At 43.3% G+C, this 57,671-nt stretch carries 44 protein-coding genes (2 of these 44 only partly in view); 3 read left to right on the forward strand and 41 right to left on the reverse strand.

Annotation, left to right across the window (positions count from 1 at the left end; translation table 11 throughout):
• Positions 1 to 489: the 5' portion of a protein-L-isoaspartate(D-aspartate) O-methyltransferase gene (locus dnm_RS07735; protein ID WP_246556246.1), read on the reverse strand. Its footprint begins 249 nt before the window's first position; the window shows 489 of its 738 coding nt (coding positions 1–489); the start codon lies at positions 487 to 489; its stop codon lies off the left edge, out of view.
• A gap of 324 nt (positions 490 to 813) precedes the next feature.
• Here dnm_RS07735 and dnm_RS07740 point away from each other — a divergent pair, with 324 nt between their 5' ends.
• The gene (locus dnm_RS07740; RefSeq protein WP_207682101.1) at positions 814 to 1,854 is read left to right on the forward strand and encodes a M14 family zinc carboxypeptidase; all 1,041 of its coding nucleotides are present in this window, start codon (positions 814 to 816) and stop codon (positions 1,852 to 1,854) included.
• Positions 1,855 to 2,279: 425 nt separating this feature from the next.
• Here the strand turns inward: dnm_RS07740 and dnm_RS07745 are convergent, their stop codons facing one another.
• The 17 genes from dnm_RS07745 to dnm_RS07825 all read right to left on the reverse strand — a co-directional run bounded on the left by dnm_RS07745 (position 2,280) and on the right by dnm_RS07825 (position 23,862).
• Positions 2,280 to 3,278 carry an adenosine kinase gene (locus tag dnm_RS07745; RefSeq protein WP_207682102.1) on the reverse strand — a complete coding sequence of 333 codons (999 nt, stop codon included), beginning with the start codon at positions 3,276 to 3,278 and terminating at the stop codon, positions 2,280 to 2,282.
• 64 nt (positions 3,279 to 3,342) lie between these two features.
• The gene (locus dnm_RS07750; protein ID WP_246556248.1) at positions 3,343 to 3,774 is read right to left on the reverse strand and encodes an SH3 domain-containing protein; all 432 of its coding nucleotides are present in this window, start codon (positions 3,772 to 3,774) and stop codon (positions 3,343 to 3,345) included.
• Between the two features lie 97 nt (positions 3,775 to 3,871).
• Entirely contained in the window at positions 3,872 to 4,510 is a 639-nt protein-coding gene (locus tag dnm_RS07755; protein WP_207682104.1) for a metallophosphoesterase family protein, read from the reverse strand.
• Positions 4,511 to 5,187: 677 nt separating this feature from the next.
• A complete protein-coding gene (locus dnm_RS07760; RefSeq protein WP_207682105.1) occupies positions 5,188 to 5,979 on the reverse strand; it encodes a COG1361 family protein in 792 nt (263 codons plus the stop codon).
• A gap of 423 nt (positions 5,980 to 6,402) precedes the next feature.
• Complete coding sequence (locus dnm_RS07765) at positions 6,403 to 7,437, reverse strand: OmpA family protein (protein WP_207682106.1); 1,035 nt, start codon at positions 7,435 to 7,437, stop codon at positions 6,403 to 6,405.
• Between the two features lie 368 nt (positions 7,438 to 7,805).
• Positions 7,806 to 8,201, reverse strand: coding sequence for a hypothetical protein (locus dnm_RS07770; protein WP_207682107.1), 396 nt, complete (start codon positions 8,199 to 8,201; stop codon positions 7,806 to 7,808).
• A gap of 15 nt (positions 8,202 to 8,216) precedes the next feature.
• Entirely contained in the window at positions 8,217 to 10,628 is a 2,412-nt protein-coding gene (locus dnm_RS07775; protein ID WP_207682108.1) for a hypothetical protein, read from the reverse strand.
• Between the two features lie 156 nt (positions 10,629 to 10,784).
• The gene (locus tag dnm_RS07780) at positions 10,785 to 12,182 is read right to left on the reverse strand and encodes a hypothetical protein (RefSeq protein ID WP_207682109.1); all 1,398 of its coding nucleotides are present in this window, start codon (positions 12,180 to 12,182) and stop codon (positions 10,785 to 10,787) included.
• 207 nt (positions 12,183 to 12,389) lie between these two features.
• Positions 12,390 to 12,590: a hypothetical protein gene (locus tag dnm_RS07785; RefSeq protein WP_207682110.1), complete on the reverse strand. Its 201-nt coding sequence runs from the start codon at positions 12,588 to 12,590 to the stop codon at positions 12,390 to 12,392.
• 45 nt (positions 12,591 to 12,635) lie between these two features.
• Positions 12,636 to 13,895, reverse strand: coding sequence for a hypothetical protein (locus tag dnm_RS30800; protein ID WP_246556250.1), 1,260 nt, complete (start codon positions 13,893 to 13,895; stop codon positions 12,636 to 12,638).
• Between the two features lie 105 nt (positions 13,896 to 14,000).
• The gene (locus dnm_RS07795; protein WP_207682111.1) at positions 14,001 to 14,855 is read right to left on the reverse strand and encodes a transposase; all 855 of its coding nucleotides are present in this window, start codon (positions 14,853 to 14,855) and stop codon (positions 14,001 to 14,003) included.
• A 295-nt stretch (positions 14,856 to 15,150) separates the two neighbouring features.
• Positions 15,151 to 15,774: a LysM peptidoglycan-binding domain-containing protein gene (locus tag dnm_RS07800; RefSeq protein WP_207682112.1), complete on the reverse strand. Its 624-nt coding sequence runs from the start codon at positions 15,772 to 15,774 to the stop codon at positions 15,151 to 15,153.
• A 99-nt stretch (positions 15,775 to 15,873) separates the two neighbouring features.
• Positions 15,874 to 16,884 carry a PEGA domain-containing protein gene (locus dnm_RS07805; RefSeq protein ID WP_207682113.1) on the reverse strand — a complete coding sequence of 337 codons (1,011 nt, stop codon included), beginning with the start codon at positions 16,882 to 16,884 and terminating at the stop codon, positions 15,874 to 15,876.
• A gap of 36 nt (positions 16,885 to 16,920) precedes the next feature.
• The gene (locus dnm_RS07810) at positions 16,921 to 17,424 is read right to left on the reverse strand and encodes a hypothetical protein (protein ID WP_207682114.1); all 504 of its coding nucleotides are present in this window, start codon (positions 17,422 to 17,424) and stop codon (positions 16,921 to 16,923) included.
• Positions 17,425 to 17,482: 58 nt separating this feature from the next.
• Entirely contained in the window at positions 17,483 to 20,071 is a 2,589-nt protein-coding gene (locus dnm_RS07815; RefSeq protein WP_207682115.1) for a transglycosylase SLT domain-containing protein, read from the reverse strand.
• Positions 20,072 to 20,366: 295 nt separating this feature from the next.
• Complete coding sequence (locus dnm_RS07820) at positions 20,367 to 22,400, reverse strand: CHAT domain-containing protein (protein ID WP_207682116.1); 2,034 nt, start codon at positions 22,398 to 22,400, stop codon at positions 20,367 to 20,369.
• 145 nt (positions 22,401 to 22,545) lie between these two features.
• A complete protein-coding gene (locus dnm_RS07825) occupies positions 22,546 to 23,862 on the reverse strand; it encodes a transposase (protein ID WP_207682117.1) in 1,317 nt (438 codons plus the stop codon).
• Positions 23,863 to 24,591: 729 nt separating this feature from the next.
• On the opposite strand from dnm_RS07825, the gene dnm_RS07830 reads away from it, so the two are divergent.
• The gene (locus tag dnm_RS07830) at positions 24,592 to 25,971 is read left to right on the forward strand and encodes an IS1380 family transposase (protein WP_207682118.1); all 1,380 of its coding nucleotides are present in this window, start codon (positions 24,592 to 24,594) and stop codon (positions 25,969 to 25,971) included.
• A gap of 237 nt (positions 25,972 to 26,208) precedes the next feature.
• On the opposite strand, the gene dnm_RS07835 is transcribed toward dnm_RS07830, so the two are convergent.
• The 20 genes from dnm_RS07835 to dnm_RS07930 all read right to left on the reverse strand — a co-directional run bounded on the left by dnm_RS07835 (position 26,209) and on the right by dnm_RS07930 (position 51,332).
• Positions 26,209 to 26,685 (reverse strand): hypothetical protein, encoded by a 477-nt coding sequence (locus dnm_RS07835; protein ID WP_207682119.1) that lies wholly within the window; start codon positions 26,683 to 26,685, stop codon positions 26,209 to 26,211.
• Between the two features lie 226 nt (positions 26,686 to 26,911).
• Positions 26,912 to 29,875: an ATP-binding protein gene (locus tag dnm_RS07840; RefSeq protein WP_207682120.1), complete on the reverse strand. Its 2,964-nt coding sequence runs from the start codon at positions 29,873 to 29,875 to the stop codon at positions 26,912 to 26,914.
• Between the two features lie 52 nt (positions 29,876 to 29,927).
• On the reverse strand, positions 29,928 to 31,256 hold the full coding sequence (locus dnm_RS07845; protein ID WP_207679484.1) for a hypothetical protein: 1,329 nt from the start codon (positions 31,254 to 31,256) through the stop codon (positions 29,928 to 29,930).
• Between the two features lie 185 nt (positions 31,257 to 31,441).
• Positions 31,442 to 32,224: a vWA domain-containing protein gene (locus dnm_RS07850; protein WP_207682121.1), complete on the reverse strand. Its 783-nt coding sequence runs from the start codon at positions 32,222 to 32,224 to the stop codon at positions 31,442 to 31,444.
• 90 nt (positions 32,225 to 32,314) lie between these two features.
• Positions 32,315 to 33,385, reverse strand: coding sequence for an SPOR domain-containing protein (locus dnm_RS07855; protein ID WP_207682122.1), 1,071 nt, complete (start codon positions 33,383 to 33,385; stop codon positions 32,315 to 32,317).
• A gap of 152 nt (positions 33,386 to 33,537) precedes the next feature.
• Positions 33,538 to 34,599: a caspase family protein gene (locus dnm_RS07860; protein ID WP_207682123.1), complete on the reverse strand. Its 1,062-nt coding sequence runs from the start codon at positions 34,597 to 34,599 to the stop codon at positions 33,538 to 33,540.
• 37 nt (positions 34,600 to 34,636) lie between these two features.
• On the reverse strand, positions 34,637 to 35,131 hold the full coding sequence (locus dnm_RS07865; protein WP_207682124.1) for a hypothetical protein: 495 nt from the start codon (positions 35,129 to 35,131) through the stop codon (positions 34,637 to 34,639).
• Positions 35,132 to 35,304: 173 nt separating this feature from the next.
• The gene (locus tag dnm_RS07870; RefSeq protein WP_207682125.1) at positions 35,305 to 36,246 is read right to left on the reverse strand and encodes a transporter substrate-binding domain-containing protein; all 942 of its coding nucleotides are present in this window, start codon (positions 36,244 to 36,246) and stop codon (positions 35,305 to 35,307) included.
• A 63-nt stretch (positions 36,247 to 36,309) separates the two neighbouring features.
• Positions 36,310 to 36,753, reverse strand: a complete 444-nt coding sequence (locus dnm_RS07875; protein WP_207682126.1) for a peptidoglycan-binding domain-containing protein — start codon at positions 36,751 to 36,753, stop codon at positions 36,310 to 36,312.
• Positions 36,754 to 36,804: 51 nt separating this feature from the next.
• Positions 36,805 to 37,869 carry a YfaP family protein gene (locus tag dnm_RS07880; protein ID WP_207682127.1) on the reverse strand — a complete coding sequence of 355 codons (1,065 nt, stop codon included), beginning with the start codon at positions 37,867 to 37,869 and terminating at the stop codon, positions 36,805 to 36,807.
• 11 nt (positions 37,870 to 37,880) lie between these two features.
• A complete protein-coding gene (locus dnm_RS07885) occupies positions 37,881 to 38,666 on the reverse strand; it encodes a S1C family serine protease (RefSeq protein ID WP_207682128.1) in 786 nt (261 codons plus the stop codon).
• 631 nt (positions 38,667 to 39,297) lie between these two features.
• A complete protein-coding gene (locus dnm_RS07890) occupies positions 39,298 to 44,079 on the reverse strand; it encodes a tubulin-like doman-containing protein (protein WP_207682129.1) in 4,782 nt (1,593 codons plus the stop codon).
• Positions 44,080 to 44,470: 391 nt separating this feature from the next.
• The gene (locus dnm_RS07895; protein ID WP_207682130.1) at positions 44,471 to 44,662 is read right to left on the reverse strand and encodes a hypothetical protein; all 192 of its coding nucleotides are present in this window, start codon (positions 44,660 to 44,662) and stop codon (positions 44,471 to 44,473) included.
• Between the two features lie 49 nt (positions 44,663 to 44,711).
• Positions 44,712 to 46,517 (reverse strand): hypothetical protein, encoded by a 1,806-nt coding sequence (locus tag dnm_RS07900; protein ID WP_207682131.1) that lies wholly within the window; start codon positions 46,515 to 46,517, stop codon positions 44,712 to 44,714.
• Between the two features lie 90 nt (positions 46,518 to 46,607).
• The gene (locus tag dnm_RS07905; RefSeq protein ID WP_207682132.1) at positions 46,608 to 46,784 is read right to left on the reverse strand and encodes a hypothetical protein; all 177 of its coding nucleotides are present in this window, start codon (positions 46,782 to 46,784) and stop codon (positions 46,608 to 46,610) included.
• A gap of 16 nt (positions 46,785 to 46,800) precedes the next feature.
• On the reverse strand, positions 46,801 to 47,076 hold the full coding sequence (locus tag dnm_RS07910) for a hypothetical protein (RefSeq protein ID WP_207682133.1): 276 nt from the start codon (positions 47,074 to 47,076) through the stop codon (positions 46,801 to 46,803).
• Positions 47,077 to 47,180: 104 nt separating this feature from the next.
• Positions 47,181 to 48,134 carry a lytic transglycosylase domain-containing protein gene (locus tag dnm_RS07915; protein WP_246556347.1) on the reverse strand — a complete coding sequence of 318 codons (954 nt, stop codon included), beginning with the start codon at positions 48,132 to 48,134 and terminating at the stop codon, positions 47,181 to 47,183.
• A gap of 31 nt (positions 48,135 to 48,165) precedes the next feature.
• Positions 48,166 to 48,699 (reverse strand): hypothetical protein, encoded by a 534-nt coding sequence (locus dnm_RS07920; RefSeq protein ID WP_207682135.1) that lies wholly within the window; start codon positions 48,697 to 48,699, stop codon positions 48,166 to 48,168.
• A gap of 125 nt (positions 48,700 to 48,824) precedes the next feature.
• Entirely contained in the window at positions 48,825 to 49,250 is a 426-nt protein-coding gene (locus dnm_RS07925; RefSeq protein WP_207682136.1) for a hypothetical protein, read from the reverse strand.
• A 216-nt stretch (positions 49,251 to 49,466) separates the two neighbouring features.
• Positions 49,467 to 51,332 (reverse strand): hypothetical protein, encoded by a 1,866-nt coding sequence (locus tag dnm_RS07930; RefSeq protein WP_207682137.1) that lies wholly within the window; start codon positions 51,330 to 51,332, stop codon positions 49,467 to 49,469.
• 487 nt (positions 51,333 to 51,819) lie between these two features.
• Between dnm_RS07930 and dnm_RS07935 the strand changes: the two genes are divergently transcribed.
• A complete protein-coding gene (locus tag dnm_RS07935; protein ID WP_207682138.1) occupies positions 51,820 to 53,277 on the forward strand; it encodes a hypothetical protein in 1,458 nt (485 codons plus the stop codon).
• Between the two features lie 823 nt (positions 53,278 to 54,100).
• Here the strand turns inward: dnm_RS07935 and dnm_RS07940 are convergent.
• The 3 genes from dnm_RS07940 to grpE all read right to left on the reverse strand — a co-directional run.
• Complete coding sequence (locus dnm_RS07940) at positions 54,101 to 55,384, reverse strand: hypothetical protein (RefSeq protein WP_207682139.1); 1,284 nt, start codon at positions 55,382 to 55,384, stop codon at positions 54,101 to 54,103.
• 13 nt (positions 55,385 to 55,397) lie between these two features.
• Positions 55,398 to 57,383, reverse strand: coding sequence for a zinc ribbon domain-containing protein (locus dnm_RS07945; RefSeq protein ID WP_207682140.1), 1,986 nt, complete (start codon positions 57,381 to 57,383; stop codon positions 55,398 to 55,400).
• A gap of 63 nt (positions 57,384 to 57,446) precedes the next feature.
• Positions 57,447 to 57,671: the 3' portion of a nucleotide exchange factor GrpE gene (grpE, locus tag dnm_RS07950; protein WP_207682141.1), read on the reverse strand. It continues 2,445 nt past the right edge of the window; the window shows 225 of its 2,670 coding nt (coding positions 2,446–2,670); its start codon lies beyond the right edge, outside the window; the stop codon is at positions 57,447 to 57,449.

Consider the following 57,671-nt stretch of genomic DNA (forward strand, 5'->3'; position numbering starts at 1 on the left):
CACTCTGACCCTGATGTTTTCATAGCCTAAATCTGCCAACAGTTTTTCAGCTCTTTTCCCAAGAACTTCAATAAGTTCAATAGTATAAACCTGATGACATATTTCAGCGAGAACCGCGGCCTGATAACCGGAACCCGTGCCGATCTCAAGCACTTTCTTAGTGCTGTCCAAATCCAGAACTTCCGTCATGAGCGCGACAATATAGGGCTGGGATATGGTCTGTCCCTCTCCGATGGGCAGGGGATGATCTTCATATGCCTGTCGCTGATATGTCTGAGGAACAAATTTGTGCCGTTCCACTTTTCGCAGCGCATCCAGAACAATTTTGCTTTTAACGCCCCTTGCCTCAATCTGAGTCTTTACCATCTGTTCACATAGTTTGGCAAATTTTTCAGACGCTCCGGGAGCTTCAGCCTCACAACGGGCACCAAAAATCATAACACCAATCATACAGACAATAAAACTGAACCATTTTTTATTTTTCATCATCAGGCCCTCCTTTTGTGGCTTTTTATGGCACGGGTCACAACTGATCAAAACCGCGGATGAACACGGATCACACTGAGTTCGCTGATTGAAAAAAGTCTGATTATAACAGGTTTAGACATGTAGGGTGGGTGGAGCGAAGCGCAACCCACCGTTTGTCATATGTCGGTGGGTTGCGCTTCGCTCCACCCACCCTACATTTTCTACATTTTCTACATTTTTGGGTATTTTATTTTTTGGAAAATCCCTAAGTTAAAAAACTTGAATTTTCGCTGAGAAAAGATTATGAATGTGACAAGATTCAATAAACTCAGGATATATTTTCCAATGTCTGAACCGTACCCCCTCATATTATTCACCATCGCCGCCATCATCATACTTGGCTGCCCCAGGCCCGCAAACCATCTGCCGTCAGAAGAATCCTTACTGGATCCGTTGAGAAACAGTCTGACTTTACAGAAAAATAGTCACAAACCCAAAGTGGGTCCCCATTCCGGTCATTCAAATCAAAAATCAGACAAAACAGTTTGTAAAATACATCTGAAACCGTTAATCATCATCAGCAGCCAAAGAAGCCATGACAAAACAACGGTCCGAAAACATGATCATCTCCCCATCCGGAGATACACACTCGGAGCATCTAATGAGAAACAGCCCATTGAGGCGATTGTCATTGGTCACGGCAAAGACGCAATTCTTATTTTAGCGTCCTTCCACGGCAATGAAAAATCCGGTACGCCGCTGGTTCGGCAGCTCACTGATTATCTTTACAAAAATCCGAGACTGCTTCAGGGGCGAAAGGTTATGATTTTACCTGTAGTGAATCCGGACGGGGGAAAGCGCAACAGTCGTTACAATGCACGGGGAGTTGACTTGAACCGGAATTTCTCGACAGCCAACCGTATTAACAACACGCGGCACGGGCTTAAAGCCCTGTCTGAGCCGGAAACCCGCGCTGTCATTCGGGCAATCAGGCAATGCCATCCGAATCGCATTATCAGCCTTCATCAGCCACTGGCCTGTATTGATTATGACGGACCCGGAAGAAAACTGGCTGATCATATCGCAAAATACTGTGATCTGCCTGTCCGGAAGCTGGGCGCTATGCCAGGGTCTTTGGGAAGCTATGCGGGTGTGACTTTGGGAATTCCCACAATAACATTGGAACTGCCCGGAGGCATTGAAAAATTCAGTCCGGAACATCTGTGGAAACGATACGGGGCAGCGCTTGTTGCTTCGATTCTGTATCCGGATGACTTCCAAGTTTCAAGTTTCAAGTCTCAAGTTTCAAGTTTCTCATTCGGCCCAGTTCAGACAGCCTTTGGTTTCGCACATTCCGCGGCTGCAACCGTCATAAGAGGATATTGAATAGTGTAATGTCCCTCCGCAGCGGGGACATTTCATTGTCTCAGATATGTCATCCCGGGGAATGTTGCTATATCCCAGACAGAAACGTTTCCCCAAGTCGTGCCTTACGCTTATTTCATCTATGGCTTTGGCTGTGAATTTGCCACGGTTCTCCATTCTTTTTATTATTTCATTCAATTGCTTTCCCTGATTCATCTTCTGATGGTGTGTGCTGATATGCTCCTGCCGGATTGACAAATCCGGCAGAAAACGTAGGGTGGGTGGAGCGAAGCGGAACCCACCGGACATCCGCATAAGGTGGGTTCCGCTTCGCTCCACCCACCCTACATTATTGACAAATCCGGCAGAAACGGTTCGGATGTGTCAATCCAAACTGAGCAGGATCAGTTTTCAGGCGGCTCAGACTTCAATTCGCACGGTGATCCTTATAATAATTTTCTGATTCTCTTCCAGCCTGCTTCGGGTATGTTGGCTCCCATAACCCGGCAGACTTCATAACCGCACATTGACCCCAGTTCGCCGCATTTGTCAATGGGATAGTCATTTGCAAGTCCGAACAAAAATCCGGATGCCCACAGGTCTCCTGCCCCGGTTGTGTCAACAACGTCCGCGGTTTCACCCCCTTTTGGTTCCACCGCCGTAACATTTCCTTCCCGGGAGATAAAGCTTCCCCGTTCTCCGACTTTGAGAACAGCAATCTCTGCTTTCTCCGAAAGCGCCCCGAGCGCATCTGTTTCGTCGGCATATCCTGTAAAGGCACGGGCCTCATCCTCATTTGCAATAAGAATATCAACAAAATCATCCACCAGGGTCTCAAGGAAATCCTTTGAGGATTCAACAACCGTAAAGCTGGCAAGGTCCAGAGAGACACGCGTGCCCGCACGTTTTGCAGCATTTAAAGCCGCGAGCATCACATCTTTGTTAAAGAGCAGATATCCTTCAATATGGACAATGGCTGTGTTCTGAAAACATTTTTCTGTTATTTCATTCACATGAGTTTCTGCTGACGCGCCAAGATAGGTCAGCATGGAGCGTTGCGCATCAGGCGTAATAATGGAAAGCACCCTTCCTGTGGGAGAAGATGACGTGAACAGCATGGGTTCAACATTGTTGTTTCTCAGGTCTTTTTCAAAGAGCTTCCCCATTTTGTCTTCCCCGAGCTTGCCGACAAATCTTGCAGCGCCCCCGAGTTTTCCCACGCCGATAATTGTATTACAGGCGGATCCCCCCGGAACAACATGGAGTTTTCCGTTTGCCTGTGTCATTACCTGCTCGATGAATTCATCTTCAACATAAGTCATTCCTCCTTTTAAAGCCGTTGCTTTTTCCAAAAATTCATCATCTTCATGAACAAGTATATCAACAAGGGCTGACCCGATACCGACTATTCGCCTGCTTTCATCACCTTTTTCAGTTGTAAGCATTTATTTTCCTTTTTTCATTCTGATATGTCTGCGGATTGAAGATTCTTTGCTCTCCCATCCTCTGTTACCAAACCAATGCTTTGTGTATCCACCCTTTTTCACCATCTGAGTGCCGGATACGGACCCACTCTCCTTTACGCTCTGTCTCTTTAAAAGGAACACCTTTTTCAACGGTCATTACAATTTTGTTTCCGACTCCGGGGCCTGATCTCACGTTGCACTTATTTTTTATGACAATCACTGAAGCAAAATTTCTGACAAGGTCTTTGGATATCCATCCTTTATCTCCTTCAAAATCACGAAACTGATACCAGGAGCCGGACTTTTTGATCACATGAATGGGATGGTATTTTTCCACTTTCCACAGAACATCGTAATTCGTTCCCGGGCCGGAACGAATATTGGCCATGGAAACATTTACTGTCATACGCTGGGCAGAAGCAACGCCTGCAAACATTATCACCAGGATGGCTATGATAAATGAATATGATTTCACTTGAAAGCTCCTTTTCTTAAACATTCATGACCCTGCGGTCACAACGAAATATGAAAGTTTCAAAATTTTTTCCTGACACTTAACACTTAACACAAGATTATACACTATAAAATTCAAGGGCAGGCAATTTGACACAGGTAAGATCATTTCCATACACAGCGCCTGTGTCAATTCCTATTTTGGTTGGCGTGACAAAGGGTTCGGCAAAAGGAGTATGCCCGAAGATAACCCGTTTTCCAAAATCGTAATCTGACTGGATAAACTCAGTGCGTATCCAGAGCATATCATCAGGACTCTGCATCTGAAGGGGGAGATTTTCTCTCAGTCCGGCATGTACAAATATGTAATCATCTGTTTCATAAAAAAGAACAAGCGATCCGAAAAAATCAAGATGATCACTCGGAATCGGAGGGGCACCGGGTTTGCTTTGTTCCAAATAACTTTCCAGCGTCTGTTGCCCCCCGTTGACCAGATAGGTATATTTATCAGGCCCTGAAAGATATTTTTCAAGCATATCTTCATGATTGCCTTTTAAAAATATGATATTCTGACATTGTTTTTTTAAATTGATCAGATACTCCACAACTTCAAAAGAGCGCGGGCCTCTGTCAATATAATCGCCCATGAAAACAAGGAGGTCATTATCGAAATCAATTTGGACTTCGATTTTTTCCATAAGAGCGACAAGTTTGTCAAATGTCCCGTGAATATCACCGATGGCAAAAATATTTTTCATTATTTTAATACAAAGCGTGTTCGGTTTGAGTGTATCAGACTTTTTGGGTCTGCTGATAATAAGTACCTAACCATAAGTTTTCAATATCTGCCCGGGGAAGAAACCCGGCTTTTTTCCCGGAATGACCCGTCGCCCGTGACGGAAAAAGCCGGGTTTCTCCGCTGTTCGCGGAAAAAAGATGTATGAAAAATTTTTGCTCAAGTACTTACAAATAAACATTTTTCAGCAGCCGTCAGAACAGCCTGTCATATGATATCTATATAATAAAATACGTTAAAATATTCAAGTGGTTTTTTATAATTTTGTGGTAAAATGCCGTAAGAAGTACCCGGACATAAGTTTTTTCGCATCCGCATCTGACAGAAAATATGCAAAAATTTATGTCCGGGTAATTATCTGGTATGGTTTTTGCATGTAAAAATACACGAATTTATATTGTCTGAAACAATTTTCAGATGTTTATATTTGAAAACTTATAGCGGTCATATGCAAAATTCATATTGGATATGACATAAGTACCTGATCAAAATTTTTTATACATCTTTTTTTCTGTGAGCGGCAGAGAAACCCGGCTTTTTCCTTTGTCGGAGAAGCATCATTCCGGAAAAAAAGCCGGGTTTCTTCCCCGGGCAGATATTAAAAACTTATGGTTAGGTACTTATTCCTGACATCTGATGTCATTTTCTTCGCAGCAAAAGTGTCGCAGCGATCAAAATCACTGCTGTAATGATGGTGATAATGAGCCACAGGGAGAGTGACAACCCGGATGACAGGGCCTTGATACGCACAATGGCTGAACCTGCTGTGCTGTGATATTTTTCATTGTCCTTGTATCGGGCAACAAGGAAGACTGCGTAGCTGCTGTTTTCAAGGCCGGAAAAGTTTTCCACCGTAAATGTGACTGTCTTCTCCGTTTTCGGGCCGATGTCTATTTTTTTTATCTCATCATTGACAGCAAGTTCCTTGGGCACATTTAATTCAAGTTCGAGGGTCTGGCGGGTGTTGCCGCTGTTTCTCAGGGTAAAGTCCAGCCTGCGCCTGCTGTTTCCGGGAATATCAATCCCCTTCGCTTTGATAAAGATGTCTGAAATGGCAGGAGTCTGATAATCATAAAACCCCACGGTAATCGAAGAAAAAGGGTAGCTGTTCGCATCCTGATAATGAGTTCTGATAATGACAGGATAGTGCCCCGGAAGCGTGAACGCGTCTGTGATGTGAAAGTCAGAGCTTGTTTCCTCATTCACACTGAGTTGGGGAATCGTCTGACCCGTGACCTGAGCCTTGCCCACGGATGCTTCAAACTGTACCGCATATGCAGGCTCATCGCCCTTGTTCTGAGTTCTCAGCTTCAGAAACACGCCTTTGTCGCTGTCTGTGACACTGAAGCTTGTTTCCATGCTGATGTAGGAGGCCCGGGTGTTTGTTACAATAGCCAGAGATATTAACATAAAAAAAATGAATTGTCTCATAAGATGATTTTTGATTTTCGGAGTATGGGCTTTCATTGGTTTTATTGAGAGTTCAGGGGGAATTAGAAAAATCGGTAGTAAGTGTCTAAGCATAAGTTTTTCTAAATTTATTTATAAACTGGACAGTAGAAAGTTCTGTTAGCAATTCGGGAGTAAAATCGATTTAACAATCTGAAATTCCAAACTCCTTTTTGCACATCTCTAAGGTGCGGATCAGAGGAGTGCGGAAATGGAGCCGCTAGGCGGAATTTTCGCATTTCGGCAGTGTGCGAAAATTCCGCCTAGCGGCTCCATTTCCGCACTCCTTTTACGGCCTCTGATATCTGATCATAAGTTTTTCAATATTTATTTATAAAAAATGTACAAAAACCTCTGCGCAGGCGAGGTTTTAAAGTCTCATGTCAGAGGAAGAGAATAATCTATCTACTTCGCCATATAATTAATGGTGCTGTAAATTTTACAAATTCGCCGCTGAGGATCATTCACGGAACCTGACGGGGAGATGCCTGGTGGTATGGCCTCGCCTTTTCCTAGACTTTCCGGATCAACTTTGACTTTTGAGCCTCTTCTCTCTGTCCTCAGAATACGTCGCTTGATATACTCGCTGATCGCTCTGGCTCGAAATTTTGAAAGCCGTCTGTTTAAAAACCGCCTGCGTTCTTCTGGCTCATATTTAGGAGGAAGTTCATTTTCAATACCTGCTGAGAGTTCCCTGAATAAGGGTTTTTTTTCGTCAAAACCGACTTGGTCAGTGTAGCCCACCACTTTGATTTTTAAGGTAATGATGCTGTCAGGATACTGGCCTTTATATTTTTCTTTGTCTGCAATAATCTTGCTAAGAAAATTTTGTTCAAGCGTGCGGATACCTTTGGCAGACAGATCATAACTGCCGATATCAAAAGATACATCTGATTCCAGCCTGTCACTTGTATAAGATATGCTCACATCCTGAACCTTTATACAAACATCAAGACTTGCAAGCACCTTATCTAAGGAGGCAATTTGCTGGCCGGTTTCCAATTCCTCGGCATAATTCAGAACCTCATCCAGTTCCGGGAGATAATCTTTCAGGGGACTGTCATAATCATCTCCGACTTTTTCTATAATGGTTTGTTTGAGTTTGGCTGCCTTGTTGGCAATTCCGTCAAGATAGTATCTTTTCAGAATAATTTTGGATGCGCTCAGACTGTTTTCAGCGGCCGGGAGGGCTTTTTTCGCCATCCACTTTTCTTCCAGAAATTTTTTTGCCTCATAAAGATTGTCTCTTGCTGTCACAAAATTATCAGGATATGTTCTTTCCGCGTTCAGGGTCTGCACCGTTTCAAAGTGCTTCTCAGCTTCTTCAACAGCATTTTGAACCTGCATCATCCCCTGTTTGCTCATACAGCCCGACAGAATGACCCCCAGGATAATCGTGTAACATAATAATTTGGAAAATTGTTTTTTCCCATCCCTCATAGCTGTTTCCTCCTTTTAATTTTAAAAATTCTGATTATAACGCGTTTTGAGGAGCGTGAAGTGTTCCGGGAGTGACCAGGTCAGCTTTTTTTCCTTTTCTTATCCCTTTTCCCTGTAATTTTTTCTCCAGGCGGCCGCAGGAAAAAAGGATAAGCAAAGGAAGAACATCGCGTTTCGGGAACACGAATATTTTCTTTTTCGTTCATATGAGGGCCTCCTCAAAAGGCGTTAAATCAGAAAAAAAATTATCTTTCTATGAAAGCGTCAGGTGTAATGTGGCAGGAAAAACTCTGAAGCTTTCATATCTTTGTTGTAGCTCTGGTGCGTGATTATTATGAAAAAATATGGCAAAAAATTTTTCCTTATCGCTATCCACCCGAAAGTTGCTGATAATAAGAAAGCTTTTTCTCATATATTTGAATCAGTCGTCTGATTTTTTTGACTCTGTTTTCATCTCCTTTTTGTTTTTCATGAATTTTCTGAATCTCTCTGAGATGATCAACAATATTGGCTAACAGCGGAACAACCTCTGTTCTGACATCTTTGCCCTCAGCTTCATCCTGACGAAGCTGGGCATATCTTTTAAGACTCAGTTTAAGCAGATTGCTTAATAATTTAATTCGTTCAATATCATAAGAAGACGCCCTGCCTGTTTCTGTCTGTGCATTACCCGTAACACCTGTGCCGGATATAATTATCACGCTGATAAGAAAGAATACGGAACAAGTCCATTTTCTATCTCCGTTTTTCTTGAAAAGTGTCATGTCATACGCAAGTTTTTATTGAGTCAGTTCACGAAGTTCTCTTTCCTTTGTTTTAAGAGCGCTTCGGGTTGTGCGAATTCCCTCTTTTATCTGGGGAGTCGGGGGAAATTTTTTATAAGTGGCATCCATTGCTCTCAGATCTTCGATAATATTTTTAACCACTGCGATGAGGTGTCTATCAACATTCTCGCCCCGCTTTTCCCGATCTTTGAGTTCCACATATTTATTATAATTTCCTGAAAATCTCTGTTTCAGTTTTTTCAGTAAATCAAGGGGCAGCAACTGTCTTTCCGTGATCACAAAACTTCCTTTGTATTCCTGGGAATTATTCGCCTTATCTGCTAAGGAAAGAGAATAATGATACGTTCCCGGTCTCCAGCGTTTGGTTGAAAAAGAAGATTTGTGAGTTGCAGAGGAGCCGCTGACATCCCATGATTTTTTCACAGATGAATTCTTTACCGCAAAGGTCATTTTTTTCAACGACTTGTTATCTTTTCCCTGAACAGTATAATATACTGTATCTCCTTCTTCATAACTTCTTCTGATCTTACTGATTCCGCCGGTTGGCCGGGTAACATCACGAGAGGTCTTCCTGATTTCAGTTCGCTGTTCAGTTGGCCGGGTAACGCTATGTTTTGCTTTTCCCTTTCCCTTTAAAACAAATTTTCCCTGATATTTTTCAGAATTGCCGGCCATGTCTTCCACCAAAAGAGAATAAGAATGCGTGCCCGGTTTCCATCCGCTGGTTGAAAAAAAAGACATGCGGGTGGCAGATTTCCCGCTGACATCCCATGGTTCCTTTATGTTATTCACCTTAAATGTCATTCTTCTGAGAGATTTGTTGTCTTTTCCCTGAACCGTATAATGTACTACGTCTCCTTTTTTATAACTTCTCTCTATGCCGATGATGTTTCCTGTCGGACGAACTGTATCCACTGATTTTGGTGCTGTCAGAGCAAAACTTCCTCTGTATCTCTTGGTATTACCGGCGTTATCTTCTATGAGAAAAGAATAAGCGTAAGTTCCCGGTCTCCAGCCCCGGGTTGAAAAAAAGGAGGCACGGTTAATATGCTGACCGCTGATATCCCACGACTCTTTCACATATGAATTATCCACTTTAAAACTCATCTTTCTGAGGGAGTTGTCATCATTTGCATCAAGAGTGTAATCTATGGTATCTCCTGCCGTATATCTGCTCCTGATTCCGGTCATGGTTCCTGTGGGCGGTGTCGTGTCCGTTATCTGTTTTTTTGCTTTTTTCGCTAAAACAAACTTTCCTGTGTATTCCTTAGAATTGTCCGCATTGTCTTCTATCAGAAGAGAATAATAATATTTTCCTGGTTTCCAGCCATCTGTTGAGAAGGAGGATTTGTAACTGACGGACTTTCCCTTAGCTTTCCATATTTTTTTGGCTGATGACTTGTTCTTTACTTTAAAGGTCATCTTCCTAACAGACTTGTCATCTTTTGCTTCAACTGTATAATAGACAGTGTCGCCTTGAGTATAGCTCTTTTTTATCCTGCTGATTTTTCCTCTTGGCGGCGAATCAGGTTTTTTCTTTAAAAGCTCTTTCTTTTTTTCCTCTGCAAAATATCTCACCTTAATTTTTGATGGCAGTCTATTCGCTTTTTTTATTGCTTCATCATATTTTCTTATAGCTTCGTCAATGCGTTCCCTCCTGGTTAACTCATCGCCATCATCAATGTATTTAAAAAATTCAATCAAGTTATCCACATCTTCTTGCTGCCCTCTTTCCAAATAAACCGTCAGAGTTTCTAAGTTCTCAGATAAGATAGTTGAAACTTTACGCCACTTAGCAGTTTGGAGAAGTTCGATTATTTCGTTGTATTTTTTAATCGCAAAGAGCTTGTTTTGCTCATCTGGCGTTTGCTGAGGAGGTTCTACACCGGATTCTTCTGCTTTTATGATTTTCTGTTTTAACTCATCAGATACTTTAATCTCTATAACCGCACGGATTTTAAGTTTAAAAGAATCGCCAGCCCAGTCATCATCCCAAAACTTGGGAGGTACGATCATGGTTCCTGTTAAATATTGGCGTATATTGCTTTTTGTTAATTTTAGTTTTTTTATACTGTCTTTTGTCAAAGAGTCAATAAATTTATCAACAGCATTTTCTATAGCAAGTTCCTTTGCCTCTTCATAAGCCAAATTTGAGCACTTATTAAGAAGGGTGTTTGCGCAGTCTTTTTCATACAACAGATCGTCTGTTTTTATAGGCTGTTTCTCTAAAGTATCCAATACTTTTATCAGACTTTGCTTTGTAGAGCCGGATGGTGAAATATTCTGTGCGTACACGGAGGCTAAAGATGTAAGGTCAACGATCATAAAAAGTAAGACTGTTTTTATTATCAGATTCAATGTAATAAAAGTTCTGCTTAAATTGTTTTTTTTGATAAGTGATTTCATATAAATTTTTTGCCTCTCCAAAATTATTAGGCTTCTACTGCTCCAAGCATAATTTTTTTCAACATGCTGTACATATCTGGACAGTAGAAAGTTCTGCCTAGCAAACTAAGTAATTCGTAACCGGACAGTAATATGTTCATACCTATATATATGGCGTCATGCGGCAAGGTCGGACGAAGTCTCACGACCTCTTCCCCGTATCATCCGCAAAGTTCCGTCAGCCGGAACTTTGCCGAGGGAGGACAGAAACTCCGCCTGAATGACACTTCGTACAACGCCCTCCGAGGGACAGTCGGAGGAGGCTGTTCTCAGCCATCCGTCATATTTTTCCAAAACCTCGGAACCCCGGGTCAGGGAAAGATACTGAAGAAGTCCGAGGGCTATTCCGGAAAGATTGACAAAACGTTCAATGGCTTCGAGAGTGAGATCAAATCTCTTCCTTTCAGTTTCAGTGAGACGACAAAGATAAATCTCCTTCCCCCTGCCCACGTCGGGAAAAGCTTTCGTCCAAAAATGATAGCAGAATCCTCCGATGAGATGCTTCAGCGTCCGAAACATGCTTTCCACTTTGGGACGATGACAATAAATCGTGACAATCTGTTCCGCGGGGAGTGTCAGATCGGAACACATAAGTATGTAACGGTCATCTCCGTCGGTGATGAAAACAAAACGGATGATGTCTCCGACCGGTTTCCACAAAAGATCCCATGTAAAATATCTGACAGTTCTGAGGTTTCCGGAGATCATCACTTCTGTTTCTCCGAACCGCTCGGAGAAATCGAAAACTTTTATGAGGCTCACCTTGTCTTTTTCCCGGAATGTCTTCTCCGAACTGTCTTCGGGAACAAGGTATCCCACATAATTGTTCTTCGCACGGGTGACAAGATGAACAGACTGTTCGCCGTTGTCGTTGACGGCTTCCCCGAAGGTCAGAAAAGCGGGTCCTGTGGAAAAGTAGGCGTCGAGAGTCACATAACACGGAAATCCCGTCTGTTCCGCTGTCCGGATGACAAGATTCGCCATCCGGGTCACCATGGTCGGTTCTCCTCCGATTTTTATGTCATGGCGTCTCGCACCGACCCCCTCATGAATCTGTCCGCAGAGCGGAAGACAGAAGGATTTTTCGGGGCCTCCGACAAGGAGGCCGACATATCCGAAGTGATGCCCGTTTATATGTTCGCCCCTGCCGCTGTTCTCCGAATCCTGGCGCAGAGATTTCACACCGGGCGTCTTCGACGATTCCTTAGCTATTTTTATGCCGTCTCCTATGAGAAGGGGGCGTCCGTTGAATGTGATGAGAGGATGCCGGCTGACGGATGTTTTTATCCAATAATTCAGGAGTTCCTCCAAGTCCCACGAGGAAGCCCGGAAAAAGCGCGGCATCGGGTCATAACATGCCGGATCGAGCATAAGCCAACGGATTATACTGCTTATTCCGTGATGGTCAAATCGGATTATGAGACCGAAAATAACAATGGAAAACCAGGAAAAGGCGGCCTCACGGGAAAAGCAGCTACGGAATTCCGATATGACGGATTCAATAATACTGATCATAATAAAGACTCCTTTTATAATTGAATTTATTTTGCTATTATGATCACATCGTATAATATAGTTTCACAAAAAAATCCACCGATTTTTTTTGAATTACTCAATTTACTAGGCAGAACTTTCTACTGTCCAGTTTCACTACCGTACACTTTTGTAAGTAATTAAATTTAATCTTTATTATATATTAGAGATTCATTTATAATTAATGACTTATTCTGTCGGGTTAAAAATTTGAAAAGCTACAGGAATGAGGATATCGTGATCTGAAAAATGATTCAGAAGTTTCAGTCCCAACTGAAACAGACTTAAATCGCATCGGTCGGTGCGATGGATAATTTTGTCCCATCCCTGTCTTATGGCCAGTGTTCCCAGAAACACAATCCAGATATAGGCCAGACAGGCGGCAATCATAAGACGGTTCAGGCGTTCGGGGTCGGAAAGGTGACTTTTATCTGATTATAACGGATTTGGGGGAGGGTTGTGATACCCGCCCAGAGAGGCTGAAATTAACAGATTTTGCAGCCAGTTCTCATGGTATCGAAATTTGTTGAGTCGTTCGGCCGGACTCTGAAATCCGTCGTCATATTTTTTCTGAGTGACCGGATTGGACGGAGCAAAATTTTGAACAAGCGCCCACCCGCGAATACTCAGTTCGGCAGAAAATAAAGAACCGTGAAAATACTGTGTGTTAAAAAGATGCCTGTCCATTTTCCGCATCATCCGGTCAAGCATATTGCTTGTTCTGAAAGCGCCCGGAAAATCATATGCGACTGAAAAGGAAGCGAGATTCTTATGCATCTTCTCAATTTTCTCATATATTACGGAAGGTACCGAAGTCCTGCGGGCCCATTCGCAAAGCCGTCTCACTCTCTGGGAAAAAGATGCTTTGCTCCGAGCTTCATAACAGTTCCGCAATTTGGAGGACACTTCCTGAAAAACATCACCGAATTTTTTGCGGGCCCGGTTTCGGATACCGATAAGGACGTGAAGAAAACACAGAATCAGAGTGATCATCGGGAAAATATTCAGAAGAGCCTTCCGGGTGGCTTTCCACCCGTCAGTGGTGGCGGTCTTCGGGCTGTATTCGGGATCAACATCCCGGGCTTCTTCCCCGAAGACGCCGTAAGCTTCTTCCAAAGACTCCTCTCCCGCGTTGTTCGCAACGGAAACACCCAGAACACATTCTTCGGCCACTGTGGTGGCAATGTAACATTTGTCGCCCCGAACCGAGCTGTGTTTTTCGTCCGCCCCGATATGCTCAGGAAGATTTTCAGAATCTCTGACAGTGGTGCCGACAATGCTGTTACGGCCAGGCGACCGCTCCGTTCTCTGCCAGTGCATATGATCTTTTCCGAAAACACGGGCAAGCGCCCGGAAGGGAATGTCGAATTTTCGGAGAAACAGCACCGGTTCGGCGTCGTCAGTCATGGCTGTCATACAGGGCATTACAAAGGACGGGTGAATGGTATAACTGTGGTTTCCGATTTTTATCCGGCGTACGGTTATCAGGAGTTTGCTCGAAAAACGACGGTCTTTCATCTGATATCCTTCGAAGATTTCAGGGGGAAACAGTTCAGGCGCCTTTGCCACCATTTCATCAACAAACAGCCTGAACTGAAAAGCATCTTCCACAATTCCGTTGTAAGAATCCTGTTCAAAAGGAAGAGAAATTGTGCGGTTCGGGCGGGAGCGTTCCGATTTTAAATTTTTTTGCATAATAACCTCCTATGAAAGTTGAAATTGTGATATATACTTACATAAAATCGGCATGCTGTAAATGTATTAATTGCAGCCTCCCCCAAATCCGTTATAATCAGACTTTTAATGTATGTTGAATCCGCGACTTTTCTGGTCGGAAAAAAATGTTTCTATCCGGAACCTTTTGGAATAATATTCACAGGCGTCTCCTGCCGATTTCATGTTTGTCACCAGAAAAATCGGTTCTTTTTTCTCCCACCACCTGACTATTGTCACGGGTCCGTATTTTTTGCCTGTGAACAGAACATTTTTCACAGACGAATAAAATCCGGGAGGCATGAAGCATCCGACCATATCAACCTGATATTTATTATCATCCTGATAATAAGTCACATTCGGGGCGGTTCGGCATACATAGCACCATCCCCAGTTGCTGAGAGTTTCCTGCAGACCGGTTCCGTCGAACTCGCCGTCTCCCAGAAAAACGACATGTCTTCCGGATTCCGGTATCATATCATGAACCTGCCGAATCAGACAAATATGGTCTTCCTCCTTAAAATGGCCCTTGCCGCCTTCGGTCACAATCCAGGCAAGAGGCAGAGCCCGCTTTTTATAAATCACACTCACTATAAGTATGGCACATCCGCGCCCCGCAGCGCTTCCGTCCATTGCCAGGACAATCTCCGGAAGCCCCAGACTCAGCAGCAGCTGAACGGCAAAAGGCAGGAAATATGCGGATATTCCGATTTCATCATTCATAATCCAACGTTTAAATTTTTTTTCCCGGCTTGCCTCTTTGGTTCCATCCGGAACCTTTTCCGCAATTTTAGGGAGCTGTGTGCTTTTGCTGCCTACGATACCGCTGATCATTCCGGCCAGAGTGTTCAGGTGCCGGGCCAGATTCCCCTGCGGCTGTGTCGGATAAAGTTTTTCCAGAGATTTTCTGATCTCCCGGTATCTTATTTTGTTGTCACTCATAACACTCTCCTTGTATTACAGGTTGTTTTTTATAAGATACAATATCATCATCAAATTATTTCGTCGATGATTTTTTATTGTCAATTTCAATTACTAATGTTACTCAGAAAAGTGTACGACAGTGAAATGTTTACTTACAAAAAACATTTTTTATCTGATTTTAATTACTTCTGTAGAAATATATTAAAGTTAAATACTTATGCTGATTTTTATTTTTGCTCAGATTGTTTTAAAATATAAAATCAAATAGTTAAAAAAGTGTACGGTAGTGAACTGTCCAGTACATATATAAAAGTCATTTCTTAGCAGATCGTGACTCCAAGATCATCTTTGTACATTTGATATTATTATTCACCTCTTTGTAATTGGGATCAACACGTTGGACAAGTTCCCATTCTCTGAGAGCTTGGGAAAATTTTTCTTTTTCAAAATAATTACGTCCCTTTCTATAGTGGATATCTTTATATAATCTTTCGCTTTTTCTTATATATTTCCAACATTTTCGACAGTCCTTTTTGTATCGAAGGGATGCTTTGAATTCCCTTTTGGCTTCCAGATAATCCTTTTTTTTAAAAAAGGCAAGACCGCGTTGAAAATGGGATCTGTATGACGCTATGGATTTGTCAGCCCAGCTTTTTGGAATTTTGATTTTTTGCCCGAGTTCCAATCTGTCAGCATTCTTAATTCCATTGATTTTTATGACGGTTCTTATATATCTTTTGTAAGCATTACAATATGATGTAATTATCTCCGAAAGTGTTTCTCCTTTTTTGACAGTATGTATGATATACTTCTCAGGTGGTTCGTATTTTATTAATGGTGTGTATTTTTTCCTCCATGTCTTTTGTTGTGTGCCAGCACATCCGATACAGATCACTGTCAGAAAAACAATGCAAATCAGTATTATATTTTTACTCACCGACATTGTATTTCTCATACATTTTTGTCTTGGAGGGTGTTTGAAAAGTCCCGTGGGGACGGCATATTTATAACAGCTTTTTATCACAGCGAGTCATGTTCAATCGTTAATTTGTACTGTTTTATTCCCAATTACAATCAACTGAGTGGTCTGATTCATCTTTATATCAACCTCTGCTTCCCGGGTTCGATATTCAGGATTACCAGAGGCTACGAGTTTAATTTGATACTTTCCACAGGTAAGTTTAATACCCTCAGCAGGTGTTGTTTTTCCTGTATCAGTCCCGTCTATAAATATGCGGGCAGGAGGGTCACAATGAATATTCAATGTTCCTTGCAGAGTCCCTTTCACATTTCGGACTAAGGTAAAATTTCCATTGCACGCTTTTAAATTGCCAGCCCCGTCTTCTATTAAAAGGGAATAAGCATAACTCCCTAGTTTCCAGTTTTTAGTTGAAAAAGACGCGTTGTGAGTTACAGATTTGCCATTGATATCCCATGTCCTTTTTACAGACGAATCTTTTACCATAAATGTCATCTTTTTTAAAGCGCTGTTATCATCTGCCCGGATGGTATAGGCTATGGTATCTCCCTGGATATAACTGTCCCTGATCTTGGTAATCTCTCCGGTCGGGGGAATGGTGTCATGTCCTTCCGGTTCTGTGATTTTACAGACTTCCTGTATTAAATCATCAGACATTCTGACTTCCACAACAGCACGGATTTCGAGTTTGAAAGAATCTGCCTCCCAGTCGTCATCCGAAAACGCAGGCTCTCCCACTATGGTTCCTGTAAGATAAGGACGTATCTTGTCTTTGGTCAGTTTTAATTTTAGAGGATTATCTTTGCTCAGGAAATCATCTGCAAACTTGTCTGTTCCTTTTTTTACTGCTGCCCGTATCGCCTCCTCATAAGCTGCCTTTGAACATTCGCTAAGGAGATTATCCTCGCAGTTTTTTTCATACTTCAGTTTTACCTTTATCTGCTTTTGCTTTGGTATGTCTTTAAAATCAGAGGGCAAAGTATCCTGGGCATAAACAGAACAGAAAAACGCAAAAAAGAAGATTAGAAAAAAGAGATTTATTTTTGGTATTGGTATCACAGTCCGCACAAGCTTTTTATCTCCTCGGAGGTCAGCATCCGGTTGTTATTCTATTTTTTCCACATCCTCCGGGCATACAATCCATTTTCTGCCAGATGGCAATGTCACCTTGAGGTATTTATCTCTGAACCCAGCCTCAATTACAGTATATATTTCTGCTGGTTTTGCTTCTCCCCAGCCCTGACATGGTTTTGTCACACTTTTTTTTACCCGTACACGCTCCCCAATCTGAAATTTATCAGGGGACTCTGTAACAACCTCCTGGATTTTATCATTTTCTTTTCCAAAAATGGGCTGCGTATGAGGAACAGGTTTCGGATCAGGCTCATTTTCCTTTCCAAAAAATTGACGGGGATCAAATCCAAAATGCTGGAAAGCGACAAATGCTGCCACTGCAACAAAGACAACTGTCAGTGCAGATACGACGATAATTTTTGATGACTTTTTTTTCAGAGGCTTACCCGTGTTGGGACAGAACTCAGTTCCCACGGGATGAGATCCCTCAGAACAGTGCGGGCAGCGGATACCAGATGTTTGTTTTGAGCTCATTTGTTTTTTCAGTTCTCCGATTTGGTTATTTTTTGAGTCTGACATTTCTCTGTCAGGGTTAAAACATGCCGGAAGCATTAACGATTACCATATTCCGCATCACTTTTCGTACAAAAATACGCGTGGAAAGATACCTTACAGTTTCGGCCATATATTCCACATCATCCTCACGATTAAAGGCTTTCCATCCCTCAAGCCAGCTCATTACTGCACCTCTGCCAGCGTGATGCTCCATGATGCTGAAGAGGATATTCCCCTGATGGTTTCCCTTTAGCTCTTTGCCGAACCAGAATCCTCCCAAATCAAGCGAAAATTCAGGAGTGAGCAGAAAAGCCTCTTTGGAAGGGGAACCCCGTAAGCTGAGTTCCTTGTGGCTTTGCAGCAGACCGCCAAACGTGGAAGGGAGAAACTGAAAAAGTCCCATTGCGCCTGCTGAGGAAATTGCCGCTGGAAAGAAACGACTCTCCTCCCTAACCACGCTGTAAAGGAGTTCCGGTTTTACAGAATTGGCTGTGCCTGCCTTTTTAAAAGCATCTGTGTAAGCCATGGGATAGGCTGTTGCCAGAAATCGCCCATCCTTCTGGGCAGTCGGTTTATAGCCCGCCAGAAACAGCGTCAGGGGCCAGTCTCCGGCTTTTTTTCCCACGGCTCCTGCAATTTGAAGCTTGCTGTTCAGTCTTTTGTCCAGAGCATTAGCAGAACGGGCATCCAGACGTAAGGCCATGATAAGACCTGTGTAAGCGATGAGGCCCGATGCGTCTATGTCTGACAATGACACATTCTGTAGGCGGCGGGAGGGGAATGCTTTGCGAAGTAAGGAGTCTGCCGATAAAGCTGCGGTGTATAGTCCGCTTTCAAGGGCGATTTGTAAGCGTTGGTAATAAACGGAATCCATGTTCAAAGTGGTTTCCATCCGGCTTTTCTGATAAGCTGATCGAAGCTGTCGTCTGGTTCCCGCATCAGGCCAAATCTTTCCTGCGGCACTGCGTCCGACATTCAGGTGCATACGGGCACGCACTGCATAATAATCATAAGGCGCTTCGATGATAATGGTTTCAAACATCTGGCGGGCATCTTCTTTTCTGCGTGCGTCTTCATATATCCGGCCAAGCCAGAACATTGATGCCAATCGCAGGGGGCCGTTGGGACGTTCAGACAGCAAATCCTCCAGGAAAATTTCGCTTTGGTGCAGGCTCTCCGAATCTCCCTGGGCGTAAAGGATGAGCGCAGGCTGAAACCGGGAGAAATTAAACCAGTTGGTACGTCCTCCGAGATCACACAGTTGGCGATAGTAGTCCATGGCCTCGTCCGGCTGGTTTGTCTGCTGATAATGCCGTGCCATATAGTAAAGCGCATCGTCAGTCATTTTGCCAGTGGGATATTGTTGTATCATGGTGGAAATATCCTGCCTGGCCCGGGATAAGTTCCTGCCGGGGCCTTCACGAAACAGGGTTTTAAAGCGTAAATAGAGAGCTTTTTGTGTCAGGCCAGGATCAGGGCTTTCCCTGATGGCCTTGTCCAAAATATCCACCACCACTCCCCTTGTTTTGGTTTTGTTGGACTTACGTCTGATTTTTGCCTGTTCAAAAAGCGCTTTGGCCCGGGTCAGGGATGAGGCATCGGTTTGTAATCCATCAAGGATTTGACAGGCTTCCTCGTCTTTGCCCAGGGAACTGAATCGGCTGGCACGGAGGAAAGCCAGTCTTTGGTGTGAGATATGCCCTGAATCTGTGAGTTTTTTCAGGATGCGCTTTTCTGAGAGGGTGAAGTCGTGATCTCTGGCAATTTTGAGATAACCCAGGAACAACTGACCTGCTTGATCTTCCAGGCCCGCAGACCAAGCCATATTGCTGGCGATCCGCAGTAAATCTTCCTCAAGCTGGGGCAGTTCTGTGAAAGAGGGGGACTTGAATACGTTTTTGACAAGTATGGCCTTTCTGAGCTTTTCCATCACGTTTAAAAATTCGTGAACTTGATTTGAGTCTGCTCCTGTTTCATCCATAAGTTTCAGCCAGCGCCACAAAGCCAATGCTGCCAGACTGGATCCTCCCCGTCCGTCATTATATGGATTTTCCGATGCCCATATTGCCAGTTTGCGGTATGTCTGAGCAGCATGGGCGGTCTCGCCTCGCAGGCGAAGACACTCGGCTATAAGAAACTGATACACAGGCCACATGGCATCAGCAGGGTTCCAGGCTTTTTCCTGGAATATGTTAATGTTTATGCGCCGAGCCTTTTCAATGTTTCGGGTGGCTTCCAGCAGAAGGATTATGTCTGTTTTTTGAGGAACTGGGGGAATAGTTTCAGCTTCTGTGATTCTGAGGAGTTTTTGCTTTAAATCATCAGATACGTTAACTTCGACAACTGCGATGATTTTTAGTCTGAAAGAATCCCCCACCCAGTCGTCATCCAGAAACTCAGGGGTTCCGATTATCGTTCCTGTGAGATACGGGCGTATTTCCTCTTTGGTCAGTTTGAATTTTTTCAGATTATCTTCAGGCAGGGAATCAATGAATTTATCAATTCCTTGTGTTATGGCTGACTGCCTGGCCTCTTCATGGGCTAATCTTGAACACTCATTTAGGAGGATGCCTCCGCAGTTTTTTTTATGCGATATTTCTGTTTTTATCAGCTTTTGCTTTAACATATTCCTTAAAACGGATGGAAATAAAGCATCCTGAGCATAGACGGAATATAAAGAAATAAGATTGAAAATCAAAAAAAGGAAAAGTATTTTTTTTATTGGTCTTGGAACAAATTGATTTTCGTTTTTGATAAGCGGTTTTATATTAATCATTTTTTCTGCCTTTCTGAAGGGCTATTTTCTCCGTATCCTCACTTTCTCCCTTGTTAATGAGACGACTGGCATTTTGCAGGAGGGACAGTTGTTGAAGGATTTGGACAGGTTTGTGATTTTGACGATAGGCTCTGAAGTCATAGATTTATTTGAATTCGTCACGAATAGCTAATATGGGAATAGGTGAGGTCCATACATTATGATTCTCACACTTTTTACGCATATTATCCTGTAAAATCTTCTTTCTTGTGTCAAAAAGCGCATGTCTCAATGTTCTTCCTTTAGATTTTTCCTCATTGTGAAATAAATTTTTATAAAACTCCTTAGCAAATTCGGCACATATCCCATCTTTTATCTTCCATCTGTAGCCCAATACGCTTGGAACCCCGCAGTCAATCAAAGTCTTCATAACCCCTAATTTTGATTCATTAGAAGATAAAAAGTCATAATAAATTTTTTCTGAATAGGTTGTAGCTCCCTCACAACAACTCAGATACACAAATTTAAGTGTATTATGTGTTTTTTCAATTAAGGAAGGAAGATCATTAGCATATATGGCATCCGCTTCTTTATATTCACCCTCTTTATGAATAATTATTCCACATCTGGTCTCGCATAATGCATGACCTGCATAATGGATAATATGCCAATCAACTTCAGACAGTTTATCTTCCAACTCACCGAGTGTGGATGCCTTATCGAAATAAATCTTTTTATCTCTGTCAGAAGCTTCGTTAAGGGCTCGGAAATGTTCCTCCAGGAAAGAAATCTCATCGTTTACATGTTTTAGTTCAGGCAGATCACAAACCTTTGGTTTGCCTGAATCATCTATTGTTACCTGACGTTCATCTGAAACTCCCTCAATGAATAAAATGTTTAAATCTGAATAATGTAAATCATCATAAGAAAGGAATCTCGACTTATTGTTTATTTTTACAGTTGAAGAAGTAAAATTAATATTTCGAGATATAGGATAATTTTCTGCAAGGTAATGTTTTTCATCAAAAGAACAAAGCTCCCAAGGTATGCTCAACGTGTCACTGTTACCTGAGAATATTAAATGTAATTTTTCAGTATCTTCATTCTCATCAACCCGGCACATGGCTGTATTGTATGCTTTGCCAATATCTTCACTTTTATCTGTTAAAGATTTCATTAATTCAACACCAAGTAAATTCGCTGAATCTATCCAGTCTTCGGAAACAGGATAAAATCTTATACCTCTGGCTAATTCGCTAAAAAAATGGTGATTCAAGTCAACTTCAGTCTCAGATGTTTCAATACCGAGATTTGATTTGATACAAATCTGTAATCTTGATTCCACTATTACAGATTCAATCTCAAGGTATGGATTTTTTGGTAAACGCTCTCTTCTTTTGGTTGGTTTGCTCTCATGCCTTACCAGAGGTCCTCGAAATGGACCTTTATCATCATCATCCTCTTCGTCACCTATCCCACTTTCCTCCGGGATCCCTTCTAACAGCCTTTTTATAGGGTCAGAGTCTTTATTGAAATCAACAGCTATTGCCCCTTCGACTAAAGCTGGAGGTTCATCATGTCCTTTTTTACAAGATTTAAGAATTACAGGAATAATCGGACGATTCATATTACTAATTTTTTGAAGATGATTCCATAATTCTCTATCTTGTACCCAAGGCCAATCTCCCTCTTCTCCAACAAAAAGAGCTGCTGATTTGATATTATTAATGTCTTCCTTTAGTCTCTCCTTCCATATGATTCCGGCTGGCAAAGAATCCTTATTCCATGATTTGTAACCCGCTTCTTTTATATCCTTTTCAATTTTCTCAACTTCAACTTTATTTTTATCTTGATAACATAGCAAAATATCGAAATCATGCCCAGACGAAGAATGTAATTTCTTAATTTCTCCTTTTTTTGATTTGTTCATAGGACCGAAGGACAGATCCTTATATTTTGATTTCATAAAACTCAACAATGACAACAATGACTTTCCCCAAATTGCACTAAAAATTGAGCAAAAACTAGCGAATACTATAAATTTATTATTCTCGCCCAATTTAGGGATATCTCGTAATAATTTAGTACAGTTTGGCAAATAATTACCAATAAGTTGTATAATATTTGCTATAGATTCATTAAAAAAAATAAAAATGATACATACGATAATGATAAAAGACGATATTGTTTTGGCGATCATAATTAATAACCCTGTATGCATAGCTTTAAAATTAACAAAACTCCATTTTTTTAACCAAAAATAAGGACATTAACGAATATTCAGTAGATCGAAAAAATTCGTAGTACAACAACTTGTAAATTCGTCCCCCCCCTGAACAGGAATTTTAAGCTGCCAGAGGACGTCCGGTATAAGTCCATTTGAAGGGTTTGGCCATGGTCTCATTGAAAAAGTCGATAAATTTTCTCATTCGAATTCGGAGATGTTCCGTGGAAGAAAAATTTCCCCGTCTTATAAGGCGTCGGGAAAGAACAGAGAACCATATTTCAACCTGGTTCAGCCAGGACGCGTGTTTCGGAGTGTATATAAAATGAATGCGATGCGAAGGATCGGACAGAAATTCCCTGCGGGTTTCCATCGATTTCAGTATTCCGCTCTTCCCTTTCATACCGAGAAAAATGTCGGGATGACATCTCCGTGCGATCAGTTCCGTCAGGGATTCGGACTGATGAGTGTTAAGATTGTCCGTGATGAATATCCACTTCGCTTCGGGGTCGGTGTCAGTCGTCTGTGTGATATGCCTGACATAATCATCCTCGGTTCCTGTAGGACTGATCGTCGGTGCGATGATCCGGCCGGTGGCGACTTCGAGGTTGGCGATCAGGCAGAGCGTGCCGTGACGTTCGTAGTTGTATTCGACACGTTGCGGTTTTCCGCCGGGTTCGGCGGGGTGCGTGACGTGACACCTTTCCAGTGCCTGAATGCCCGTCTTCTCATCGTTGCAGACCACATGTGTCCCCTGTTTGTGAAGTTCGGACGCCTGCAGATATATGTCGCAGACGGCCATGACCTCTTCTCCGAACTGCTCCTCGTCATCATACTTCGCATTCAGCCAGTACCTCGATTTATGCGGTTTCACCTGAGCCTCTCTCAGAAACCGTCCCACACTGTCCGGAGATATCGTTTCCACAATCTCCCGGCTTACCGCCTCCCGGGCAATATCCTTATAAGTCCTGCCGCTGACCGGTCCGTCGGAGTTGTCGATGACCTCGCAGGCGATGGCCGCGATGTGTACGACCTGTTCCGGCGAGAAACGGGGCGGAGCGCCCGGACGCGGAGCATCTCCGAGAACTCCCGCAATCTTTTTCTCATACGCGGCAGGGCTCATTTTCTCTTCTTCCGATTCTTCCGCACTCCTCAGGCCCGGATGGGAATCCTCCCATCTCTCACACCATTTGCGCACTGTCTTTATGTCAGTTCCCATATCCTTCGCTATCCGCCTCTTCGGCATCCCGTCCGCATGCAGAAGAATAATATTACTCCTCTCCCACAGCCGTTTCTCACATGTGGTACGACGGGTCATCTGTTCAAGGATATCCCTCTGTCTGTCCGTCATGGGAAATGTCGTATCTTCCCTCTTTTTCGTCACACTTTCACAAAATACTTCCGCAGAACTGTCTGCCACGGCGTTTTCAGCGAACATCTGAAACCTCCTTCGGAATTTCTCAGTCATTTTAATAATGCGACACGAATATTCTGTCCGTCAGCTAACAGTATTTTCGCCAAAAGTAAAGGAATTTTATTTTGAAAAATATCTTGAAACAGGGGGGGACGAATTTACAAGTTGTTGTAGTAGTATACCACTTCGTAAGTTCGTGACCCCCTTTGTGGATTGTTACAGATACGTAAAATCAGCCTGTTATGTCCGCTCAGGGGGGTTACGAACTTAAAAAGTGGTGTAGTTCCGCGTTCAGGCGGTCTGTTCTTCCGGGATAACCTGCTGATTTTACAGTCACCGCCTGAACGCGGAACTACGAACTTTTTCGGATGAGTCGGAAGTTTTCGATCTACTGATATTCACATTTATCCACTTTCTAAGCAGACCTATGCGAAAATCTAACAGACTCCGTAAGTTCATAATTATACCTTTTGAAATTAGGCGTTTAATAACATCTGTCGGATATTCATTTTTGTTAAGAGAGCCTGTTTTTAATAATTCTTCTCTGATTGATACCTGAATTGAGCGATTTTTCAAAAATAATTTGATTCTTATTCAATAAAATAAATATGTTAGAAACTGTCATATTTTAACCCGTCAGGTGATTTATGTTTTATTTTCATTTTTCCCTTTACTCATGAGTACCGTGTGCTATAATTAACTTATTGTAAATATAATTTTTTAATTGTTTTTCATGAAAGGAGAAAGACAGCTGTGAAAAATGTATCTCGGAAAACGGGCATTGATAAGATTGAAGAAACAGACGACAATATCACAGGACGGGGAGGACTCGCGTTCTTTGTCCGATATCTTACCAACATTGGTATATTTTCTCTTCTCATCGGACACTTCGGTGACCTTCGGAAAAGTAGGAAAGGGTTGCCGGTCGAAGACCTCTTCAGACAGATATTCTGCTGGTTCCTCGACGGCACAAGCCGTCATATAAGCTGGTTCGACGAACTTGCGAAAGATGCCGGATATGCCGGAACCATAGAACAGTCGCCGGATAAGATGGCGTCTTCGCACGCAATAAAACGTTTCCTCAGATCCTTCGGTATCTTTAAGACATGGATATTCCGAAAGATTCTGAAAAAAATGTTCATATGGCGTCTCAGGATTGCGAATCCCGCCGTGATATATATTGATATTGACACAATGGTTATGAACAATGACGATGCGGCAGGCCGTGAAGGCGTCGGGCCGACCTATAAAAATACGGCAGGATTTCAGCCGCTTCAGCTGACATGGGGCAGATTTGTCATCGACGCTGTCTTCCGCGGCGGAAAATGCCACAGCAACCACGGGAAAACTGTTATAAAAATCATCACCGAACTGGTAAATCTCGTCCGCAAAGAATATCGTGAGGATGCGGTCATCGTGCTGACGGGTGACAGCGGTTTCTCCGATCAGAAGAATTTCGAGGCATTTGAAAAGCTCGGAATATGTTATGCTTTCGGAGGCCGCATTACCAAAGACATCGGAAAGGTCGTGACATCTCTGGCAGAGAACGCTTTCGGCGAGTTTGAGAAAGGGAAACAGAGATGGCGATTCGCCGACTTTGGCTTTATATACGGAACATGGAATATGTTCCGCCGTCTCATCTTCTGTCAGCCGGTATATAAAGATGGTCAGATGCTCCTTCCCTTCGACAGGGCGGAGACGGTCATTATTACCAATATCCGCTCCGACACGGTGGGGGATGACATGCCGGAAGAGCTGACCCGCCTGACAGATCCCGCAAACATCGTCGCCCTGTATCACAGCCGGGGCGCTGCCGAACTTGTTTTCCGTTCCCTGAAAGATTTCGGATTCGAACAGATGCCTTTCAGAAAATTCCCGCCGAATGCCGCCCTGTATTACATGATGCCTGTCGCATTCTTTCTGTTCGAAGCTTTCAAAGAAGACATCCTTGCCCCGGTCATACCTCTTGAAAGCTACGCAGGCACAGTCAGACGAAAATTTATTGATATTGCGGCAAAAATCGTCTCGCATGCCGGCAGGATCACTCTGAAACTCACTTCCGCCGTCTTTCGAAGGCTGAAGCTGAGGAAAATATGGGAGGCCTGTCACAGAGCAGTTCCTCTCATATGCTGAAACGGCAAAAACTGTTTCATAATACCAGTCGTATAATAAGGTATAAGCCGAACAGGGGGAGAGGTGCGTCCGAAATCGGCACAACAGCACATCCGAAGCTATGTCCGGCCCCGTTTTTCCGGTAAAAATGACCGTTTTTACGAAATCAGACTTCATTTTCCGCCCTCTCTTCCGAAAATATCTCATCCGAATATTTCGGAGCTGTAATTTTCGTCACGCAGCCCCCTGTTTTTTTGCTCATTTAACAGAATCGCTCAATTTAGGTGATAAATAAGATGGTCTTTCAATCAATCTTACTGATTTGTCATCTGTTTTTAGCCTGTTCGCTAATATTTTCAAAACTGCTTGTTCAGCCTCATCAAACCCATTCCAAATTTCATATAGGTACCACGCCCTTTCTTTCTGTATAATTATGTTGCTGATTTCATCTACATCCCAAAAATCCAAAGGACGATCATATTTCCAATCCTTTTTCGATTCCATCAAATTATAACATGTCGCCTGTAAAAGTCGGGGATTTCCTTCTGTTTTCCTTAGTATGGATTTGATAGCGTGTTCAGTATAAACAGATTCTCCATTGACTTTCGATTTTATATTAAAGAAAGCCTGGGCTTCGTCTTTATCCAGAGGAGTAAATTCCTTTGAATCCGACGAGCCTGACATGCTAATAAGATTCTTCCAGTTATCATCATCTTCAATTTGTATCTCTTTCAAACTCTTTCTTCCGCAAACAACTATATTGACATTCTCTTTTCTTTTAAGTAAGTTGTGTAATGATTTCAAAAAAACCACTTCGTAAGTTCGTGACCCCCTTTGTGGATTGTTACAGATACGTAAAATCAGCCTGTTATGTCCGCTCAGGGGGGTTACGAACTTAAAAAGTGGTGTAGTTCCGCGTTCAGGCGGTCTGTTCTTCCGAGATAACCTGCTGATTTTACAGTCACCGCCTGAACGCGGAACTACGAACTTTTTTGGATGAGTCGGAAGTTTTCGATCTACTGATATTCACATTTATCCACTTTCTAAGCAGACCTATGCGAAAATCTAACAGACTCCGTAAGTTCATAATTATACCTTTTGAAATTAGGCGTTTAATAACATCTGTCGGATATTCATTTTTGTTAAGAGAGCCTGTTTTTAATAATTCTTCTCTGATTGATAAATAAGATGGTCTTTCAATCAATCTTACTGATTTGTCATCTGTTTTTAGCCTGTTCGCTAATATTTTCAAAACTGCTTGTTCAGCCTCATCAAACCCATTCCAAATTTCATATAGGTACCACGCCCTTTCTTTCTGTATAATTATGTTGCTGATTTCATCTACATCCCAAAAATCCAAAGGACGATCATATTTCCAATCCTTTTTCGATTCCATCAAATTATAACATGTCGCCTGTAAAAGTCGGGGATTTCCTCCTGTTTTCCTTAGTATGGATTTGATAGCGTGTTCAGTATAAACAGATTCTCCATTGACTTTCGATTTTATATTAAAGAAAGCCTGGGCTTCGTCTTTATCCAGAGGAGTAAATTCCTTTGAATCCGACGAGCCTGACATGCTAATAAGATTCTTCCAGTTATCATCATCTTCAATTTGTATCTCTTTCAAACTCTTTCTTCCGCAAACAACTATATTGACATTCTCTTTTCTTTTAAGTAAGTTGTGTAATGATTTCAAAAAATTTTCTAACCATTTGCCCCCCCAGTCAGAGATATCTTTTATAAGATCATCAACATCATCAACAAATAAGACAACGGGTTTATTCATTTTGATTTTACGATCTAATTCCCTATTGAAGATAGCTAAGAAATTATGATTATCCAGTGTTTCAGTCTTACTCGAGTCAGAAAAGAAGAGCATATAATTATCAGATTTAACTTTTTTAGAATAATTCTCAATAGTATCTAATCGTTCTGTTCTAGTGAGAATGATTATCATATAGTTTTCCTTTTCTTTTTGCTGAAAATTAAACATAAATGATGTTTTCCCGGTACCCGGAAGTCCATATAAATTTAATACGTTGTTAGATTTGCTTTTCATCTTTTCTTTTACAAAATCAACAAAATTTTTTCTATCACAAAAAACTTTTGGAAGCAGCTTCAGACAAAAATTATCGCCGTAAGGATTATGTATCTCGTCTATCGGAAGGAATTTTACTACAATATCTTCAAATTCTTGCTTTGATTCACGCGGCTCTCCCTGATTCTTATCAATACTATAATCAATAAAGTCTATAAAAAACTTGATTAACTTTATCTTTATATATCTATTTTTATTATTAATTTTTCCATGTCGAGCATAAAGTTTTATCGGTATCAAACCTATGCCGGGGCGTTTTATTTCTATATTACCAAATTCATCCTCCTGAGCATCAGGTAATATTTCAGGTGTCGGATATATACTCAGAATATTATGGTAAGCAGATGGAGCAAAATGACTATCCTTATCAAGCTCTATCCAGATTGCAATATTCCATGCCGGGCTTGCCCCTTTATTTACCAAACGAATTGGCAATGTTATATGTCCACTCTTGCCGTGTCCGTTCTTTTCCGAATAAAAAACTTCTTTTTCATCCAAGAGCATAATACCTATATCTGCTTCTCTTGATTTGACAGTAGTATTTTTCTGAATTCTATCCTCGATAGCTTTAAGAACATTTCTATATATTCTGTAATTACGGTTTTCCCTATCCCTGTTTGGGCATTGTTCGACAAATTCTCTGATTTTTGTCAAAAACATTCTGTCATGACTCCGAAAAGCAACCTTAAACGAATTGTAAACTTTTGAATACAAATCTAACAGCTCTTTGTACATAGGAATATATGAAGGTACATCTTTTATTGACTTCACTGTATTCTTGAGAACAGTATCAACATTCTCATCTTTCACTCTCAGCAATTCTATATATGATTTATATACATTATGTTTAATTTCAGTATGTTCAACTTTATTTTCCAAAGTATTCAGACCATATTCAATGCGGCTGAAAGTATTTATCAAACCCTGTTTGTTTTTTTCAAATATATCCATAATAATAGCAATATCTTCAAAAAAATTAGACTCATATTTTTTTTCCTGTTTAATGGAATGTAATATCATATTGGCAATACCATGTTGGGTAGCAGTTAAGCTTAACAGCTCAGGGTCTTCTTTAAATATCGAAACAAGATATTCTTTTCTTAACTCAAACTTTTTATCATTAAATTCTCTTTTAGTTAAATATTTATACCTATTCAGATTTCTTTCTATACTCTTCTCATACTTTTCATATGCAAATTCAGAAGTATTTGAAAATATTCGATCCTGCTGTTCTTGACGGACTTTGGAAATTCCTTTTAGTTTCTGAAAGACCTCTTTTAAAGCTTTTTTCCCTTCACCTATCTGATTATTATCAATATGTTTTCCAGCCTCTTCAAGCCCTGCAGATGCTTTTCTTTCTAATTTCTTTAATTCCCGCTGTGTTTTCATTTCTCCATAACTATCAAAAAGCTTCTTGGAAAAATAGAAAAAAATCACTATTATTATTAAAAGAAGAAAAATGGCTATATAAAATTTATTATATGAAATGGCAGAATCAACAGAATCAACAGAGGGACTTTCTTTTACAAGAATCATTTTCCTGAATTCTGTTAGAACATTCTCTTCTTCCTCCCAAAAAGCAACCATCTGAATATTGAATTTATCTCCCATAGGCTGGTCATAGTCCCATATATACATCCCCCTTCTTTTAATTGTTTTGGCATCCTGTCTTTTTTCTGATTTTGAAGGATAGTCTGTAATTCTTGCCTTAACTCGAATCGAAGGATCTGTGATGATTGTTGTGTCCTTAAAAAGTCGGGCTTTAATTCTTATCGGCTCTCCGGCAAAATGCGAATCTGAAAGTTCAAGCATCTCAATAGAGTACAAATCAAACATCTTGGACAAAATGTTATCGTAACTATTTTTGACCTTTCTGAAATCACGCTAAAGCCTTATCCAACGTGTGATTATTGGGAATAATACTCTGAAAATGCTCTTTGAAAATTTTTCGGACGTCAACGAACTTCGGGCAGAGTCTGACTAACTTGTTAATGGTCACATTTCGGAAGCGTCGGAGCTTCCTCAGATTCTGCTTCATCATATTGACGACGAGGTATGCGATGACTTTGACGCCGACGCAGGCATGAGCCCCCTTCCGATCTCGGAGATGCATTGCTCCCAGTTCGAGAGTGTCTTTGAGGAGCTTCCGGAATTCTTCGATGCGATGATGGAAGGCGAAGGCATGCAGTGCCTCGCTGCTACGCAGAGGTCGTCCTGCTATAATAAGGTAGCTGACCGCCCGTTTCCCCTTCGGAATATAGAAGACGAGAATAACCTCGCCGAAGGTTTCGCTTACTGCTTCGGTTCGATACACCGGCTGTCCGTCTGTTCCCCATCCGGGAGTAAGACGATCTTTGAAATTTTTCCGCCACTGGCCGGCCTTCCGGATTTCTCCGTCAATTTCAAAGACGTAGTTGTCCTTGCCGCGGAAAATTCCGGTAAGAGTCAGTAAGAGTGCGGGATCGGACGATTCGGCATCTTCGTTCGCAAGGCCGGTGTCTGTAGCTGACGCATCCGATTCGGACGAGGCTTCTTCCGAACATTCACCGCGGCAGAATGCCGCGATATCCTGAGAAAAATATGCCGCATCACCTGTAGTTCCGAGGCGGCTGATGTCAATGCCCGCGGCTTCGAATTTTGCTTCGGCGGCTTTCAGCATCTCCTCATATATCTCAGGCTTGGTTTTAAGCCCCCTGCCCTGTTTGGAGACTATCCGCACGTCGAGAGGGAGAATAATGTCGCCGATTACCAGAATCAGAGCGATCACGTTCTGCCCGTTCGCCACGCGTTTAAGCTGGCCGCTCCACCATTTCCATACATAGCCGAGTTCCGTGGCAATACGGGCAATCACGGAGTCATCGACTGCCATAATCAGTCCGTCCCGGCTTTTTGTGGCATCGCTCATGGTGAGCCTCTCCCGCAGGAGAGGAACAGCGATGCTGTAAAGGTGATTCTGCAGGAACTTACGCCAGCAGTAAACACTGACGTTTTTAACACGGTCATAGGTGGCGGTTTTCGGGAGTCCGAGCACCTGCATAACCTGGTAAACATTGTCCGCTCCGAGAAATACCGCCATGCTGATGAGAAGAAGGGTTTCCATATCCTCATCAGGCATCCGGCGGAAATACGGGCGGAGTATTTTTCCGAACTCCTCGGCGGCACGAAGCATTTCTTCGGTAAAATGTTCCTCAGCGGTTTTCGTTGTCATAATAAGAACCTCCTTATAATATCGGCACCCGGAATCAGGGCGGTCAGAGGCTCGGACATATATTTCCGAACCGTATATTTGTACAGTATATCACGAAGTCCGTCGTATGCCAAGAAAAATTTTAAATCCGAGTGTCTGACTACAGATTCGCATTCTTAAAATATAAGCTGGTTTCAAACGCATTTTCATGAGATTAATTTATGTAAACTCAATATAAACAGCATGTTAATTTCAATACTGGAAAGGTCAATATTTTTTAAGGCATTGAATTCCGATCGGCCGACAGAATAAAACAAGCCGCCTGTGTCATGTGCAAATTTTTTCCATTCCCTTTCATCTTCCAATCGCTGCATTTTATCTCTCTGTCTTTCTATACATAGTACATTTACAGCGCATCCTTTCCTTTTGAATTCACTCATGATAGGAATCAGTTTGTTTCTTATCAGATTTTGCCTTACTTTTTCAATTTCGCTCCTATTTTCACTGTATTGCTCAAACTCTTTGGTTGAATGATAAAGTTGCCCATCTGTAATCAGGAATATTTGAGGAATATGAGTCCCGCTAAAACTGTCTGCTTCTATAAATTCCTTATGTGCTAATTCAAACGCAGGAGCAAAAAGTGTATATTGGACATCTAACCCCTTTCTTGGCCTTCTTTCAATTTTTTCATTTACGCCTGTCAACTTTTGGGTGAGGTAAACATCAGAGGCAAAATGTACAATGCTGATCCTATTTTTCTGAGACATATTATATTTTTTGAGAAATTCAACAATATAATCTATCGCCTCTTTTTCAAGGTTTTCAGGATAAGAATTCCTCATACTTCTTGAACTGTCAAGAAGGAGGATTAAATCAGTACCTATCTCCGCATGAGGGTTTGTTTGACAAAAAGCCGATGAAACCCCCAGACCACCGGTGATTATAAAAATCGCAACACTATAGCAAATAAAACAAATTAACCTTTTCATATTTAATTACCCATTATCAAGTGTTCTGAAGCTTCCTTCTGAGATGTCTGAAAGACAGCATCTCTCCATTTCCAAGTATCTGTGCAAGCTCTAATATCTCTTTTCAATCTCAGCCCAAATCTTAACCCGATTCTCATCAAGCAAAAACTCTTTGATTTCTTTAATAAAAAATTGATTTCCTGCTTGGATGCTTCCGATTATATCAATCCTTCTCAAGTCTTTATAATAAGTCCTTACAGTTCTCGGAGGCGATTTTCTGATATTATATACTCGGTCTTCTCTGGTAAATTTATATTCAGTTTCTATCTTAGGATATCCTTCTATATTACCAAAAATTTTCTTATGATTTCTATCATACGCCCCGATAAAAACCCATCCTGCTTTTTCATCTTTATTGTCAGTAATAACAGTGTATTCAGAATCCCCCGTTAAGATTGATCTGATAAAAACGTCATCGGGTATCTCCATTTCCTGGATAGCTTTTTCTTTTAATAAGTTAGCCGACTCTTTTGAATAAAATTCTCCAATATAAATTCGCCAGTACCTTCCGTCAAAATATTTTCCCTCTCCATAGTCGTTACAATATTGATTATGTAATTCAGATGATAAGCAGGAAATAAAGAGTTCTGGATACCGGGCTTTGATTCTTTCAATTTCTTTTCGGGCCAAGTCTTCATTATTGTAGGAACCAATAATAACAGCCCAATCTCCTAGCTCCAGTTGCGATAGAAATTCTGCCACAGGCTTGTCTGATACAGAATCATCAGCTTTGAAAACAGGGTGGGGAATCTTAATGGAACCGTCCTCTCTCATTCCCGATTCATTGACAGCCTTATTATTTTTTTTCTTAGGTATAGTTGTTCTTGATTCTTTTATTTTTTTTGTTGGCGGTGTTGAATCATACGAATCATCATTCGCATTAAAAATTATATAAAATCCTGGAATAAAGATCAGCAGCAATACACATCCTATAACAATCCACCAGATTTTATTAATATTTTTTATAGATGCTCTAAATCTGGATATGGACTCCCTATCCAGATGAATCGTTTTTTTTCTTAAAGGCTTACCCGTGTTAGGGCAAAAGTCTGTTCCTTCCGGGTGAAATCCTTCGGAACAATATGGGCAGCGAATACGATGAGGTGTTTGTTTTTGGGTCATCTGCTGTTTCATGTTATCTACACGGATTAGGGATAAGAAGAGGATTTCTTCACTTTTCTTTTAATCCTTTTCTTATCCCTAATCCGTGTAGCGATGCTTCCCGCCGGATGGATAAATCCAGCAGCAAATTGATAAGAAATATACTACGGATTTCAATACAATGTTCTTACATCTTTCCCTGATTGGTCTTTGATAAAACCGGAATCAGAAGGAGCAGCACTATTCCAATCCGGCGAAGACATTCCCGGCGGAAATCTGTTATTCCAAATCTCAACAGTTATCTTTATATTTGGGAATATTTCATCCCAGTTCGGAGGCGTAATGTTTGCAATGGTTGGAAATATTTTATTCCAGCTCGGGAAGCCCCCTTCTATTTTTAATTTAGGTGGAATCCAAACCACCGCAGGCGGAAAAGTCTCAGTTTTCTGAGGCCGCTTTCCTAAAGAAGTAACATTCACCTCAGCCTGGGGATGCTGCTCCCATTGCTTACCACGCTTATCTGTTACATGGATGACAGACTGAACATTTTCCATAATGGTATGCCAGCTTGGAGCAGATGTGGCGAGATTTTTGTGCAGGCTGGTGAGAAAAGCATGGGTAAATTTGCCTCCGTATTGAGAACTTGTCCAGGAATATTCCCCGGGTACGGAACCGGATGCAATGATATGACCTCTGTATTTTAAAAAGAGCTTCTGATAGTTTTCAGCTTTCGGTCTGGCCGTACCAAAATTCTGGCTGAAAATAGAATCGCTGTAACTGTTACATGAATCTGACATGGCGATAAAGAAACGTGGATTTTTCTCTCGAAGCTTGGAAACGATATCATCTAAATCCAACCTCCGATCCAGGGCCAGATAAGGCCATCTCGATTCTTTGTTTCTTGTACGACCACCATGACCAGAATAATGAAATACTGCCACATCATCCGACCCAAGGGATAATATGTCTAAAGCATTAAGCACATTGCTTTTATTCAGACGATTTCCGTAGCAAGTATCAAGATTTAATCTCATGCCTGTATGATTGGAAACAGAGTTATACAGCTCTGTCACCTTGAGCAAATCTTTCTCAGTGCCTTTACCGACTGAGCGATCATTGGTGTCTGCGGCGATCACAACATGAAGTGTGGCACTGAGAGACAAATTCGGAAAAACAGCAATCAATGTAACCATCACAAGAGATAAATAAAATCCCTTCCATTTTTTATGAAACATAATAATAGCTCCTGAATATTTAAGAATATCAATAAATTCATTTCGCCAGAGGAAACAAAGAATAAGCAAGTTCGATCAGTTCTTCTCTGACAGGATCGGAATCCTCTATCTTTTCATCATCTCCCTGGGCAAACAGCCAAAGATCGCAGGAGAATGATAAAAGAATCACGACAGCTTCCCCGCCCTTTATAAATTTCAATCCCACTTCAGGACGAAACTTACACGACTTTTCAATGCCGAAATGATAGCTGTTCTCATCAAAGATCAATGACTGGATTTTTTTTAGTTGCTCTTCGTTAAGATTTGGCCCCTGTTTTGAAATGGGAAATCCGGCTAATGCTTCTGATGAGGCTTTTTCTTGTTCGGCATTTACCCGGAAACTTTCCACACGCTCAGGGGCAGCAATTACAGAGATCATTTGGTCTCCGAGGAAATCTTTGACATCTGGTGGAACTTTGACTGTCGTCTGTATGGGAAGCGAGCAGGCCGCCACCATGAATAATACACCTAAGCCAATAAAATATTTAAACATTTGTTTATCCTCCTAAAAAAGAATTTATTGTTTTGGGAATGCCTCGGCACCCGGCAATGAATTGCCGGGCTATTTTTCTGCCTCACCCCCGGCAATGAATTGTCGGGCTATTTTCTGCCGTCCCTCCGGGACTAAAATCGCTCCCCCAAGTTGTTAATGCGTCCAATTATGTTTTACATCCCCTTACTATAATAATACTGGAGATGCCTTCTTGAAACTTCTTGTAATACCCCTTCCTGGCTAAGTTTATCCAAGTTTTGATTGAATTTTTCTATCAGCGACTTTCCATTGGGATAGGTTTTGGATATAATCAAATGCAGTGTGCTGTCCCCCAGGGATTTGTCAAGGGTGCGAAAATCTTCCTTTGTTTTGAACAGCCCCTGGACAACACTCCATCCCACAAGCTCATTGATAGGAACAATATCAACCTTTTTATCTTTCAACATGGTGAAACAGGTTTGCATATCCTTGGGTCTTTTAAGGGTTATCAAGCCTTTGTCCAAGAACTCCTGAACATCATCAAGATTGTAGCCTTCTGGTTTGCAACAGCTTAGTCCTTTCAAATCTTCTGCCTCAGCATATTCGACAGATGAATCTTTCCTGACAAAGCAGCGGGTGAGAATGGTATGTACAGGGTCAGAAAAATAGAAATCTTTCAATCTGTCCGGCTCTTTGACATAAGGAAATGTCGCTGTAAACTTTCCTTTTTTTGTGGCCTGATAACCATCTTTCCAGTCGCGGAACTTAATTATCGGATCATATCCCATTTCTTTGAATATCAGCGCTGCCATTTCCGTAATCATACCGTCTTCAGGACATTTTTCATCCGTAAAAGGAGCATATTCATTCCCGGTGACCAGCATAATTTTATTCTCTGACACTTCTGGTATTGTTAGTACCCAACCGAGCTTTAAAGCACCTTTCTTCATTATCAAATGCCTGTTAGCCTCATAAATATCACGCCACCTGTTAGGATCATTGTAGAACTTTTTAGCAATGCTCCACAGGTTATCTCCCCGCTTGACAACATACTCACTCGCTGTTGCGGGATGAGCCAGCAGTATCCACACCAGCATAACTATAAAAATTTTTATAAAATCTGACCATGTTTTCATAATGATTAATCCTCCATTAGCTGAACCAAGTCCCGGAGGGACGACCGAAAATAGCCCGGCAATTTATTGCCGGGAGGAATTTATTGCCGGGGGGGAATTTCCGGCCTTTTTCAGCGCCGCCCATGTTTCATCATCTATAAATCCGGTACGTTTTAAACGGTTTTGTCCCTGGAAGTTCTTTATGGCTATTTCAGTGTCTTCATCAAGCTTCCCGTCAACCTTGCCATTATATAGAAAGAGCTCACTCTTTAATATTTTTTGAGCATATCTCACTCTCTCATCAATCTTATCCTTATCTGCTCCGACATCTTTTTCTTCCGGAGTTTTTTCAGAAAGGGGAGGTTTTTCAGGCTCAACCTTTACTGGCCCATTGTTGTCTTTATCTTCTGGCGTTAGATAAAACGATATTCCGATAAAAAAAGCCGCCAATCCACATAATATAATAATATTTTTATATAAATTCCTCTTAATACGTTTGCCTGTGTTCGGGCAAAACTCAGTTCCCATCGGATGGGACTCAGCACAATGAGGACATTTTATGGATTGTCTTTGGCTCATCTATTTTTTACCAGTTCTCCAATTCATCTGTTCCATAGTTCGGCATTTGTCCTGCCTGATGACCTCAATATTTGACCCATTGTATTTTATGTTAAAAACATGCCACCATTTTTTGTTACAATTGGTCGGAACAGAAAATTTTTGCTTCTCACACCCATTGGTCACCAGTTCCACCGTTGCCTGTGACCTGCCGAGGGTTCCCCTTCCTGCATAGAGATAAATAGCATATTGATAAGTCCCCTTTAACTTATTGGATATGGTAACGGTTTCAGGCCCATAAGAACTTGTGTCATCAACATCCAGTTCAGCAGCTTTTGAACCATTTTTGAAGCTGGCTTTCTTATTGGAATAATAGACATGCCGGGATTTCAGAGATGAGTGCTTGGGTAAAAACAGATGAGAATCAAGATCATTCGGATTCAGCCCCCACTCCAGGATAACTCTTGCAAGTTCATTGCCAGATAATTCAGGAGACATGGTTAAAGTCACTTCTGTCACTTTCCCTTTTTCCACCTTCACATCTTTGTTTGCAGGGCAGAAGCCGGATGCGTCTAATTCGATCTTATGATTTCCCGGTTCCAATTCAGATAAGACAGCCCCCTGGATCCCGCCTGATGCATTTTGACTTGCTGAGGATATTTTTGCATTAAACGCCGACAATTTCTTTTTATTTGTGGCATTGATCGCAAATGCTTTTATCCTGCCAAATGTGGGGATAAGAGAGGCTTCTATTTCCGCTGATTCCAAAGAGGGGATATGAACACTGGCGATATGGGGTTCATATCCCTTTATGTGAAGTTCCACTTCTGTGTCACCGCTTTTAATACTATTGACAGCCGCGACATATTCCTCATTATGCCGACGAATTGATCTGGAAAACTTCTGACCGGAAGAAACAATATCCAACCTCATCTCTTTTCCGGAAAGGTCGGTGTTGAACACATTATCCCTCAGCTTAACGATCAAATCTCCCGGAGGAACCAGGAAAAACGGAATCGCCAGCATTGCAAGGGCAATGAGGGCAAGTAAAAACAGTACCACCTTGATTTTAGCATTTCCATTCATGATATTATTCTTTACGGTAAATCCTGACCCGTTATTTGCTGAAAGAAATTCTTCATTCTGTTGATGGGGATGACATATTCGACACCCGCCACTTCAACCCCCTGAACTTCACCTCTGACACCTGAAACGATAAGCCCCACCACCTTTTTCTCATTGGCAAGAAACACGGGGCCTCCGCTGTTCCCGGGATTCGGCTGCATTCCATTGGCAATGAACATATCATGGTCGGTGCTGAACTGGGCAATTCTTCCCTCATCTGACACAGATGCCTTGTCAGCAGAGGAAGCAATCCCGAGCAGCGGATAGCCTATGGTAAAAATTGCATCTCCGTCATGATCAACCTCATACTCTGCGGAATCAGCCAGTTGCAACGGGGGCAGAGAAGTATCATTAATTTTTAATATGGCAAGGTCTTCGGCCGTTCCCCGACGGGAGGTGATACCTTCAAGCGTTGCCACATGCTTCATCCCTTTGTAGTCCTGAAGGGCAAATTTTTTACATTGAGCGCCGCAGGCCGCCACATGAGCATTTGTGGCAACATACCCCGGCTGAATAACAAAGCCCGTTCCGGTACCGCACGCTTTATTATCACAACCAATGGCAACCACCAACAGTATGCTTTTCTTCGCCTCCGGCACAAATTTCGAGAGATCAACAGTGCTGATGTCATTTGGCGGACGAATTATCCAGCGAAAATGTTCCGCATCCAAAATTACAAATGTATTTAATCCGATACCAATCAGAAAAACCATAAAAAGGAAAAATTTCACCATCCCTGTGGGCTGTCCTCTGCTCATTGTCTTTTCTCCTGTTTTTTATATGAAAGTGTTAGGTGTTAGGTGTTAAGTGTTAAGAAAAATATAAGATTTTCCTGATTATAACGCTTTTTGGGGAGCGTGAGCTGCCTGTCCGGTCAGCTTTTTCCCTTTCTTATCCTCTTTCCCTGTAGTTCTCCCACCCGGCAACTACATGGAAAAAGGATAAGAAAGGGAAGGACACCGCCTTTCGGGAACACGGACATTCTCACATAAGGGCCACCCCAAAAGGCGTTATAACCAGAAATTTTCATTGTTTTGTCAAATCATGGTCGTTGTATAGGAAATTATAGAGATTTCCTTCCCGCTCCTGCGGATTAATAAATCCGGCGGCGGTTCGGATTTGTCAATCCGAACCGAGCGGGGCGGGTTTTTGTTTTTGTATAGGAAAAGTACAGGGAGGAAGGATAAGAAAAGGAAAATGCGCCTTCCCTTTCTTATCCTGTTTCCCTGTACTTTTTGCCGGGCTTCCAGCGACACAGACCGCTGTCCTGTCAACAAAATCCGTTAGAATCAGTAATGATTATGACAGCGGACATCAGCCCTCCGAGGTTTTCAAAACGGTTTAACCGAGCTTCGCCGAAGTCCTCGGAGGTCTTTCTCAGACTGACTTTTACAGTTCCCCACCGCACAAACTGCAACGTGATCCCACCGGTGTCATCCACTCATCACAATACTGACACTTAATTTGCTTACCCTCCTTTGTTTCATTTTCCACCTTATCTTCAGGAATATCGAACTCATTCTCCGGCGGCGGTTCATCCCTGTGTTCAGCATTCTCAAACTCATTCTCCGGCGGCGGTTCATCCTTGTGTTCAGCATTCTCAGCGTCCTGTTGTTGCTGCTCCTCCTCCGGTTCCGAAGTATATGATTCCGGTTTCCTTGTATCCGTTTCAGTTTCCGTTGCAGCCGCAGCATCAGCTTCCTGCTGGGAAGGATCCCAGCCGCATTCGGGACAGGGAAACTCACTCGCCTTTCCCTCAAAGCTGTAACACTGCTGGCATTCAATCGTCTCTTCATTCGGCAGGGGTTCCCGTCCGCAGTTCCAGCACAGGGGTTGGTCACTCGGGGTCTTTTTCTCACAATATTGACAAATAACATGCTCTGCAATGGTTTTCTTACAATTGACGCAGTAAATAGCACGTATATCAATGGGCTTGCCACATTCGGGACAGGGACGCTTGCGTTGCTGTTTGCCCTGCGCTTCCGGGATATTGAATCCGGGTTCCGGCGTTTCCTCCATTTCCTCATCCGGTACATCCTCTGCCCCGGAAAAAATACGCTTTCTGTCCAGAACGAGCGCATCCGGATACTTCCGTTTTTCTCCGAGCACGCTGCTCCGATCAATTACCTGAAATTTACCTGACATTTTTGTATATGGCCTGAGCGCATTTACATATTCCTGATAGGTCAGTTTCTGAGCCTTGGGCTTGTTCCGCAGTTTTATCAAGGCAGTTTCCACCTGATGACGTTCTTTGTCCGTGCGAAGCAGTTCTTTTTCCACTCTCTCGCTACGCTCGAACTCCAAAGCATGATAAAAGGTAAACCGTCCTGCCTGTGCGCTGGCTGCTTCATCATCTTCCGCAGTCGGCGGATACACATGGGTAAGGTAAAACTCGATCAGCAACAGATACACAGACAGCAGATGTCGCTGCCGAAGCTCCTCCACCACTGTTTCTGTCTGATCAGACAGCAGGTTGCGATGGGTTTCATGCTCGGGCCGCTGATCCTGATAAAGTATTTCAATCGCGGCCGCCTCGTCTCCCAGGTCTTCCTCTGTCATTTCAAAGGCCACCTCTCTTTCGTAGCTGTAGAGGTTTATCACTGTCTGACGATCTTTCCCGACCTGTTCTCGGATTTTAAACAGACCCAGCATCCGCGCCAGCACAAAGGTCCGTATGGATTCGCTGTATTTCCGGGATTCCTCGCTTGTTTTGGGAATAATTACGGAAAATACGCGTTTTCTGTTCAGAACAAGCGCATCCAGGAAACTGTGCCTTTTGCCGACAACGCTCTGAGTGATGACTTCAAATTTTCCCGCCGGCTTTGTATAAGGTTTCAGTGCGTTTGCATATTCCTCGTAGGTCAGCTTATTCCCTTTGGGTCTGTTGCCCCGAAGTTCCTGTAATGTCGCGTCTGTCTTTGCCCGTTCCTCTTTTGTGGTAATCAGTTCTTTATTAATTCTCTCCCCGCGCTCAAAATCCAGTGCCGCGTAATATGGAGAGTATCGGATAATTGACACCCCCGCAGCTTCGTCATCCTCTGTTACCGGCGGATATACATGATTGAGATAAAATTCAATCAGCAGCAGATAGACCGGCAGCAATCCCCGGCGGCGAAGCTCCTCCACCACATTTTCAACCTGATCAGATATTTTCCTGCGATGGCTTTCATGGTCAGGCTGAGTATCACGGTAGAGAATATCCACAGCCGCAAACTCATCCCCGAGGTCTTCTTCCATTGTATCAAAAGCCACTTCCTGTTCATAGCTGTAGCGATTGACAACGGTCTGATCATCAGCGACGATCTCCCGAACTTTCAGCAATCCCAGCAGACGCGCCAGCACAAAGGCCCTGATGGACTCGCTGTATTTGCGAACCTCGTCGCTTGTTTTTGGAATAATATCCTCAAATTGAAAGCGATTCTTGTCTATGTGGACATCTTCCTGATTATCAGGACTCACATCTTTGGGATTTCTGCAAAAATCCTCATAATTCTGACTTAATCCCCCGACTTCGGTCACTGACGAGGGATAAAAGGCAGTTGCCCCTCCCAGCTCATTATAAAAAATAATGGAACCCTTCTTTGTTTTGCCAATATTTTTAAACTGGGGCTGGGTGTCTCCGGTAGCCATTTTTTTCTTCAGCGTACCCTGAAACTCATTAAATCTCACCCGGTCTTCTTCGTCAATACCGATAATACACGGCTTTTGCTGCTGTCTTACCTTAAACTGAACCTGACTGACCTTGTTGTTCGGCCTTAACCAGACCTTGGCCCGTCTGTAAGCCGTTTCTATCAGGTTTTCCCGATCCCGTTTGGAACACCTTTTCTCATCCATCAGCATTTCCAGGGCTGAAGGCTGTCTGTTTTTAATGGCAAAGAAAATTCTGCATTCCTCCAGCATCTGGTCTTCGATATTTTCAATGGGCTGACTCTGGATAAGACTCAGGGCCTCGGTCACAGAGTCAACCCCGAAAATCTTTGTCAGCAGCTTGTCACTCACTTCCTTCAGGTTCTGTTTATGCTGTTCGGGTTCCCCCATCCAGATATTATACCATTCGTTTACATCGCCGTCCCGATAGAGACTCTTCAGCGTAGCAGACTCCTCTTCCCTGGAAAAGTATTCTTGCTTCTCATCGAGTATGCTCCTGAGCTTATCCATGCCGCCTGTCAGTTGGTGATATTTTGCAAGTAGCCCCTCACCGCTGGAACTGTCCTGACCCAGAAATTTGTCAATCCTTTCGCAGATCAGTTTTCCCCGTTTCATCACCTGCTTCATCACCCTGGCAAGCAGATAATTATAAAGCACACCCTCGCCCGGAACATTGGGCGGGGCAAGAATATCCATGTCCCGAGCAAGGTCTGCCTCCCGGAAGAGAAACCGGCTTTCATGTTTGCTGATATCCATTTGCAACTGATCCAACTGGTATATATAATTCTGGATTTCACCATCCCAGTAAGGAATGGCACCCTCAAAATACGGAAGATAGTTGAAGCTCTCATCTCTCAGCAGTTTTTTCAGTTCACGAAGCAAAGACAGGGCATAGGAAATGCCGTAACGCGGGTCGTTGGATAATTCACTGGCCTGTTCCTCAAGTCCCCGTTTCAGCCTTCCGAGGTAATTTTCCATATTTCTCTGAATCGTGCGAATATCCAGCCCCCATTCATCCGGATTGTCACTGTCAGCCCGGGCCAGAAACTGCTCCAATTCCTCACGGCGTGCCTGGAGCATTGCTGCTTTCTGTCCGTTTGGCTGGGCTTCTGTCTCAGTACGGATATCAAGCACCTTATTCCACAGATACCCTGGAAAGTCCTGACCGGCTTCTTTGTTATATACCAGCAGTTCTGTTTCCACATCACTCCCCTCTATGGTGCCGGCACCGTCTCTCCGGGTGTAATATCCCTGCACGAACTTGATATCGGAATGGGTCAGAAAAGATTTAAACAGAATTTCCATCGGGTCATCAACCACATGCTTCTGCCACAGATCAAGGATATTCTTTGACAGGAGACAGGCGCAGGCCCTGTGAAGCTTCTCCACGGGGAAATAGATGGCTGCCAAGCCGAATGAGCAGAACCGGGTGGTATAACTGTCGCCTCTCACGCTTCCTTTTCCGCCCTGCACTCCGACAGTTCCGCCGGCATCCCAGTAGTTATGCACGTAGGCATTGTCAATAAAGTTCTTCAGATTGACACGGATAGCCCGTTTCATCCCTGCAAAATCTCCCACGGAAAAATCCTGGAATATGATTTCAGACACCATCTGATACATGGAATATTCTTCATTGGAAGACCCGATGGCCTCATTGGCCTCGTTTTTTCCTTCCAGAAGATAGGTATAGTCAAAGGGCGGCGGAAATATCGGCTTGCTGGCACGGCCTGTCCAGTTGCCGGCAAACGAATGACCGAAAGAATAATGATTAAGCTCCTTCAGTGCGGCGTAGCCGTTGGCCTTCATCCGGCCTGCCCCTGAATAGCCGCCAAAAAAGGCAGGCATAAAGAAAACGCCTATTCTCGTGGAATCGGGAAACATGGTTTTCACCAGAAATCCCATATCCAGAAACGTGCCGCTGCCTGTGCCGCCTGCCAGTGATGAAATGACATAGATGCTCATGACATTGGGATCAAACTTAAATCCCAACTGGGAAATGACATCACGATTTCCCTCGGCGCTGAGACGGTTTTCAGCATTGGCAAGGCCCGCTTCGATATCATCGTATTTGTCGTAAAATCCCAGGCGGCTGGCCATGCGTACCTGCCCGGCACCTTCTCCCAAGTCTCCCAGATCCGCAATTTTGCCTTTGGTATGAAACCACTCCCTGATATGGGAATATGCGTTGATATTGCCAAGATACTTGCTTATACCGCCCTCGATGGTCAGATTTACTCGTTCAATGGGCTGAAACATGATCTTTTCATACAGCGGATCATCCTGCATGGTTTTGTCATACTGTTGCATGGCATTGGCTGTCATATCAGTATCCAGATGCAGGAACTGTACGCATGGAAGCGCATCAAGGCTGCCAAACCGCTCTGTAACCAGCCGCCGAAACCGTAGCAGCACTTCCTTGCCAGTACCGCCAAGCCCTATCAGCAGAGTCTTCCCGACAGGCGCATCTTCCAAAAGTTCATCTGGCAGCTTGCCGACTTTAAGAGATCCGAAATTTTCTGCCATTATCTTCTTCCCTCCTTTACTATAAAAGTGTTTTATCTTCTGGGAATTACAGGGATTTTATATAAGAAAAGTGTTTCAATCTTTTTCTTATAAATCCCTTTTTTATATAAAATCCCTGTAGTTCCTGACCGCAATGATTATGATGGGTGGGAAAAATCCGGAATCATGTAGGACAATTTTTCAAATTGTCCGAAAAACAATTTGAAAAATTGTTTTACATCCGCTGTCCGAAAGACAATTTGAAAAATTGTCTTACATCCGAACAGCCCGTCAAATTCATTGCGGTCAGCTAGTGGTTGCAGGGTGTATATCACCTGAATTTTTTTTATTTGTTCAAATATGGCGGAATTATTTTTCATCAAATTTCACGCTTTGAAATTCATAAGACAATTTATAAATCTTCCATCATTCCTATTGTTTTAGGAAGAATAACAACAAGCAAAATAAGAATACTGAGCAGGAACACTATGGGCGGATAAAACAATGACTCGGAAAATCCCAGGTACTTTCTGCTTATGTCTTCTGCTTTTCCCGATATGCTGCCAGCTATTCTGCCGATAAGATAGGGGATGATATCTATCACGGAGATAATTTGTGAAAACGCATAGGTCTATAAGTTTTGACAAATCAATTTACGCGGCATTTTCGGTAAATAAGAAAGCATTATGCACATTCATAATCTGAGTCCATGGCAGTTCAAAGGTTTGGCCCCGGGCTAATATAAAAGGACTTTTATGTGCATTTTTTGCACCTGAGATGAAAGGAACAAAATTCCTTACATTGGCCATGGCCCGAAATAATGTTTCGGTGCATTCCTGATCTCTGAAACTCTCTAACTGTCTTAGTTTTCTTTTAACAATTTTTAAAAAGTTGTCTGCCAAAGATGTTGTCCTTTTTATACCTTTTCTCCTTTTATGACAGGTATAATGGGAACCGTCTTCAATCACCTGATTCAATATTCTGCGGACCGGAGGATAACTGAATGCATCATCTTTGAGAAAACCGATTTTGCTTTTAAGATTGGCCGCTGATGTCGCACTGTCCAAAATATTCCTGAATTCCTTATAAAGCTTTCCGACTTTTTTTGAACTGCATCCTGATTCTTTCTTATATTCGGAAAGGGCTCTGCGGAATTTTCCGAGGCAGTGAAGATGGCAAAATCCGATCCACAGACGGTGGCAGACGCTCTTTAAGGCATCAGTGGCAGGCTGCCATCTGTCCTTTGTCACCCCGATAATTTTAAAATCAATCCTTTCAACAAATTTTTCAAAAGATTCCGTGAGGGTTTCCATATCCACATGATCCACATAGTCCAAATGCCACACTAAAAAATTTTCAGGATCAACCATTGCCACCGTATAGGTACGCATGCCGGATTCCTTTTCAAATCCCTCATCCTCCTGAAAATAACTGGAACCTTTTATGCCCGCACGGGTCAGAATCGTTGCAGGATGAAGTGTCCCGAACCACCGGAGCCAGTTCAGGATTGTCTGTCTGCTTTTTATCTCTGTGCCGGTGAGTTTAAAGTTTTCAAGTGCTCCCCTCAGGCTTTGTCCGAAAAGAACAATCCCTTGTACTATGCGTCCGATAATATCAATTCCGAAATGTTTTTCACGGGGTAAAAAGCTGGGAATTAAGGAAAATCTCTGGCCGCAGTCGGCACATTCAACCATCCGGATTGGAAAATTCTGTTGTTTCCCACCTTCCGTCACAGGCTTTCTTTCAGATGAGCGAAAACCTTTCAGCCTGTACTTTCCCCTGCATTTGCAGGCAGGTCTGTGGCCTGTGGCATGGGCATAGTTTTCCAGTTTGTCCACCACTTCGGAACGGAACCGTTTTTTATTTCGGACAAGAAAAAGATAGCCTGTCTTATCAGACCAGGGGAAAATATAGGTTTTATCTCCCCTGCCGGATACACAGACTCTGATTTCTGTTTCATGATTTTGGGAAAAATGTTTCTCAAATGCCTTTATCAGGGCCTCCTCAGTTTTAAATTCAATTTCTGTCTCATTCGTTTCTGATCTGGTCAGACATTTTTCTATGCTCCTCAACATATCTTCAACTGATTTCTCAAGCCTTTTGCGTTCCTGAATCAGCCGGGCCCGCCTGACACCTTTCTTGCCTCTGACCGGAACACATAAAACTATCAGCTGACCGATATACAGACTGAGCTCCTTCAGACAACCTGTCAGCAGAGAGTTAAACATCGGTACATTGTATAACAGCCTGTATATTTTTATCCATGAACGTATGCCATTCAGCATGGATTCTGTTTGGAAAAATATCTCCGGATATTGCCCCCGATTATGACAGTTCCTTCTTGCCACCCGGTTCAGTTCCTTTTCGAGCATGCTGAGAATCCTGAGAATATCTGTTAAAAGTTCGGTATTGATTAAAGAAGTTGTCTGATCAGCAACACTATTATTTTTATATGCCATTTTACCCTCCAAAATTAATTTGTTATTGGTTATGGAAGACTCTATAACATATTTTTTCAATTTGTTAAAGAAATGTCAAAACTTATAGACCTATCCGGTGAAAAAGATGATAAAGAACAGACATACAACCGAATACAGCAAAATAGGGATAAGCAATAAAATTTTGGCAAGGAAATTACGATATTTATAACTTCTCCATAACGTAGATAAAAGCCCTTTGTGAATACCGACAAATTTTAACATGCCGGATGTTTCTGTAAATGTCATATTATCCTCCTCACATTTATTGGTTATTACTATCCAATACCGCCCATTTACAAAAAGGCAAAGCAACCATTACCATATCAAGCCGTTCAGAATATGCAAATTTTACAATGAAAAAATTATAATATTGCCATTTTGCAACAGTTTGTGAAAGCATAGCACTTGCAGCCAACTCTTTAAAAAAGCCGGCATCTTTTTTCAAATTCATGTGATCTTTTATGTCGTTTGGCGGTAAATTAAAATGCATTATGCAACTAATAAATATTATTATTAAAATAATGCTGACTTTCTTCATAAGCCACCTTTGATTACAGAGAATATAACGCCACGGCTAACCAGTGCAAGAGTCGGATGACCGAGCAATTTCGTTTAGGTAGCAGGGTTATATTTTTTTCTTTCTTATTGAGATTTAAAAAATGACATTATCCTTTTTACATAATTTCTTGTTTCCTTATAAGGCGGAACTCTGTACCCATATTTTTTTACTTTACCATACCCGGCATTATAAGCGGCCAATGCCAAAGCGATATTTCCCTTTATACCCGGCTTGTTTAACTGTTGTCGCAAATAGCGTGTACCGCCGTCAAGATTCTGATACGGATCACGAGGATTCACTCCCAAATCACCGGCTGTACCGGGCATTAACTGCATAAGCCCCATAGCCCCCGCAGGAGAACGAGCTTTAGGGTTATAGTTTGATTCCTGCTTTACCACAGAATGCACCAGAACAGGATTCAGATTTTTTTCTTCGGCTTCATTCTCAATCATCTGTCTCAACGGTAAATTGTGTCTTCTTTCAGCTTTTTTGACACTTTTCAGCAATACAGAAGGCAATCGGCAAGTTGGAGAACCCGAACTTGGACGAGCCAAAGTCTTCGGACTCGGATAAGTCAGCGAAGTTTTCGGTCTTGAATAAATCTTCGGCTTTGATGAAACATAAGTTACCGGAGGAGCATCAAGGCTGAGGTTGCAAAGTTCATAAAAGCGGGAACGGATCAGTTTGTGAAGATAAGGATTCTGGTTCTTATCCCAATTTACAGGTTCCCAGTTATTCTTATAGTTACGACATGCCATGCCGAATACCTTTGGCTTTGCACGTCCGTTCTCAACTATTAAGGTATAGTAATATCGGCATAATTTTCCTTCCTCGGAGCAGGTCATAAAAACAGCCAGATTTCGTTCAATATGGGGCTGATCTTGGTCGCTCCATCTCGCAACCTGACCGTCGAGAAGTTTTTCTTCGAGGAGGAAATTGACATCATTGGTTAATCTGCCCTCCAAAGTATCCAAGTGCGAGCAACTGACACACATGACAACAAGCAACATCAAAAAGAAAAAACAAACTGACTTCATACTGATCACTCTGAAACTCCTGCCGCGAAATTTAGAAATAGAATGCCCCGGTATGCACATCCAGTTTTTTATTTCCCTTCTTATGCCCCCAAAGCGTTGCCTTACGATAACGCCTGCCCTTTTTGTCTTTATAAACAACGCTGATGGGTTTTATGGTGAATTTGTGACCAGTTTTCGGATTAGTCCAATTGGAGACTTTGTTTATCGGAGTTCTCTGCAAGGCTATCATAAGTTCTTTCTGGTCTGACTGATCCATATAGTGACCTACCGCACCGCCTATCAAAGCTCCGGCAACAGCGCCGCCAAACATGGCTTTTATCCGAGTATCCCTGTCTTTGTCTTTCGTAGCAAGATAAGCTGCTCCGACACCGGTAGCCATTCCAGCAAATATGCCCATTTGCTTCTTGGTACATGCTGATATCAGCAATGGAAACAAAACAGCAATTATCGTTATTCTTTTCAGAATCACAACAACCCCCGTCGCTATATGAAAATATATAAGGCTGTAATAAGCGGATGTTTGAAAGTGTTGCTCAACGCTGCCCTCGGCAACACTTTCAAACATCTGCTTCATTTAACAAGAATTGATTTTCATTTAGCCGGGATGACCCCATCCTTATTAAATATCAATCAATCCTGACTAAATGCAATCTGTGTAGTTCCGACAAAACATGCCACCCTGTAAGCCTTCTAAGTATAAGCCGTATCTTTTTTCAGCAGAATAACCGCCAGCCATATAAGCCATATAGCGCCGAAAAAAACAAAAACCCATTTGGCCCAGTAGTAGCGAAATCCTATCTCAAAGATCAGGTAAGTGCTTATGGATAACCATGCCATGCTGTAAAGTAAAAACATAGACCAAAACAGGTTTTTGCAATATCCGGGAGAGTAATATCTTAGCAGGACATGGGGATAAACCAATTTATAGAAAATAAACCAGAGTATGACAAAGCCGAGAATAAAAAGACCTCCCCTGAGAAAATAATTCTTGGCCCCGCCTGTATCCGAAATTTCTGTGCCCTGCGCCAGCACATAACTTTGCATGGAATCGGACATGTCAAATGTCCCCATACACACAAGATAAAATATAAAAAAGAAAAATATCCACCGCTTCATATTCCCATCCTTTCTTCTGTTTTGTTTGAAAAAAACTTCCCGGCTCCTTCTATATACCTGTTATTTGAGAAGGGCTAAAATGTAATTTTAACGCTGTGTGCAACTTATAAAGCCACGAAGGCACAAAGGCACGAAGTCCCACGAAGGCTCTTTGTGGTTCTTTGTGTCGGCTTTATTTTAAAAAAGTTGCACACGGCATATTTTAGCACTTCTTCTTTATCTGACCGGCGGCTTTCCGAATTTTCTGCCGCCTCCGCCTCCTGATGGTGGGGGAGAACTCGGAGTCGGCCCCCCTGAGCCTGGTGGACGAGGGGACGGACTCTGCCCAGGGCCGGGCCGTGGGCCGGGGCCTGGTCTAGGGCCGGGGCCTGGCCCGGAACCTTCCGCGGGAGGGGTCTGACTCCCTCCTGTCTTTACAGTCCCGCCGCCTAACGGCTCAATAAACAAAACAATACTTTTGTTTTGCATTGTAATATCATACTTCCCGGACTCAGAACGAGGTTTCACAGTCAGCCCCGCAACCCCGCTCATGGGCGAGAAAGTATAATCCTTTCCAAAACCCCGCCTGACGACTCCCAGTATTTTCCCGTCATCTGTGACGCTGTGGCTGCCAAAAGGTCTGAACGGTATAAGGCTTGTTTTCTGATCCACCTTGATTCGGCATTGCTGCTTCTGAAGCAGAAACCACACGAGAAAACCGAGGGGCAATAATAGCACAAGCATAAGTATAAGCAGAAAGATACCTTTGCCGCTTCCGGTTTCCAAATAAAATTTTTGTCTGACGATACGGGGCTTTACGGTTATCTCCTTGATATCCTGAACATCAAAAACAGAAGATGCCTGATCTATTCCGAAAATTCCCGCGAGATAGCTACGTTCCAGTTTCAGTTTTACATTGTATAAGGAAAACCTTACCTTCCCATTATACCTGACTCGCATTCCAAAGGCTGACTTAATGAAAGCGACAATGCCGCTACGGTTCAGTGAAATGGTAATAGGTTCTTTTGAAGAGATAATCTTCGTTACCCGCTGGGTTTCTCCCGGGGAAATGGGGCCGCTAATCAGATTGCGCTCAACCTTTCTAAAACGGCTTGAACGAATACTTTTGACACCAAACTCTTTCCTAGCTTTTGCATCAGGTGTGAAAGGGCCTTCAACCTCAATTTTATATTTCGCACACTCTTCCTCATCGCATCTGACAGTATGCTGAGTCAAATTACTGCGAATTTCTCCTTCAAGGCGTAAGCGCACTTTCTGACTTTCTAAAAATAAGCCTCCCTTACTTTTCTTATCATCAACTAAAACTTTTATGGCACCCTGCAACTCAAGCGGCTTGACAGACAGGTCTTTTAGTTTTAAATGCTCATGTCCAGCGAACAACTCTTTTAACTTGACAAATTTTTCATCAAAATATTCAATGACATGGGTATCAACAACATCAGGAGATACCAGAATGCCGTATATCGCCAAGTTGGAATCCTGGCCTTTTTCCACATCCTCAAAAGGATATTTATAAAGATGGACAGATTTATATTCATATCTGTCTCTTAATGTTTTGAAAAAGCTAAGGATATCCTGATGAGAATCTGTCCCTTCCCGTTCAATGATATTATCCGTGATGAGCCATACCACACCCTCAAATCCGTTTACAAATTTTTCAAGATTTTCTGTGAGGTAGGTGTGCATACCATACCTGAACTGCTCGCCGCGTTTCAGCGTTTCAAATGCCTGGACAATTTTTTCATGATTAATATCTTCGCGGGAAGTGGGCGGGAGGATTTCGGTGAGTTCATGTTCGGTAAACACAGTTAAGGACACGGATTTCCCGTTGAGTTCCCCCTGGGAAAAAATGAGCTTGTTCAGCCATTCCCTGAATTCGGGATATTCGTGAAAAAAGCCAACGCCTAAGTGTGATCTTCTCGTGCCGCCCTCAAGACGGTATCCGGGGTGCATGCTGCCGGAATTATCATACAGAATACGGATATCAAGATAGTCACTATCCGTTATTTTTGCATCCGTATCAGTTGAAATCACAAAGAGACTGCACCATAACAAAACCAAAAGCATGCCCTGTCTTTTCATATTTATTCCCTCCTTGAATTTGTGATTTTTACTTTTCCCAAAGGAGTGCTAAAATTTCATTTCAGCATAGCGCATCCCGGGGGAGTGTGAGGTTTCTCGGAAATTCTATCATACTGTTTTTAAAGATATTTTCATTTTTCAAAAATAATGTTTCAACCCGTTTGTAAGAGACATATCTTATTTCGGACAGCATCCGAATTTTTCCCTTTATAATTTGTGTAATAAATGTTATCAGGATATGACAACCAAAAAAACTTTGACACATATTATGAAAGGAGACATTATTATGATGACACACACCGAATATTCCGAACATCTCGGAAACCACCTCGTCCTTTTCGAGGACAATGGCGAATTCGCAAAGACGATGTAAAATTACCGTCGGGAGCTGCTTATCCTGGCGGAGCTTAATCTCGACCCGGTCATTTCGGTTCTCGGGGAGATTTATTCTCCGGCGGTGCGGAGAACTCCGAAGGACCCCGTGTGCATGCTGAGATCGCTGCTCCTTATGACACTCCGGGGAGAATCCTCGGTCACAAAATGGGTCGGAGCGACCCGTTCCTCCTCGGTTCCGGCTGTCCTCGCAGGCTTCGGCCCGGATGATACGCCGGGAATCGGAACGTACTATGATTATTTCGACCGTCTCGCTGACGGTCCTTACCGCCGGCCGTGCGACCATGTCACCCGGGAGAGCGATTCTGTCAGACAGAGGCATGTCAGAAGTCTCCCGGCTGAGAAGGAGGCAAAGAAAAAAGCTGCGGAGGATGATCTCAGTCCGCATCAGACAAAATCGGAGAAGCTGGCCGAAGAGCTTCTCGCCGATGCGGAGAATCCCCGTCCCGACAACTTTCGCAGAATCCTTGAAGACCTCCTCTTCTTCGCCGGAATCATTCCTTCCGTGGAAGAGGGACTCCTCACACATTTGGAAAACTTCGCCGTTTCCGGCGACGGATCCGTCCTTGAAACAGCGGCCTCGCCGAACGGAAAACCAATCTGCTCCTGCCGTTCCGGGGGAATTTACAACTGCGAATGCCCCCGGTTATACACATCTCCGACAGCGGTGTGGTGCTACGATGCGGCGCATAACCGTTATGTCTTCGGCGACCGGTATTATCACCTCGTCGTCACGGAGAACGGCCACGACTTCCCGCTTCTCATTGTCATGCCGGGCGGGAATGAGAGCGATTACACGCTTTCTCTCACAGCCTTCGACCGCCTCTTAAAAGCCGCACAGGAGAACGGCGCGGATATCAATGTGAGTTATTTCATGGGCGACGGGCATCACGACTCCTATGCCCATTACAATTACTTCGCCGAAAAGGACGTCATTCCGGTGATTCCTCTTTCGGGAAACAGCAAAAATGCGTATTCCGACCCGGCCCGGAACGGAGATGTCCGCCTCAGCGAGGACGGAACGCCGATCTGTCCCGGAGGAATGCCGATGCGGCGTCAGGGATTCGACAAAAATAAAAATGTGAACATCTTCTCATGCCCGGTGAAACGGGGCACGCACCGGGACGGAAAATATGTTTATGTCACGCATGAGGAGGAATGCCCGCTGAAAAAGGACTGCGCCCCGGACAGCCCGGCCGGCCCCTTTGTCCGCATAAAGCCGGACGACGATCCACGGCTCTTTCCTCCGCTTCCCCGGAACACACCTAAATTCAAGGAGCTTGCGAATCAGCGGAGCGCATCGGAACGGTGCAATTTCTTTTACGACGCATGCGGTGTCGAAGGATCGTCACGGAGTCCTGTCAGATCGCTGATCCGCCTCACATTCGCGGGCATCGCCCAGCATGCCCTGAACCGCCATGCGGAGAGGGCAAAGGGTCTCTCAGATGCGGAATATTTCGCACGGACCGTCGCAAAGCTCCGTGCGAAGGCCGCCGCCGCCCCCGGTTTCGCAAAGCTCTGTGCGAAGGCCGCGACAGCACACCTTAATTAAACTTCGAAAAACGCCGATCTCACGGAATTCGGCGGAATTTCTCCGCCCCCGCGGAACAGGGGCGCACAGGAGAGGTGTTTTCTTTTTCCGCCATTTTTTCACTTTCCCTCAGAATGTTCCTCCGGAGCGTCCGTCCTTCCCCCGTCATGAAGAGACAAATCCTATAACTTCCTGTATGTCGGCCTCCCGACCCCGACTTTAAGAGAATAATCCCTTATCTCTCTCTCGGATATTATATCCGAGAGACCTCAGTGTGTGCTAAAATTTCATTTCACCTGATGATCAAAGTTTTTTGATCCTATCTGATCGGACAACCTGTCATTCCTGCGAAAGCAGGAATCCATTTTGGGCCGATGCCACGGTTCCGGGGGCCGTGGATTCCTGCTTTCGCAGGAATGACAGAAAAAAAACTTGATCATTGAGTTTCAGCACTCCTTCGAATTTGTGGCTTTGATCTTCGTTTCTGCCGTGCCGCCGAACTCCGCTCCCGACGGATTGACAAATCCGGCGGCGGGCCCGGAATTCCCAATTCAAGCCTTGTCGCCTAACTCTGCTCCCGACGGATTGACAAATCCGGCGGCGGGCTTGGATTTGTCAATCCAAGCCGAGCGGGGCGGCCCAAACGCTCCCGGCGGATTGACAAATCCGACGGGAGGCTCGGAATTCCCAATTCAAGCCGTGCCGCCACACTCCGCTCCTGGCGGATTGACAAATCCGGCGGGCGGGCTTGGATTTACCAATCCAAGCCGAGCGGGGCGGCCCAAACGAAAATTTCATTTCTGCACTCCCTTGAAATGAATGCCAAAAATAGCAAAGATTCTTATCACAGCCTGCATATTTTTACAAGCCCTTTGTCATTTCCGGCCATAAGGATATTTCGGGACGCTGCAAGGGCTGTTATCTGATCTGTTGGGTGATCAGACACATCCCACACCGCAGGCATTTCCGGGTTTCGAATATCATACAAATGGACATTTCCATCTCCCATTCCCACGATCACAGCGAAATCTTTTAAAACCAGGGGGTTGCCCCTGATTTTCTGTCCGCTTTGGAATTCTGCCTGTCTGTTTATTCTTTTAAAGAACAGCCCTTTTGAGTTGTTGACAATCGGTTCAGTAATACCGGCCATGACAAAGTCTTGTACGTTTTTACAAAGTAAGGCATTAATTTCACCCGTGGCAGCATCCACACGGCAAAGGGTCTCATCTTTTTTGAAAACAACAAATAGGCTTGCCCCGATAATGGCGATGGGAATAACCTTTCTGAATTTGGACGGTGCTTTTTTGACGGGCAGAGTGACCAGTTCCGCATCTGAGCCTGTTATATTATCTATGCAATGCAGTTCCACTTCCTCGGAACCATTGGCAGAAAAAAAATAAACTTTTTTGTTCTTAGCAGTAAAATGAGCAGCCATTGAACTTAAATGTGATCCGCTGTGGAGTGTTGCGGGAGAACCGGGGTGATCTGTCTCAATATCACTGATCATACAAATTTCATGGTGCCGATCCGGATATGCCAGCGTAAAAAGGAGTCTGTTTTCCACAGGTAATAATGACCGGATGGGCGTGGCGTTCACTGGCACTGTCCAGCGAGGCTCAACTGCGGAGGTGTCGGAAAACAGCTTTCCCAGGGAATATGCCTGAAGGCTTTTTTCTGCTCCGATATAGAGCGAGCCATGATTCAGAGCAGGGACAGAATACACTTTTCCGCCCACATTAAACGAAGTGAGTTCCTTAAACGGAACTTGGGAGATATCAACGACCTTCACCTCTCCGCCCTGGGAAATGGCAAACAGATAATTGTCATAAACCAGGAGACTTTTGCACCGGTCAGGAAGCCGAAAATTTTCTTCATGTTCGGGTCTGATCTCTGGAAATTTTTTGGTGATCACAAACCGGTTCACTCCGAGACCCTGGGCGCTTTGTTTGAACATGGGCCAATCTGCATCTGAATCGGGCAGGGGAGTGCCGCATTCCCGGCAGTGAACAGCAAAAACACGGTTTGATGTCGCACACTTTCTGCAAATTTTTAACTGACGCTCGCACTTCTGGCAGCGAGTCCTGCCGCCTGCAATGTCAGCCTTGCAATCCAAATAAGGACAACGCAAGAGTTCACCTCCTTCAGTTTAAAAGTTTCAAACGCTTTCCGTCTTTAGGACAAAAGGGTTTCTCTGGTTTAAATTTTCTTTTGCATTTAGGACATATCGCCAGCCCTTTGTCTGAAACAGGGGCAGCGTCTTTTACAGGTGTGCCGCATAACGGACAATAGGGATGATTCAAAGAAACCAGCAGGAAACAACTCGGGCAAAGTTTTCCCTCCGGACGCAGGACTTTTGCCCTGACAGGAATCTTCTGAGCATCATCCCGGGAGGGATCATTGTTACGGATAATTATCTCTCCTCCAAACTGCTGCTCTGTTTCAATGTCTTCCCTGGAATTAAGGGTAAAGTATATGTCCGCATCGCTTCCGGGTGAAAGATCAAAGGATTGGGGCGCTTTGAGCCGTAACTTGTCGGAATCTGATCGCATGTCCACGATTAAAACGCCGTCTCCTTTGTTGGAGATATTAAAATGCCCTTTGGCTGTGGTGCCGCCTACGATTTCTCCCATGTCAATTTCTTGTGTGTCTGCTTCAAAGCTGGGCGCTGTCCGTTGAAATTTTACATAAAATTCTTGTTCATATCCTGACGAATCCTGAACAATAATTCCCGGGCCGTCGTGTGTGACAAGCCTGCTGCCGGAAAGCGGGACATCTTCCAGTTTTGCTTCCACTGTATGCCCTTTCACGACGACACTAAGATTTTCCTCTAAACCGGGGAGCGGCTTTGCTTTGAGGTACAGTTCCCGGTCATCAGTGGCTTTGAATGTTGTTGACCGGGTCGGGGTGTCTTTTACATTGACAGTCCCGAAGTCAAGCGATTCCGGATCGCATTCAATGCCGATGATGTCTGTTTCCACAGGGATATGCACTGGCTCCTGATTTCCGTTCAGAAGCGTTAGTTCCAGATTTGTGGTCTGCCTGCCAGTGCCTGAACCCTGATCCGCACGAATTGTCACTTGTAAGGATTTTTCCCCTGGTTTTTGTCCTTTTATGGCAGGTATCTGAAAAGACTCGGGCAGGGTGATCCATTGGCTCTGGCTTTTGACAGAAACTTGGGCAGGTGTCTTTCCCCAGTTTGAGACGGGGATATCTGCGGTATAAGTCCGGTTGGGTATGATTTCAATAGATTCCGGTTTTTTGGGAACAATATAAGCGTCTTGGATTTCCTGGACGCATTGAAATTCAAGTTCGAGTTTTTTATATTTTTTACGCACATCATTGGAGCGACAGATAATACGCCCGCTGTGAGTTCCCAGGAAATTGAGGGAGGGAACCGGTCTGATGATGGTGATGGCGGTCTCCCCGGGGCTGATCTGAAACGCTGTCTCTTTTCGGGAGGTTTTCACATTAAGCACGTCTGCTGTCAGCCATTCGGGACAGTCTTCAAACTTTACTTTTAATGCCTCTTTTCCGCAGTTCTCTATGGAAAGGCGGTACGCAGATATTTCGCCTTTGTCCGTGGGATTGATACTGCCGAAATCATGAATGTCCGATTCTGCTTTGCCGTTAAAATCAAATTTGCCATAAGCCAGATGCGTATGGGTCTTTATGTTTATGTGCAGGGGAAATTCTTTTTCTGTTCCTGACGGAGTTTTTGCTTTTATCAGGAGGGGGCATGTCAGTTCCCGGGATTTTATTTCCTCTCCGTGTTCCTCCCCGTGGAAAAATAATTCCAGGTCTGTCCGGTCTCCGCCGGCCCTGAGATGAGGGGAGCGGCATTTGTATTTCAGCCAGTCTTTGCCGCCTTCTATGGCAAGTGTGAGAGGAGTTTGTCCGAGGTTTGCAATGGTCAGCAGCTCACTGGTGTCACCGATTGCAGGAACAGAACCAAAATCCAGTGTCCGTTCATCATTGAGATATGCCGCACCACTGGCCTCAAAGGAGAGATGAGGGGTTTTTACAGCCGTTACCCACACTTTGGTCTGATCTCTTGGTTCTCCGATAAAAAAGCTTTTTAATTCGGAAAATTCATCATGGGTCAGCGGTTCCATTTTCGGAAAGTTCATCACGACTTGACAGCTCCGTTTTTCGAGAGATTTAAGCTTTTGGATTAGCGGGGTTGATGAATTTTAAACTTTGTTGACAATCACCTGGGGCTTTTGAATCACCCTTCCGTCCAGTTCAAAGCCGTTTCGCTGGATACCCACAATAACGCCGTTGTGCCAGGTTGTGTCACTTATTGTGGAGCGGGCGGTATGCTTTGTGCTGTCAAAAACCGTTTTCTTCAGAATGATTTCGACCGGTTTCAGATTTCCTTTTTCAAGCACCTCAAGCACGGTGTCGTAAAGCTCCTG

Origin of the sequence: Desulfonema magnum (assembly GCF_017377395.1) — a bacterium.
GTDB lineage: Bacteria > Desulfobacterota > Desulfobacteria > Desulfobacterales > 4be13 > Desulfonema_C > Desulfonema_C magnum.

What these genes read in the sequence shown, in the direction of transcription:
- dnm_RS07880 (WP_207682127.1), bottom strand. Translation starts at nt 37,869, where the DNA reads ATGAATGGAAATGCTAAAATCAAGGTGGTACTGTTTTTACTTGCCCTC.
- dnm_RS07775 (WP_207682108.1), bottom strand. Translation starts at nt 10,628, where the DNA reads ATGAAATCACTTATCAAAAAAAACAATTTAAGCAGAACTTTTATTACA.
- dnm_RS07765 (WP_207682106.1), bottom strand. Translation starts at nt 7,437, where the DNA reads ATGAGGGATGGGAAAAAACAATTTTCCAAATTATTATGTTACACGATT.
- dnm_RS07820 (WP_207682116.1), bottom strand. Translation starts at nt 22,400, where the DNA reads ATGATCGCCAAAACAATATCGTCTTTTATCATTATCGTATGTATCATT.
- dnm_RS07770 (WP_207682107.1), bottom strand. Translation starts at nt 8,201, where the DNA reads ATGACACTTTTCAAGAAAAACGGAGATAGAAAATGGACTTGTTCCGTA.
- dnm_RS07935 (WP_207682138.1), top strand. Translation starts at nt 51,820, where the DNA reads ATGCTGAGATCGCTGCTCCTTATGACACTCCGGGGAGAATCCTCGGTC.
- dnm_RS07850 (WP_207682121.1), bottom strand. Translation starts at nt 32,224, where the DNA reads ATGAAAAGGTTAATTTGTTTTATTTGCTATAGTGTTGCGATTTTTATA.
- dnm_RS07900 (WP_207682131.1), bottom strand. Translation starts at nt 46,517, where the DNA reads ATGGCATATAAAAATAATAGTGTTGCTGATCAGACAACTTCTTTAATC.
- dnm_RS07905 (WP_207682132.1), bottom strand. Translation starts at nt 46,784, where the DNA reads ATGACATTTACAGAAACATCCGGCATGTTAAAATTTGTCGGTATTCAC.
- dnm_RS07755 (WP_207682104.1), bottom strand. Translation starts at nt 4,510, where the DNA reads ATGAAAAATATTTTTGCCATCGGTGATATTCACGGGACATTTGACAAA.
- dnm_RS07875 (WP_207682126.1), bottom strand. Translation starts at nt 36,753, where the DNA reads ATGGGAACTGAGTTTTGCCCGAACACAGGCAAACGTATTAAGAGGAAT.
- dnm_RS30800 (WP_246556250.1), bottom strand. Translation starts at nt 13,895, where the DNA reads ATGCAAAAAAATTTAAAATCGGAACGCTCCCGCCCGAACCGCACAATT.
- dnm_RS07885 (WP_207682128.1), bottom strand. Translation starts at nt 38,666, where the DNA reads ATGAGCAGAGGACAGCCCACAGGGATGGTGAAATTTTTCCTTTTTATG.
- dnm_RS07860 (WP_207682123.1), bottom strand. Translation starts at nt 34,599, where the DNA reads ATGTTTCATAAAAAATGGAAGGGATTTTATTTATCTCTTGTGATGGTT.
- dnm_RS07865 (WP_207682124.1), bottom strand. Translation starts at nt 35,131, where the DNA reads ATGTTTAAATATTTTATTGGCTTAGGTGTATTATTCATGGTGGCGGCC.
- dnm_RS07795 (WP_207682111.1), bottom strand. Translation starts at nt 14,855, where the DNA reads ATGAGTGACAACAAAATAAGATACCGGGAGATCAGAAAATCTCTGGAA.
- dnm_RS07780 (WP_207682109.1), bottom strand. Translation starts at nt 12,182, where the DNA reads ATGATCAGTATTATTGAATCCGTCATATCGGAATTCCGTAGCTGCTTT.
- dnm_RS07810 (WP_207682114.1), bottom strand. Translation starts at nt 17,424, where the DNA reads ATGAGCTCAAAACAAACATCTGGTATCCGCTGCCCGCACTGTTCTGAG.
- dnm_RS07925 (WP_207682136.1), bottom strand. Translation starts at nt 49,250, where the DNA reads ATGAAGCGGTGGATATTTTTCTTTTTTATATTTTATCTTGTGTGTATG.
- dnm_RS07910 (WP_207682133.1), bottom strand. Translation starts at nt 47,076, where the DNA reads ATGAAGAAAGTCAGCATTATTTTAATAATAATATTTATTAGTTGCATA.
- dnm_RS07815 (WP_207682115.1), bottom strand. Translation starts at nt 20,071, where the DNA reads ATGTTAAAGCAAAAGCTGATAAAAACAGAAATATCGCATAAAAAAAAC.
- dnm_RS07890 (WP_207682129.1), bottom strand. Translation starts at nt 44,079, where the DNA reads ATGGCAGAAAATTTCGGATCTCTTAAAGTCGGCAAGCTGCCAGATGAA.
- dnm_RS07785 (WP_207682110.1), bottom strand. Translation starts at nt 12,590, where the DNA reads ATGATTGCCGCCTGTCTGGCCTATATCTGGATTGTGTTTCTGGGAACA.
- dnm_RS07845 (WP_207679484.1), bottom strand. Translation starts at nt 31,256, where the DNA reads ATGACAACGAAAACCGCTGAGGAACATTTTACCGAAGAAATGCTTCGT.
- dnm_RS07745 (WP_207682102.1), bottom strand. Translation starts at nt 3,278, where the DNA reads ATGCTTACAACTGAAAAAGGTGATGAAAGCAGGCGAATAGTCGGTATC.
- dnm_RS07920 (WP_207682135.1), bottom strand. Translation starts at nt 48,699, where the DNA reads ATGTTTGAAAGTGTTGCCGAGGGCAGCGTTGAGCAACACTTTCAAACA.
- dnm_RS07870 (WP_207682125.1), bottom strand. Translation starts at nt 36,246, where the DNA reads ATGAAAACATGGTCAGATTTTATAAAAATTTTTATAGTTATGCTGGTG.
- dnm_RS07915 (WP_246556347.1), bottom strand. Translation starts at nt 48,134, where the DNA reads ATGAAGTCAGTTTGTTTTTTCTTTTTGATGTTGCTTGTTGTCATGTGT.
- dnm_RS07945 (WP_207682140.1), bottom strand. Translation starts at nt 57,383, where the DNA reads ATGAACTTTCCGAAAATGGAACCGCTGACCCATGATGAATTTTCCGAA.
- dnm_RS07825 (WP_207682117.1), bottom strand. Translation starts at nt 23,862, where the DNA reads ATGTTCGCTGAAAACGCCGTGGCAGACAGTTCTGCGGAAGTATTTTGT.
- dnm_RS07760 (WP_207682105.1), bottom strand. Translation starts at nt 5,979, where the DNA reads ATGAGACAATTCATTTTTTTTATGTTAATATCTCTGGCTATTGTAACA.
- dnm_RS07855 (WP_207682122.1), bottom strand. Translation starts at nt 33,385, where the DNA reads ATGACCCAAAAACAAACACCTCATCGTATTCGCTGCCCATATTGTTCC.
- dnm_RS07740 (WP_207682101.1), top strand. Translation starts at nt 814, where the DNA reads ATGTCTGAACCGTACCCCCTCATATTATTCACCATCGCCGCCATCATC.
- dnm_RS07930 (WP_207682137.1), bottom strand. Translation starts at nt 51,332, where the DNA reads ATGAAAAGACAGGGCATGCTTTTGGTTTTGTTATGGTGCAGTCTCTTT.